The 57671-nt window shown below is 43.5% G+C and carries 61 protein-coding genes and 1 riboswitch (2 of these 62 cut by a window edge); of the genes, 24 read left to right on the top strand and 37 right to left on the bottom strand.

Going from position 1 to position 57671, the window contains the following annotated elements; all coding sequences use genetic code 11:
* Positions 1–667: the 5' end (the start) of an OstA-like protein gene (locus EWM62_RS17455; protein ID WP_162499865.1), read on the bottom strand. Its footprint begins 2039 nt before the window's first position; the window shows 667 of its 2706 coding nt (coding positions 1–667); the start codon lies at positions 665–667; the stop codon falls past the left edge of the window.
* Positions 668–718: 51 nt separating this feature from the next.
* On the opposite strand from EWM62_RS17455, the gene tilS reads away from it, so the two are divergent.
* The gene (tilS, locus tag EWM62_RS17450; protein WP_129877966.1) at positions 719–2053 is read left to right on the top strand and encodes a tRNA lysidine(34) synthetase TilS; all 1335 of its coding nucleotides are present in this window, start codon (positions 719–721) and stop codon (positions 2051–2053) included.
* A complete protein-coding gene (locus EWM62_RS17445) occupies positions 2050–2535 on the top strand; it encodes a hypothetical protein (protein WP_129877965.1) in 486 nt (161 codons plus the stop codon). Before tilS ends, EWM62_RS17445 begins: the two co-directional genes overlap by 4 nt.
* Before the next feature lie 70 nt (positions 2536–2605).
* Here EWM62_RS17445 and EWM62_RS17440 read toward each other — a convergent pair whose 3' ends face one another.
* The 11 genes from EWM62_RS17440 to EWM62_RS17390 form a co-directional block, all read right to left on the bottom strand.
* Positions 2606–4222 carry a gliding motility protein RemB gene (locus tag EWM62_RS17440; protein ID WP_129877964.1) on the bottom strand — a complete coding sequence of 539 codons (1617 nt, stop codon included), beginning with the start codon at positions 4220–4222 and terminating at the stop codon, positions 2606–2608.
* A 107-nt stretch (positions 4223–4329) separates the two neighbouring features.
* Positions 4330–5466, bottom strand: coding sequence for a GDP-mannose 4,6-dehydratase (gene gmd / locus EWM62_RS17435; protein ID WP_129877963.1), 1137 nt, complete (start codon positions 5464–5466; stop codon positions 4330–4332).
* Positions 5467–5743: 277 nt separating this feature from the next.
* Entirely contained in the window at positions 5744–6307 is a 564-nt protein-coding gene (locus EWM62_RS17430) for a DUF3109 family protein (protein WP_129877962.1), read from the bottom strand.
* Positions 6308–6312: 5 nt separating this feature from the next.
* Positions 6313–7089: a DUF3108 domain-containing protein gene (locus EWM62_RS17425; RefSeq protein ID WP_129877961.1), complete on the bottom strand. Its 777-nt coding sequence runs from the start codon at positions 7087–7089 to the stop codon at positions 6313–6315.
* A 34-nt stretch (positions 7090–7123) separates the two neighbouring features.
* Positions 7124–7639, bottom strand: a complete 516-nt coding sequence (locus EWM62_RS17420) for a DUF2480 family protein (protein WP_129877960.1) — start codon at positions 7637–7639, stop codon at positions 7124–7126.
* Between the two features lie 179 nt (positions 7640–7818).
* Positions 7819–9915 carry a peptidylprolyl isomerase gene (locus EWM62_RS17415; RefSeq protein ID WP_262708482.1) on the bottom strand — a complete coding sequence of 699 codons (2097 nt, stop codon included), beginning with the start codon at positions 9913–9915 and terminating at the stop codon, positions 7819–7821.
* A gap of 107 nt (positions 9916–10022) precedes the next feature.
* Complete coding sequence (lptC, locus tag EWM62_RS17410) at positions 10023–10598, bottom strand: LPS export ABC transporter periplasmic protein LptC (RefSeq protein WP_129877958.1); 576 nt, start codon at positions 10596–10598, stop codon at positions 10023–10025.
* A 9-nt stretch (positions 10599–10607) separates the two neighbouring features.
* Complete coding sequence (locus tag EWM62_RS17405) at positions 10608–11912, bottom strand: hypothetical protein (protein WP_129877957.1); 1305 nt, start codon at positions 11910–11912, stop codon at positions 10608–10610.
* Complete coding sequence (locus EWM62_RS17400; RefSeq protein ID WP_129877956.1) at positions 11905–12648, bottom strand: type III pantothenate kinase; 744 nt, start codon at positions 12646–12648, stop codon at positions 11905–11907. Before EWM62_RS17400 ends, EWM62_RS17405 begins: the two co-directional genes overlap by 8 nt.
* On the bottom strand, positions 12649–13341 hold the full coding sequence (purQ, locus tag EWM62_RS17395) for a phosphoribosylformylglycinamidine synthase subunit PurQ (protein ID WP_129877955.1): 693 nt from the start codon (positions 13339–13341) through the stop codon (positions 12649–12651).
* Between the two features lie 45 nt (positions 13342–13386).
* A complete protein-coding gene (locus tag EWM62_RS17390; protein ID WP_129877954.1) occupies positions 13387–14373 on the bottom strand; it encodes a DUF6427 family protein in 987 nt (328 codons plus the stop codon).
* A 338-nt stretch (positions 14374–14711) separates the two neighbouring features.
* On the opposite strand from EWM62_RS17390, the gene EWM62_RS17385 reads away from it, so the two are divergent.
* The gene (locus EWM62_RS17385) at positions 14712–16262 is read left to right on the top strand and encodes a hypothetical protein (RefSeq protein WP_129877953.1); all 1551 of its coding nucleotides are present in this window, start codon (positions 14712–14714) and stop codon (positions 16260–16262) included.
* A gap of 136 nt (positions 16263–16398) precedes the next feature.
* On the opposite strand, the gene EWM62_RS17380 is transcribed toward EWM62_RS17385, so the two are convergent.
* From EWM62_RS17380 to upp, 8 genes are all read right to left on the bottom strand, one after another.
* Entirely contained in the window at positions 16399–17385 is a 987-nt protein-coding gene (locus tag EWM62_RS17380; RefSeq protein WP_129877952.1) for a glycosyltransferase family protein, read from the bottom strand.
* A 146-nt stretch (positions 17386–17531) separates the two neighbouring features.
* Positions 17532–18386 carry a UDP-2,3-diacylglucosamine diphosphatase gene (locus tag EWM62_RS17375; RefSeq protein ID WP_129877951.1) on the bottom strand — a complete coding sequence of 285 codons (855 nt, stop codon included), beginning with the start codon at positions 18384–18386 and terminating at the stop codon, positions 17532–17534.
* A 641-nt stretch (positions 18387–19027) separates the two neighbouring features.
* The gene (locus tag EWM62_RS17370; protein ID WP_129877950.1) at positions 19028–19558 is read right to left on the bottom strand and encodes a DinB family protein; all 531 of its coding nucleotides are present in this window, start codon (positions 19556–19558) and stop codon (positions 19028–19030) included.
* A 9-nt stretch (positions 19559–19567) separates the two neighbouring features.
* Complete coding sequence (locus EWM62_RS17365) at positions 19568–19768, bottom strand: type II toxin-antitoxin system HicA family toxin (protein WP_129877949.1); 201 nt, start codon at positions 19766–19768, stop codon at positions 19568–19570.
* A 3-nt stretch (positions 19769–19771) separates the two neighbouring features.
* Positions 19772–19999 carry a type II toxin-antitoxin system HicB family antitoxin gene (locus EWM62_RS17360; protein WP_129877948.1) on the bottom strand — a complete coding sequence of 76 codons (228 nt, stop codon included), beginning with the start codon at positions 19997–19999 and terminating at the stop codon, positions 19772–19774.
* A 24-nt stretch (positions 20000–20023) separates the two neighbouring features.
* Positions 20024–20749 (bottom strand): YjjG family noncanonical pyrimidine nucleotidase, encoded by a 726-nt coding sequence (locus EWM62_RS17355; RefSeq protein ID WP_129877947.1) that lies wholly within the window; start codon positions 20747–20749, stop codon positions 20024–20026.
* A gap of 60 nt (positions 20750–20809) precedes the next feature.
* Positions 20810–22414, bottom strand: a complete 1605-nt coding sequence (locus EWM62_RS17350; protein ID WP_129877946.1) for a serine hydrolase — start codon at positions 22412–22414, stop codon at positions 20810–20812.
* Positions 22415–22480: 66 nt separating this feature from the next.
* The gene (gene upp, locus EWM62_RS17345; protein WP_129877945.1) at positions 22481–23134 is read right to left on the bottom strand and encodes a uracil phosphoribosyltransferase; all 654 of its coding nucleotides are present in this window, start codon (positions 23132–23134) and stop codon (positions 22481–22483) included.
* A gap of 293 nt (positions 23135–23427) precedes the next feature.
* Here upp and uvrB point away from each other — a divergent pair, with 293 nt between their 5' ends.
* The 4 genes from uvrB to EWM62_RS17325 all read left to right on the top strand — a co-directional run bounded on the left by uvrB (position 23428) and on the right by EWM62_RS17325 (position 28793).
* Entirely contained in the window at positions 23428–25455 is a 2028-nt protein-coding gene (gene uvrB / locus EWM62_RS17340) for an excinuclease ABC subunit UvrB (RefSeq protein ID WP_129877944.1), read from the top strand.
* A 216-nt stretch (positions 25456–25671) separates the two neighbouring features.
* Positions 25672–25929: a DUF4834 family protein gene (locus EWM62_RS17335; RefSeq protein WP_129877943.1), complete on the top strand. Its 258-nt coding sequence runs from the start codon at positions 25672–25674 to the stop codon at positions 25927–25929.
* Between the two features lie 4 nt (positions 25930–25933).
* Positions 25934–26230, top strand: coding sequence for a hypothetical protein (locus tag EWM62_RS17330; RefSeq protein ID WP_129877942.1), 297 nt, complete (start codon positions 25934–25936; stop codon positions 26228–26230).
* Positions 26231–26318: 88 nt separating this feature from the next.
* Entirely contained in the window at positions 26319–28793 is a 2475-nt protein-coding gene (locus tag EWM62_RS17325) for a YfhO family protein (protein ID WP_129877941.1), read from the top strand.
* A 185-nt stretch (positions 28794–28978) separates the two neighbouring features.
* On the opposite strand, the gene EWM62_RS17320 is transcribed toward EWM62_RS17325, so the two are convergent.
* The 3 genes from EWM62_RS17320 to EWM62_RS17310 are packed head-to-tail and all read right to left on the bottom strand — an operon-like array spanning position 28979 to position 31350.
* Entirely contained in the window at positions 28979–29728 is a 750-nt protein-coding gene (locus EWM62_RS17320; protein ID WP_129877940.1) for a glycosyltransferase family 2 protein, read from the bottom strand.
* Positions 29729–29761: 33 nt separating this feature from the next.
* Positions 29762–30076, bottom strand: coding sequence for a hypothetical protein (locus tag EWM62_RS17315; protein ID WP_129877939.1), 315 nt, complete (start codon positions 30074–30076; stop codon positions 29762–29764).
* Positions 30076–31350, bottom strand: a complete 1275-nt coding sequence (locus EWM62_RS17310; protein ID WP_129877938.1) for a glycosyltransferase family 4 protein — start codon at positions 31348–31350, stop codon at positions 30076–30078. The genes EWM62_RS17315 and EWM62_RS17310 overlap by 1 nt, the downstream gene beginning before the upstream one ends.
* A gap of 113 nt (positions 31351–31463) precedes the next feature.
* On the opposite strand from EWM62_RS17310, the gene EWM62_RS19715 reads away from it, so the two are divergent.
* Together EWM62_RS19715 and EWM62_RS17300 are read left to right on the top strand one after the other, a co-directional pair.
* Positions 31464–31982, top strand: a complete 519-nt coding sequence (locus EWM62_RS19715; protein WP_129877937.1) for a serine acetyltransferase — start codon at positions 31464–31466, stop codon at positions 31980–31982.
* Positions 31983–31988: 6 nt separating this feature from the next.
* A complete protein-coding gene (locus EWM62_RS17300) occupies positions 31989–32735 on the top strand; it encodes a class I SAM-dependent methyltransferase (protein WP_129877936.1) in 747 nt (248 codons plus the stop codon).
* A gap of 53 nt (positions 32736–32788) precedes the next feature.
* On the opposite strand, the gene EWM62_RS17295 is transcribed toward EWM62_RS17300, so the two are convergent.
* The 3 genes from EWM62_RS17295 to EWM62_RS17285 all read right to left on the bottom strand — a co-directional run bounded on the left by EWM62_RS17295 (position 32789) and on the right by EWM62_RS17285 (position 35430).
* Entirely contained in the window at positions 32789–33853 is a 1065-nt protein-coding gene (locus EWM62_RS17295) for a branched-chain amino acid aminotransferase (protein WP_129877935.1), read from the bottom strand.
* Between the two features lie 104 nt (positions 33854–33957).
* Positions 33958–34911, bottom strand: coding sequence for a tryptophan 2,3-dioxygenase family protein (locus tag EWM62_RS17290; protein WP_129877934.1), 954 nt, complete (start codon positions 34909–34911; stop codon positions 33958–33960).
* Between the two features lie 18 nt (positions 34912–34929).
* Complete coding sequence (locus EWM62_RS17285; RefSeq protein WP_129877933.1) at positions 34930–35430, bottom strand: hypothetical protein; 501 nt, start codon at positions 35428–35430, stop codon at positions 34930–34932.
* Between the two features lie 64 nt (positions 35431–35494).
* Positions 35495–35559: riboswitch (Fluoride riboswitch) on the top strand.
* 85 nt (positions 35560–35644) lie between these two features.
* Between EWM62_RS17285 and EWM62_RS17280 the strand changes: the two genes are divergently transcribed.
* Together EWM62_RS17280 and EWM62_RS17275 are read left to right on the top strand one after the other, a co-directional pair.
* The gene (locus EWM62_RS17280) at positions 35645–36916 is read left to right on the top strand and encodes a voltage-gated chloride channel family protein (RefSeq protein ID WP_238989386.1); all 1272 of its coding nucleotides are present in this window, start codon (positions 35645–35647) and stop codon (positions 36914–36916) included.
* Between the two features lie 72 nt (positions 36917–36988).
* Positions 36989–37459, top strand: a complete 471-nt coding sequence (locus EWM62_RS17275) for a universal stress protein (RefSeq protein WP_129877931.1) — start codon at positions 36989–36991, stop codon at positions 37457–37459.
* A gap of 63 nt (positions 37460–37522) precedes the next feature.
* On the opposite strand, the gene EWM62_RS17270 is transcribed toward EWM62_RS17275, so the two are convergent.
* Together EWM62_RS17270 and EWM62_RS17265 are read right to left on the bottom strand one after the other, a co-directional pair.
* Positions 37523–38812, bottom strand: a complete 1290-nt coding sequence (locus tag EWM62_RS17270) for an HAD-IB family phosphatase (RefSeq protein ID WP_129877930.1) — start codon at positions 38810–38812, stop codon at positions 37523–37525.
* A 282-nt stretch (positions 38813–39094) separates the two neighbouring features.
* Positions 39095–39727, bottom strand: coding sequence for a hypothetical protein (locus EWM62_RS17265; RefSeq protein ID WP_129877929.1), 633 nt, complete (start codon positions 39725–39727; stop codon positions 39095–39097).
* 251 nt (positions 39728–39978) lie between these two features.
* Here EWM62_RS17265 and EWM62_RS17260 point away from each other — a divergent pair, with 251 nt between their 5' ends.
* The 10 genes from EWM62_RS17260 to EWM62_RS17215 all read left to right on the top strand — a co-directional run bounded on the left by EWM62_RS17260 (position 39979) and on the right by EWM62_RS17215 (position 49866).
* Entirely contained in the window at positions 39979–41304 is a 1326-nt protein-coding gene (locus EWM62_RS17260; protein WP_129877928.1) for an APC family permease, read from the top strand.
* A 66-nt stretch (positions 41305–41370) separates the two neighbouring features.
* Positions 41371–42141: a non-homologous end joining protein Ku gene (ku, locus tag EWM62_RS17255; RefSeq protein WP_129877927.1), complete on the top strand. Its 771-nt coding sequence runs from the start codon at positions 41371–41373 to the stop codon at positions 42139–42141.
* 91 nt (positions 42142–42232) lie between these two features.
* Complete coding sequence (locus tag EWM62_RS17250) at positions 42233–42781, top strand: YciE/YciF ferroxidase family protein (protein ID WP_129877926.1); 549 nt, start codon at positions 42233–42235, stop codon at positions 42779–42781.
* Between the two features lie 212 nt (positions 42782–42993).
* Complete coding sequence (locus tag EWM62_RS17245; RefSeq protein ID WP_129877925.1) at positions 42994–43641, top strand: hypothetical protein; 648 nt, start codon at positions 42994–42996, stop codon at positions 43639–43641.
* 138 nt (positions 43642–43779) lie between these two features.
* Complete coding sequence (locus EWM62_RS17240) at positions 43780–44460, top strand: hypothetical protein (RefSeq protein ID WP_162499864.1); 681 nt, start codon at positions 43780–43782, stop codon at positions 44458–44460.
* A 169-nt stretch (positions 44461–44629) separates the two neighbouring features.
* Complete coding sequence (locus EWM62_RS17235; RefSeq protein ID WP_129877923.1) at positions 44630–45091, top strand: ferritin-like domain-containing protein; 462 nt, start codon at positions 44630–44632, stop codon at positions 45089–45091.
* Positions 45092–45251: 160 nt separating this feature from the next.
* Positions 45252–45986, top strand: a complete 735-nt coding sequence (locus tag EWM62_RS17230) for an acyl-CoA desaturase (protein ID WP_129877922.1) — start codon at positions 45252–45254, stop codon at positions 45984–45986.
* A gap of 238 nt (positions 45987–46224) precedes the next feature.
* Positions 46225–47481, top strand: a complete 1257-nt coding sequence (locus tag EWM62_RS17225) for a pyridoxal phosphate-dependent aminotransferase (RefSeq protein ID WP_129877921.1) — start codon at positions 46225–46227, stop codon at positions 47479–47481.
* 72 nt (positions 47482–47553) lie between these two features.
* Complete coding sequence (locus EWM62_RS17220) at positions 47554–48264, top strand: SAM-dependent methyltransferase (RefSeq protein ID WP_129877920.1); 711 nt, start codon at positions 47554–47556, stop codon at positions 48262–48264.
* A gap of 6 nt (positions 48265–48270) precedes the next feature.
* Complete coding sequence (locus EWM62_RS17215; protein WP_129877919.1) at positions 48271–49866, top strand: FAD-dependent monooxygenase; 1596 nt, start codon at positions 48271–48273, stop codon at positions 49864–49866.
* 50 nt (positions 49867–49916) lie between these two features.
* Here EWM62_RS17215 and miaE read toward each other — a convergent pair whose 3' ends face one another.
* The 6 genes from miaE to EWM62_RS17185 form a co-directional block, all read right to left on the bottom strand.
* Entirely contained in the window at positions 49917–50516 is a 600-nt protein-coding gene (miaE, locus tag EWM62_RS17210) for a tRNA-(ms[2]io[6]A)-hydroxylase (protein ID WP_203235076.1), read from the bottom strand.
* Between the two features lie 44 nt (positions 50517–50560).
* A complete protein-coding gene (locus EWM62_RS17205) occupies positions 50561–50875 on the bottom strand; it encodes a type II toxin-antitoxin system RelE/ParE family toxin (RefSeq protein ID WP_129877918.1) in 315 nt (104 codons plus the stop codon).
* Positions 50866–51045 (bottom strand): hypothetical protein, encoded by a 180-nt coding sequence (locus EWM62_RS17200; RefSeq protein ID WP_129877917.1) that lies wholly within the window; start codon positions 51043–51045, stop codon positions 50866–50868. The genes EWM62_RS17205 and EWM62_RS17200 overlap by 10 nt, the downstream gene beginning before the upstream one ends.
* Before the next feature lie 28 nt (positions 51046–51073).
* Complete coding sequence (gene nadD / locus EWM62_RS17195) at positions 51074–51649, bottom strand: nicotinate (nicotinamide) nucleotide adenylyltransferase (protein ID WP_129877916.1); 576 nt, start codon at positions 51647–51649, stop codon at positions 51074–51076.
* A gap of 97 nt (positions 51650–51746) precedes the next feature.
* Positions 51747–52313 (bottom strand): guanylate kinase, encoded by a 567-nt coding sequence (gene gmk / locus EWM62_RS17190; protein ID WP_129877915.1) that lies wholly within the window; start codon positions 52311–52313, stop codon positions 51747–51749.
* A 90-nt stretch (positions 52314–52403) separates the two neighbouring features.
* A complete protein-coding gene (locus EWM62_RS17185; protein WP_238989385.1) occupies positions 52404–53279 on the bottom strand; it encodes a YicC/YloC family endoribonuclease in 876 nt (291 codons plus the stop codon).
* 168 nt (positions 53280–53447) lie between these two features.
* On the opposite strand from EWM62_RS17185, the gene EWM62_RS17180 reads away from it, so the two are divergent.
* A complete protein-coding gene (locus EWM62_RS17180) occupies positions 53448–54170 on the top strand; it encodes a hypothetical protein (RefSeq protein WP_129877914.1) in 723 nt (240 codons plus the stop codon).
* A 112-nt stretch (positions 54171–54282) separates the two neighbouring features.
* On the opposite strand, the gene rnc is transcribed toward EWM62_RS17180, so the two are convergent.
* From rnc to EWM62_RS17165, 3 genes are read right to left on the bottom strand one after another with little or no spacing between them, the layout of a single operon-like run.
* Entirely contained in the window at positions 54283–55008 is a 726-nt protein-coding gene (gene rnc / locus EWM62_RS17175) for a ribonuclease III (RefSeq protein ID WP_129877913.1), read from the bottom strand.
* A 9-nt stretch (positions 55009–55017) separates the two neighbouring features.
* Entirely contained in the window at positions 55018–56271 is a 1254-nt protein-coding gene (fabF, locus tag EWM62_RS17170) for a beta-ketoacyl-ACP synthase II (RefSeq protein ID WP_129877912.1), read from the bottom strand.
* 21 nt (positions 56272–56292) lie between these two features.
* On the bottom strand, positions 56293–56532 hold the full coding sequence (locus EWM62_RS17165; protein ID WP_067058906.1) for an acyl carrier protein: 240 nt from the start codon (positions 56530–56532) through the stop codon (positions 56293–56295).
* A 427-nt stretch (positions 56533–56959) separates the two neighbouring features.
* On the opposite strand from EWM62_RS17165, the gene EWM62_RS17160 reads away from it, so the two are divergent.
* Positions 56960–57379 (top strand): IPExxxVDY family protein, encoded by a 420-nt coding sequence (locus EWM62_RS17160; RefSeq protein WP_129877911.1) that lies wholly within the window; start codon positions 56960–56962, stop codon positions 57377–57379.
* 63 nt (positions 57380–57442) lie between these two features.
* Positions 57443–57671, top strand: partial view of a pyruvate kinase gene (gene pyk / locus EWM62_RS17155; RefSeq protein ID WP_129877910.1) — the beginning only. 1208 nt of this gene lie beyond the right edge of the window; 229 of the gene's 1437 nt are visible here — the first part of the coding sequence; its start codon is at positions 57443–57445; its stop codon lies beyond the right edge, outside the window.

The raw sequence follows: 57671 nt of genomic DNA, 5'->3' as shown, positions 1-57671 counted from the left end.
AGAAAGCCTGCTCGGTTACGGTGTTGTACAAGCCGTTTTCGGTGTAAAGCGTGTCTTTCTTATCCTTGGTATCGTAAATGTTTGTGGGGCCGTAAAAATACGCTATCCGGCTGCCGCTGTTGTAGCGCAGGGTATCGGTTTTTATAAGGGCGTCGGGTGTTATCAAAACCACATTGTAGCGGAAATAAGAATCCCTCGAAAAAGCAAAATAATAACCGTTTTTGCTGGTAAGGGTATTGTCTTTATTGATCAGTTTGCCACCGCCAGTGTAAGTGCCTATGCGGGTAGCTGTGTTATAAGTAAGATAGTTAGTGGTTAAAACAGCATCCTTATCAATCATCTTTACATTATCTGTAAGGATAGCTACTTTGGTATTGCCGTTATAATTAAGCTTATCCGAATAAATGTTCAGCGTATCGCCCTGGGTGATATTTACATTGCTAAAGGCGTCAAAAGCGTTATCCTCGGCGTAGAAGTAGGCGCTGTCTGACCGCATAATAGAATAATCCTGCTGAAAAACACCCTTATAAACTTTAATAACATTCCTGCCGTTCAATTTGATAAGCTCGCTGCTTTTTGACTCGATAAGGTGTACAATAGATTTTTTCTGTGCCGATACGGCCAGTGTTATCAGTATAAAAAATGTACTAAGAATGTATTTTATCACAATGGCAAAATTAGTTTTTTGCGGGGGTTATTAAATTAATAATTTTGGCGTATGCTTCCTGTAAAACGCTTTGTTGATTTTGTTGAACAAAATAGCTTATTTACACCTGCCGGCAAAATACTGGCGGCTGTAAGCGGTGGCATGGATTCAGTTTTAATGGCCCACTTATTAAAGGCCGCGGGTTTTAACTTTGGCATAGCACACTGCAATTTTATGCTGCGTGGCCCCGAAGCTGATGCCGACCAGGAATTTACCCGCCAGCTTGCCACGCAATTGGGCGTTAGCTTCCATACCATTAACTTTGATACCCAGCAATACGCTGCCGATAATAAAATATCTATCCAGATGGCCGCCCGCGATATGCGGTACCAATGGTTTAACGATATCAGCTTATCAGCAGGTTATGACGCCATTTCGCTTGCACACCATCAGAACGATACTATCGAAACAATATTGTTAAACCTTACGCGCGGTACAGGTATAGCCGGGTTGCATGGTATTTTACCCAAAAACGGCAAGCTGGCGCGCCCCCTGCTTTTTTTAACCCGCGACGAAATACAGACAATTATTGCTGCCGAAGGTTTAAACTATGTGGAAGATGCGTCAAACGCTTCGGTAAAATATGCAAGAAACAAAATACGCCACCAGGTTATCCCTTTATTAAAAGAACTGAACCCCGGCCTGGAAGCTACTTTTGAAAACAACCTGCGCATTTTCAGGGATTTGGAGATGCTGCTAAACCAACAGGTGAATGCCCTGAAAAAACGGTTGCTTATACACCAGGGTAATGAGGTGCATATTGCTATAAACGAGATAAAAAAGCTATCGCCAAAACGGCTGCTGCTTTTTAAACTGCTGCAAGGTTACGGCTTTACCGAAACAGTGGTTGACGACCTGTTAACCACCTTGGGCAAGCATGCAGGCAGGATATTTGAAAGCACCGCGTTTACTTTAGTGGTAGATAGGGGCCGGCTTATCATATCGCCCAAAAAAGATAAAGCCGATACTGAGTTTGCCATAATTAAGGATGATGTAAGCGTTATTTATAACAGTTACAAGCTAACCTTGCTGCACGATCATAGCCCGCTGATCATCAGGGATAACCCGTTTGCGGTATCGGTGGATGCGGAATTGCTGATATACCCGTTAAAATTACGTGCCTGGCAACAAGGAGATACTTTTTATCCGCTGGGAATGAAGACCCGGCAAAAGCTTAGCGACTTTTTTATTCATGAAAAAATACCGCTGCATAAAAAGAGCGCCATACCAATACTGGTAAACGGTAATGGCGATATAATTTGGATAGGTGGTTACCGCCTTAGCGAAAGGTATAAAGTAAGTAATAACACTAAAAAAGTTACTATATTCGAACTGTATAAATTATGAGCGATAAATCGGTTTTTATTGAAAAGCAATACCTGGGCCGCGAGTGGATACCTATTACCATTCGCCTGGTTTTGGCTATGTTTTGTTTTGCTGCATATTTTTTTACCGACGAGCGCGAACGCAACGGCGACCTTTTAGCCATCGTAGGCTTCGTTATCATCATCATATCCATTATAATGGGTTTCCTGCTGCACTTTAGCACCCGGGTAATTAACAAAAGTATTTTGCTCGACGGCCTGTGGAGCACCCGCCGGGTAAAGATCGACCTGAACAGTATTGTGAAGGTAGAGAAGGGATCGTACAGCAGGTATTTGTTTAACAACCCGGTATATAATTTGCATACCAAAGGCACCATTCGCTTTTACGCGGCCGGCAACGACGCCATTCACCTAACCGACAGGGATGGCCTTGTTTACATCATCGGATCGCAGCACGCCAACGAGTTTTTGCGGGCCATAAAAGGCGAAATGAAACAGGCGTAAGCCTTAAAATGATATTAACAAAAAAGGGAGCGGATATTATCTTGCTCCCTTTTTGTTAGTGTGAATTTTTTCAATGCGTTTTGTAACTGGCCAGGTCGGTATAGATCTGGCGGAACGAGCTGCGCACGCCAAAGGTTACCATTGCGGTTTTGCTGTTAAAGTCGCTGTTTTTTTCGGTTCGGTAAATGCCGCCAAGTTCCAGCCTAAGGTTGTATTTAGGGTTTAGTATATAACCAACTTTGCCTTGCAGGTAAACCATATTTGTTTTTAAGCCCTGGCCAATAACGTTACCGTATTTGGCTAATGGCGTGGTGTAATTCTGAAAAATATCCTTGCCGTAGTTTATACCATTCATATCCAAACCATAGCGGCCGTAATCAACCTCGCCCATCAGGTCAAACCGTTTGTACGAATAGTTTAGCAGCGCAACCACCTCGCGGAAGTTGGCCCCCCAGGGATGCGCCAGCGGCTCGCTGTTGGCCGAGTAGTTTAATATACTGGCCCTTTCCGAATAGGTGTATGGCCTTACCGTGTTGGTTTCTAACAGGTAATTAAGGTTGGTAACCCCAAACAAATTGGCACCTTTTATACCTACCTGGTACCCAAATTTATTGTTTGAATAACCGGGGTTCGAGAAAAATTCTTTAGCTGTAAATTCATCGAGCGAAAACTGGCCGTAAGCGGTTAGCCCATCGGTTAGTTTGTATTTAGTTGTAAAGCCTATCAGCGCGTTATCAGGCGAGCCGTTAGCGGCTTCTACCGGCCTTAAAAATATTACCGGGTTTATGTAGCTGAAATCAAAACCGTGGGTGTGCCCCTGGTCGTCTACGTTGCTCCATATGATGGAATCAAAAAAGCCAAACGACAGGCGGTTGTTTACGTTCCAGTCGAGGTAATGGAATATACCCCATTTGTTACGGTCCATATTCCGGTCGCTGGTGCCGGCAGGGTCATTAAAGTAGGCCCACATGGCCATATATTTTACATTGCCAAGGTTGGCTGTTAATTTAAAAAATGGGTATGGGGATGCGTAATCAGACAGCAGCATCGAACGGTAGCCATCGCCTATGAAGGTTTTATCGCGCCCCGCGCTAATGTTTAAATATTTAACAGGTGTGTACGATGCTGTAGCTGTAATATACTCCCACGAGTAATCGTTGGCGTTGCTGTTAAATGTTTTGGCATATGCCTGCCCCGGCACAATGCCCACCTGCCTGATGTAGGTAGATAGGTAATCGGGCACCCGGGCCTGGTTTAAATAACCCGATACATTATAGTAAAACTTTTTGCCAACTGTACCGCCAAATTGCAGGCCAAGCGAACTTAAATAAGTATTACGTTTGTTTGAAAGATCGCGGCCAACGTTAAAATCCGGCAGCAGATCGGCGTAAAAGGTAGAGTTTGCGCCTTTTACATCAACTAAATGCCCGTTAAACAGCTTGCGGTATAATATGCTGGTGTTTGCACCATCGCTGCCATAATTCATGATCGAATCGTAGCGGTGCATCAGCAGCGAGTCATCTACAAAAAATGGTTTTATTGCGGTATGCAGGCGGGTTTTGGTTGAATATGCATCGGCATTAAACTTCTGGTAAAAATCGTACGAGTACGGCTGATATACCGATTGCGAACGGGCAACACCCGCGGTGATCAGTAAAAGCGTTATGCTGATAAATATTCTCTTCATAATAATGCTAATTGTAAACTAATTTAGCCCCCTCTAAATCTCCCCCGGCAGGGGAGACTTTTTTAAAGCCCTCCCTGCCGGGAGGGGTGGGACTTTATTGTATTAAGCTATTCAAAATAGTTTAATGTTTTAAAGCCCCCTTTTTTCATATGCTCGTCCTTCTTTGCCAGGTGCAGGTCAGAGTGTACCATATCGGTAACCAGGGCTTGCAAGTCATAACCGGGTTCCCAGCCTAATTGTTTTTTAGCTTTCGACGGATCACCTATCAAAAGGTCCACCTCGGTAGGCCTGAAATACTTTGGATCAACCTTTACAATGGTTTGCCCAAACTTTAAGGCATCGGCGTTTAAGCCTAACTCTTCAATTTTTTGCTGGTCGATATCGATGATAACACCTCTCTCGTTCTCATCCTTGCCGCTAAACTCTATATCGATACCCAACTCGCCGAAAGCCATTTTAATAAACTCGCGCACAGTAGTGGTAACACCTGTTGCTATTACATAGTCTTCCGGCTTGTCCTGCTGCAACATCAGCCACATGGCAACAATGTAGTCCTTTGCATGGCCCCAGTCGCGCTGTGCCGATAAATTGCCTATATACAGGCAATCCTGCAGGCCTAAGCCAATTTTGGCAACCGCGCGGGTAATTTTGCGGGTAACAAACGTTTCGCCGCGTATAGGGCTCTCGTGGTTGAACAGTATGCCGTTGCAGGCATACATTTGATATGCTTCGCGATAGTTTACAATGATCCAGTAGCCATAAAGTTTGGCCACGGCATATGGCGACCGCGGGTAAAAAGGCGTTGTTTCGCTTTGCGGAACGTGCTGCACCAAACCGTAAAGCTCTGAAGTGGACGCCTGGTATAAACGTGTTTTATGGGTAAGGCCTAATAACCTGATGGCCTCTAATATGCGCAATACACCAAGGCCATCGGCGTTGGCGGTATACTCGGGCGAATCGAAACTTACCTTAACGTGGCTTTGCGCGCCAAGGTTATAGATCTCGTCGGGCTGTATCTCCTGGATAAGCCGGGTTAAGTTCATGGCATCGGTAAGGTCGCCGTAGTGCAGCTGTAATTTAACACCGCTTTCGTGCGGGTCGTGGTAAAGGTGGTCTATGCGGTCGGTATTGAATGATGACGACCTGCGTTTGATACCATGCACCTCGTATCCTTTTTTTAGCAAAAACTCAGCTAAATATGCACCGTCCTGCCCGGTTATACCCGTTATTAAAGCCTTTTTCATTAACAAATATTATAAACTGCAATATTATTTAAATTAATTGTAAAAGCTTGTATATGATGATGGACAAATGCTATAAGGCTAATAGCGGAACCTATATTCTTAGTTATTGCTGTCGCGAGTTTAGCGTAGCGTAACTCGTGATATTGCCTGATGTAAGCATTCTGCTTACATCAGCTGAAAGCTAACTTTGTGCTACACCACGGGCTGAAAGCCCGCGGCAGCTTCTTAATTCGGTATTGGATATTTGGAATTCGTTGTTCGGTATGGTGAAAAAAGATTAGATCCCCGCTACCGTATCTTCCAGCTCGCGGTACCAGTCTTCGCCGTATTTGCGAATAAGAGGGCCTTTTAAAAACTCGTGCACTTTTACCTGCAGTTCATCGCCAAAAGAGCAGGCAGGGCTGCAAATGCTCCAGCGGTCGTAATTTAAAACGTCAAATTCGGGGTAGGCGGTGATACGGATAGGGTACAGGTGGCACGAGATCGGTTTTTGCCAGTCAACAGCACCCTCCTCATATGCTTTTTCGATAGCGCATTTGGTAATACCGTTTTCCCATATTACATACGCACATTCTTTATTCACCTCAACACAGGGGGTGGTGTAATCGCCTTCAAAATCTACTACATAGGTGCCAACCTCTTCAATGGTGGCAATGCCCTTGGCGGTCATGTAGGGTTTTACTTTTGGATAGATATCGTCAAGGATCTGTAGTTCATCATGATTGAGCGGCGCGCCCGAGTCGCCCTCCAGGCAGCATGCGCCTTTGCACTTGTTTAAATTACAAACAAAATTATTTTTGATAACATCCTCGTGCAGTAACACGCTTCCTACTTCGATCATTTGTTTTATTTTTTTACCGGGTTTAGCGGGTATTTAAGTCCGCTGGCCTGCGTAAGGTCCATTACCAGGCTGCCAACAACAAGTTCTACATGCGCCTTAACGGGGATGCGGTTCTTATCATCAGTTATCCACAAATATAGCTTACTATTTTTTCTGAAGATGCGCCCGGGGATAATAGTTGGGTTAAACTTTAAACAGTTAAAAGTGCCCAACCCGCACTTCACCTGTTCGCGCCCGATGAAAGTAATAGTCATGGTATGGATACCGTCTTCCAAAAAATAGCGCATGTTTAGTTTATCGCCGGTCTTTAATTTAGAAACATCAATATTGCGGGCAAAGTAATAAGCCGATAAAAAATCAAATACATTGCCTTTAAAAGGAAATTTTCCTTTATCGGCGGTTATTACACCGTTATCATGGTCAAAGGTAACCTTATCGCTATGCTTGTAGCTGCCTTCCTGCCGTTGTTCCGAATAGTAGTACGGCATCAGCGTGTGCGGATCAATAAACGTTTCGTACTTATTACGCACCTTAAAAAGCAGGTTAAACGTGCCGGCAGTTTTGGCATCTGCAAAAATATGCAGCGCGGGGTGGTTGTTAAACTTTACGGGGCTGTTCTCTACTTTAATAACGGCCTCGGCCGCGGTAAATATCCCGTATTTTAATTTGTATGTTATCTGTTCGCCCGCCTGGAAGGCAACCTCGTTTGTTTTGGTAACTTCCTGGCTAAACGCGGCCGAAAAGCAGGCAAGCATTATCAGGATTAAATAGTATTTCTTCATTTGATTGATATAGACGCAATTACCGCGGCACGGTTTAATCCTTGCGTTTATAAATAGGTACGGTAGAGCAGGGCTCGCCAAACATCAGGCTTTTTGCAACAGGTGTTAGCCTTTGTGTTAGCTCTACATAAGCCGATACAGGTACGGGGACATCGCCACAGCCTTTGATAACAACGCGCTGGTCGCGGTATTGCTCAACATCAAGCGCGGCAACTTCTTTTACAAACAGCACGGTTTCTAATACATCGGCATCACCAAAAACAACCTGCCGGGCGTAAGGTGCCAAACGGTTTGCCAGCAGCATATATGCCCAGGCAGGTACAATGGCATCGGCAGTGCAGGTAACCGCTACATTTTTACCCTGGTATTGGGCCCAGTCGTGCGTTTTTACAAACTCGCGGAAATCTTTCTCGCGCAGCATCAGGCCATGGAACAGGTTATCTTTAATATCATAAACCACGCGCTCGCCGGGTGCATAAAACTGGGCAGGGTCTAAAGTGACCAGGCCGCTTTGCGCAACTTTATTGATGATGTTTTCCTGTATTTCCATGATGCGTTAAATAAAAAAATCCGGCAATTAGCCGCCTCTAAATCTCCCCCGATAGGGGAGACTTTTTTACGACTTCCTTTTGGGAAGTTAAAGTGAGCGGAAATAACCCCCGCTTAAATAAAAAAATCCGGCACTAACTATAACGTTGGTGCCGGATGCAAAATTACTTTAAATTTTTGTTACAAGAACTTAGCCCTGTTATCTTTTACATTCGCCTTATCTTTCAGGGCATCAAGCACCTGGCCTTGCGAGCGTTGTGCAAGCGCCTGGCCTATCTGTTGTTTCTCCCTAACGTTGTTTGTAAGCTGCGCAGGGTTAGTAAAGCTATCTAATGTAAATACGTAAACACCTTGCTGGCCCGCTACAGGTTTTGACAGTTTATTTGGCTGCGAACCAAATACGGTACCTATAACCTTATACTCGGCTGTTGCACCTGGTATTACCGGGTTAGCAAATACAATGTTTTGTAACGGAACAACCGTGCTGCCTGCTTTTTGAGCAACCTGGTCAATACCCGAAGCGCCGTTTAAGGCAGCCTGTAATTTATCGGTAAGCTGTTTACCCTTAACCTGGATGCGAACCATCGGCTCAATTTGTTTTTTTACAACATCTAACGGTAAAACACCTTTAGGTTTTATAGCCGATACACGTGCAACCACGTACTGGTCGCCAACAGAGAACACCTGGTCAGAGAAAGTGCCTTTTTCTGATTTAAACGCCCATTTTACAACTTCGCGGGCGTTATCTAAGCCTAATGCGCTTGCAGCGGTAGCATTAACATCTTCAGCATTTTTAATGGTTAAGCCCGCTTTTTTAGCTTGCGCGTCAAAGTTTTCAGGCGTTAATGAGCTTAAAAAAGCTTGTGCTTTGGCGTAAACCGCGGCGGTTGTTTTGGTGCTTGGCAATAATGGTTTATCAACCACCGCTACTTTAACCACTTTTGATGAGCCTTTCTGATCTAAGATCTGAACGATATGAACGCCAAATTGGGTAGTTACAACTTTTATGTCGCCAACTTTAGCGTCAAAAGTTGCGGCTTCAAATACAGGGTCCATTGTGTTACGGCCATAAGTGCCAAGGTCGCCGCCTTTTTCGTTAGCTACTTTATCAACAGAAAAGTTTTTAGCAAGCTCGGCAAACGGCCTGCCGGCTGCAATAAGTTTTTTAAGCGAATCGGCTTTGGCAACTGCCCTGTCAACACCACCTTCGGTAGTAGGGTTTAACAAAATGTGCCTTGCTTTTACAGAGTCGGGGCCAATCTTCGCATCAACAAGCTTAGCTACTTTAAAGCTGCCGTTTGATAAATAAGGGCCGTAAATAAAACCTTTATCAGCGCTAAACATTACAGAATCTAACCTTGGCTCCAGCTGGCCTTTTTTCATGTATGCAAGCTGTGCTTTTGTTTCAGAGTTGATCTGTACAAAAAGCGAATCGTTGTTGGTAGCTTTAAAGTCGGTTACCAATTTATCAACCTGTGCTTTTACAGCAGCGGTATCAGCAGTAGACGGGGCCGCGTTAAAGCTTACGTATTCAAAGCTGCGCAGTTCCTGCGGGTTTTTAAATTCCGATTTGTGCTCGTTATAATAGGTGCTGTAATCAGCATCAGTTAATTTAACGTTAGCATCAGGTATTGATGCATAATTAAGTACTGTATATTTAAAATTCGCTAATTTATTTTTAGCAATATAATCGTCCTGCGCATCAAGCGAGTTTACATACAGGCCGTTGGTTACCAATGCCATGTATTTTTGCTGTTTTTTTGCTTCTTCTAACTGAATAACAAAATCGGCCCAGGCTTTTAACTGCGTAGGGTCAACCTTAGGCGATTGCAGGTAATTTAAAAACTGATCGCGTTTGGTTTTATCGTACTGGCCATCGGCGCCAACAAACTGGCGCTGTATCTGCGGATCGGGGTTGTTCCCGCTTATCATCGCCTGCCTTTCGTCGGGCCCAACAATAAGGCCTAATTTATTTATCTCTTTATTTAACAATAGTTCTGTTAAAAACTGGTTCCAGGTGGTTTCCTGGATGTAGTTTGTAATTTGAGGTGTAAGGCTTTGACCAGACTGTTGTTTAAACTGCTGCGTGCTTTGCTCTAACCTTTCGCTAAATTTAACATAAGGGATATTTTCGCCATTTACCTGGCCAATGTTGTTAACATCGCCCCTGAAAAAAGCACCACCTGATTGTACCACCTCGCCTACAATAAACGCAAAAAGCGCCAATCCAATAACCCCTGCGAGAATCTTTCCCATTCGCTCCCGCAAAAAACTCATTATACCCATACAACTATATATATTTTATATTTCTCAAAAAGAGGCGCAAGATACAATTTTTACTAAAATTCTATAACACAAAAATTTGCGTAAAATTCAGGGGCTTGTTATTGCTGCATGCTGCCATCGACATGAATGATGGCGGTAGAATTTTGAAACTTGGGATTTTGTAGTTTATCATCGGTTACAAAACTGGTACCTCTCATTTCATCGCCATTAGGTTTTGTCATTACCACTTTTTTGTTTGAATAAGCCTGTTTTTTATTCTTATCCCATAGCAACTCTTCCGACCGGTAAACAGTGCCGTCGTTTCTTGTTGCCACTACATTCTTTTTAAATATTATCAGGTCTTTCTGGCTGTAATAATAACCGGTATCGGCAATTATATTGGCATCTTCTTTTATTTGGGGATTGTAAAAAACAACCTTAACACCTTTAGGCATTAGTTGGTAGGGGTTTTCTTTGGTATCGTATTGTATAAGCAGCGGGGCAGTAAGCTGGGCCTTTACCAAAGCCGAATCGCTTAGGATTATATTAGCCCCGGTAGTTATCTGTATAGGTTTGGTAGCATCAGCGGCAGCTATTGCTTTTACCTTGTTTATATCGTTTTCGCAGGCGCTCAAAAACAGGCCTGTAAAAACAACCGGTAAATAAATGCACAGTTTTTTTAACCTGTTTTGCATTATGCCGTGTTAATCAAACTTGTATTTCTGGAACCACTTATCGTTAATGCTAAATGATAAGTGTACGTTAATATAATTTTCTTTAACCAGGCTGTTTACCAGTGTGCCGCGTTTGCCAATTTCGGCACCAATGTTTATTTTATAAAAACTGGAGTTATTAGACCTTAAAGGTAAACCCAAGCCAAACGTAGCAGCATAGCGCTTAATATCGGTATTGTTTACGTTTAGATAGGTTTGATCGTAAATAAAACCTAAACGATAATCAACCGCGGCAAAATAACTTGATAAAGAATTGATGTTGGGGGTAAACTGGCCGCCTAAATTAAATGTTTTGCTATCGCGAAGCCCTTTATTAACCCCGGCTACAGTAAGTTTCGACCAATTGCTCATGGTGTAATCGGCGCCAATTAAAAATTTACCATCACTTTGGAAAGATACCCCGAAACGATTTACCATTGGCAGCTGTATTTTGGCTGATGGCTGTTGATTGTTGATGATACTATCGGTAGCAACACCTTCATCGCCGTTAGCATCCCTGTAATAGCTGCTTACAATATAGCTGTTAACTGTATTAAGTTTTGTATTTGCAGATGCCGAGTAACCAAATGTAAGATGCCTTTTTTCGGAAAGATCTATAGCGTACTGGATGCCGTAATCGTAATTTAAACCGCTTATGCTATTGCCTTCTTCAATGCGCGAGTTTAAAAAACCGGGCAATGCAGGCACCTCTGTTGATTGTGTTTCTTTAAGGCTGCCAAATATGTAAGATATATTGGCACCAATTGATAAATGCTTACCTATGCCAAAGCCATAGCCTAAATAAAATTTAGACAAGCCACCATCGCCGCTGTAGATATAATTAGCAATGGTATCGGGTGCAAGCTGGCTTATCTGCCTGTAATTATAGCCTACTTCGCTGTATGGCATTAAGCCAAAGCTAATAGCCGAGCGTTTTGAAAGCGGTATGCCAAATGCAATATGGCTAAGCCTGAAGTTGGAGTTGGTTTGAGATTTTTGCCCCGTTTTTTCGAGGGTGTTAAATTTGCCGTATAAGCCTATATCCATTACGGTTAAGCCAATTGCAGCGTACGAAGCAGGGTTAACCGGGTTTATGGTAGAAAAGTTATTGATACGGTTGGTTGCTACCCCAATACCGCCCATTGCAACATTTTGAGGAAGCAGCATGGGGCTGATCTCGCCAATGCCATATCGCGAATAAGGCGAACTGGTGGTAGAAGTTGATTGTGCCTTTACGCCAATTGCCGTTGCAGTAAATAAGAACAGTATTATTACGAACCTTATATATTTAATCATTATGCTTTTGTATAGCTGCGTTTAATCCTTTAAGAACCAGGTAAGGCTCAATTTTAATATAGGGGGCAAAGATGCTATTTTTCAATAGAGTATCAAAAAAAATACTATCGCCCCCGCTTAGTATAATGTTGTACCCTTTTGCTGTATTTGTATAATTATTAATAAAACCTTCCAGCTCGTATTTTATCCCGTTTTGCACACCCGATAGTATCGCGGATGCAGTATCGTCACCATACGCCGCTGTAAAATTTTTATCGGCTTCAATTAACGGAAGCGCCGCGGTGTAGTGGTTAACGGCTTTATAACGCATATTTAACCCCGGTGATATACTGCCACCAAAATAATTTGCGCCGGCATCAATAAAGTCATAAGTGATGCAGGTGCCCCCGCTTATAACCAAATTGTTTACACCCGGGTATAAATAATTGGCCCCTATTACCGCTGCCAGCCTGTCGGCGCCAAGTGTTTGGGGTGTTTTGTAATGATTATTTATGCCTGCAGTTATGCCGCTGTTAAAATATACCACCGCAAACTTGTTTTCCAGCAGGGCTTGCCAGGGTTGTTTTTCTGTTTTTACAGATGATATGATTACCCGGTCAATTTTATGATCATTTAAAAAGCCATCGATATCTGCCCGGGTTGGCTGCTGGTATTGCTCCACTTTAATCAGGCCATCGTTATTAAAAACGGCTACCTTGGTAAAAGTGTTGCCAATATCAATAACCAGGTTTAGCATTTAAGCTTTAGCCAGTGACAATATCGATTCGAAAATAGCAAGGCCATCCTCGTTACCTACCAGGCTTTCAGACGCACGCTCGGGGTGGGGCATAAAGCCAAACACGTTGCGGGTAATGTTAGTTACGCCGGCAATATTTTCTATAGAGCCGTTAGGGTTGCTTTCGGTGGTGATATTACCGGCCTCGTCGCAATAGCGAAACAGCACCTGGTCGTTATCATTTATAGCCTTCAGCACATCTGCATCGGCAAAATAATTACCCTCGCCATGGGCCAAAGGTATTTTTAATGCGCGTTGCGGGTCGATAAGCTGCGTAACCAGCGAGTTAGCGGTTTGCGTCTTCATGTGGATGTTGCGGCAAATAAACTTGCGGTTTTTATTGTGCAGCAACGCGCCCGGTAAAAGGCCTGCCTCTGTCAATATCTGGAAACCGTTGCAAATGCCTAACACTTTGCCGCCTTTTGCCGCAAACTGTATAACCTCCTGCATAATAGGCGAGAAACGGGCAATTGCGCCCGAGCGCAGGTAATCGCCGAAAGAGAAGCCGCCCGGCAACACAATAAACTCAGCGCCCTGCAAATCATGGTCTTTATGCCATAACCGCACTACCTGCTGGCCCATTACATTTTCAAGAACGTGGATGATATCCTCATCACAATTGGAGCCTGGGAAAATTACTACACCAAATTTCATGGTACAAAACTAATATAACCTATGAAATTTGAACGAATGTAAAAGTTAAAAAGTGTTAAACTGAAAATATATGATGCTGATAAGCAGCAATAAGTACAAGCTTTCGTACAGCCACCTGATGTTGGCGTTGATGAAATAGTACGAGAAAAACACGGCTGCAGGCACAGCACACAACAAAAAGTGGTTGAGGTTAAATTCGGATTTTACGTAGAACGACAGGCCGCCAATTAAAAATATAAAAAAAAGCAGCTGGAATGATTTGCGGACCTGCACATAGCTTTTATAGTAGTTTTGCTGCAGTTTAAAAAAATACAGCACTATAATAAGCACTACAGGCACCAGCACCAGGTAGTTATAATAATTAATGTTTATACTGTTTGGGAACCTGGTGCCCAGCGGCGCCCATATATGATAAAAATTACCCAGCTTATTATTAAGGTAATAAAACACGGCGAAGAAAAAGAAGACAGTAAAATAGCCTAATATACCCGATACCCACTCGCGCCAGTTAAATGGTTTAAAAATGATCAGCGCTATCCAGATAGCTAAAAACAGGTAAACGTAGGGCAGGTATATGATAGAGCCAATGGCAACGATCATCCCCAGGTCGAACGCGGTTGATTTTGCATCGTCACCTTTATAAAAACTAAATAGCTTAAACAGCATCCATATCACCAAAAAATTGCAGATGAGCGGCGCGCTGAGCATCATAAAAGGGCTAAACAACGACGTTAAGGTTACATACATTAACGATGGCAAAAACGTAGGCTTGCCCAATAAATTAAAATGGTTTACCAGGTAGTTAAGCAGCAACGCCTGCGCCAGAATAAGTACCCCGGCTAAAAAAACGTTTGCCATAGGCGAAAACGCGTACTCGTAAGATACAGGCACTAGCAGGCGGGCAAATGGCTCAACAAATGTAAATTCGAGTTTATCAGGTACCTGCGCCACATAGCCAATGCGCAGTATAAACATTAAAATGGCCAGCCATAAAACGTTAAGCGGGTTAAATACCTTAAAAATACTGATCATACGGGGTTGGCTATTGCCCGCAAAATTAGCACAAAAAAGCGGTTAGGGCATAATTGATTATTGCAAGTGTGCAGGCCTTTAACCTTAGGTGTAATTTTGGCAGACGCGTAAAGTGCCTTATTAATCATACTATTAAATATCTATTTATAATATAAAATAAATAACTAATTTGTAGGGCGTTACAGGAATAAGTTTAAAAATAACCAATAGTGGGTATATAATTGGCGTTACCTATGGGTTAAATTAGCATGGTTACAGATGGCAGCTTCTGCCCGCCGGATAGCAAAAATTATCGCGTTAGCCAATACCTGACCACATTATAACCGAAACACGATTACATGAAAAAGATATTATTTATTGCCGCTTTGCTAAGTATTGCGTTTAATAATCAACTGAGGGCCCAGGTTAAAGCGCCCGTTAAAAAGAAGGTAGCAATAGCACCCGCTTCAAGATCAATAGATTTTTTTAATATGAATGGCGACGATGCCGTACAAGTTTTAAACGATGAGTTTAAAAAACTTAAAATTGTTTTGACCGGGTTAGATGAGAGGCCTATATATGATTTTAACTTCGGCAGTAATGATAAGATAGATGAAATAGGAACTGAACACAGGCTGTATTTTAGTAAAGGATTAAGCGCGCGCGTAACGGAGTTTTCGGCTGATAAAAGGATCTCTAAACTTTTATTTTTTATAAGCGATGAAAAACAGTATACCGAAATAAAAAAGTTGCTGGGATTTGCCGCCTGGAAAATATTAAACGAAGGCAATAATGATACTACTTACAGAAATGGGAATATTTTTGCCAATATAGTTTCGGCAGAGGGGGTTGAAGATAAAAAACCTGTAATGTATTATTCTATAACAGCGGAAGTTGCTAAACAAGGCGATACCTATTCGCCCGAATCTTCGCAAGCTTTTGATGTAAGCAATTTAGCCCTGAACCATAAAAGCGATGATGTTATTAATCAGGCAATAAATTTTGTTAAAAAGCTGGGGTATACATTTTTTTATAAGTCGATGGAATCGCACTTTGTGGATAGGAAAACCGGTAAAAGGTACGGCTCGGAAAGCACGGCTTATTTTAGCAAGTCTCTTTCCATTCAATTCTCGGTGAATAAGTTATGGTCAGTAAACGAAATTGTTTTTAGGTCTACCGACCTGATCGCGTTTAGTAAATTAAAAAAAGCGTTTAATTTATCGGCCTGGACATATAACGGCACACTTGGCAACGGTAGCATAAATTCGTACACTAATAAAAATATAGATTGTGAGGTGGATGGCAGCGCCCCCAAAATTATATTTACAATACACCCGGAATTGAACGATATTGATACCAGGCTTAAGCTTGCTCCGACGCCCACGCTGGCCGATTTGATCAAACTTCATAATTCCGGCACCGAAAAAGAGGTCGCAAAAAATATTACTAAAACTTATTTAAACAAAATAAGCTACAATGAAAGTTTGAAAAGGTACACTTTTGATACAACTGCCAGCGATTTCTATTTTTACTTTCTGTCACCAACAAATACCTTGGTACAAGTTTATCTAAAGATCCCTTTAACAACAGACTTTACTGCCCCCTTTTTTGTTAACAGTAGCGATAAAGCGTATTTAAAATCGTTGGCTGATGAATTCGATGCCTCTGAGTATACGCAATACTATTCTAAAGTATTGTTAGAGAATCAGTTTAGAATACACGATAATAATGTTGAAGCCACACGAAAAAGAGTTGAAGCAGAAAGAATGGAACAAGCCAGGCTTAGCGAATTGGAAATAGAAAGGCAAAACGCCGAAAAGGAAAGGCTAAAGGCAGAAAAGGCTGCAAGGCTAAACGAGTCGTTAAATAAAATTAACGACGCGCTCCGACAGATGATTAAAAAGCCATAGGCTGCTAAAGTTAGGCAGAGTATATAAACCTCCACCTCGCAGCCTACTGTTAAAAGGGATTCGTTAGCTATCGGATTGCACGGGCCAACGCTTATATGATTTTATCTTGTCTCTTGATTCTTATCTCTGGTATCTTTTATTGCCTGGCGTATGTCTTCACCATGTTATCTACGATCTGCGCGGTTTCATCGGGGAAATCAACCGGAATGCGGCGGTCGTCTGCCAGCCAGTTGTTAATGCGCCCAACAAAATCGTGATTAATGGTGTGCACCACCTCGACCCCCAGCTTAGATGCCGATAGGGCGTTGCATTGCTGCTCGTACTGCCCGCGCATGGGTATCATTAATACCTTTTTACCCAGGAACAATGCTTCGGCCGGGCCTTCGAAACCACCGCCGGTAAGCAGGCCGGCGCAACTGGCCAGGCTGTTGTTAAAGGCCTCGTTGTTTATTGGGAACACGTTAACGGTGCCCTCGCGGTAGGCTGTTTTGGTACGTTTGCTAAAGATATGCCATTCGGCATTAGTCTCCTTTAAGTGCTTTATAAGGGTTTTGTCGTTGTAGGCAGGCAGGTAAACCGTGTAATGGCCCAGGTTGCTGGTTACCATATTGCGGATATCGCTGCGGATAACCGGGGTATGGATAAAATCATCGTACCGCTCAAAGTGGAAGCCTATATGGTGCGTGGTGGGCGAATAATATTTAAACAGCCATTCGGCGTAGTTCCATTTAGATGGGCGGGGAGTGTTTTTTGATACGAAAGAGCATTGGTGACTCAATGAAACCGACGGTACCTTTTGCAGGCGGCATGCCCAGGCGCTAACAGGCTCAAAATCGTTAATGATCAGGTCGTACTGGTTTAGGGGGATGTTGTGCATATCCTTCCAAAGCTGGCGCAGGTTCATGATCTTGAAAGTGGCCCAGTTATCAACCCCGCCGTTTTTGCCAAACACAAAGCTAAAACCATGGAAACGATACTTTAATGGCTGACTGAGGCTTACCTCGGCTTCGGTGCCGCTCACCAGCAGGTCCACCTCGCCATATTGCTGCAACAGGGGCACAATTTCGCGGGCACGACTAATATGGCCATTCCCTGTACCCTGTATACCGAACAATATTTTCATAGATAGATAATTGCGGGCAATTTAGTAAAGAAATATGTATACAAGATCATTAAATGATGAATAGCAGGTAAACTTATGTTTGGACTAAGTTAATGGTGCGGTGATAACACCGACCATAGGCTAATTAATATCACTTTAATACATTATTACTTCGCTTCCTGCTTAAATCGTTCCAGCAAGGTGCGTACATCCAGTTTGGCGTCCAGGTCTTCGGCATCGGTTAGGTCGTCTTCGTCGTTGTCCTGCCTAAAATCATCCGGCAGGTATTTAAAAACTTTCCACTCGTTGTTGTGGTATTCAAGCGAGGTAAGGCTTTCTACCCAGTCGCCGCTGTTGAGGTACAGCACAGAGCCTGTTTGTTCGGTAGATTGAATGGTGCGGATCTCGGCGTGGTGGATGTGTCCGCAAATAACGTAGCTGTAGGCCTTCTCTACCGCAAGGTCGGCGGCGGTTTGCTCAAACTGGTTAATGAATTTCACCGCGTCCTTAAACTTAGCCTTTATCTTTTGCGAGAAGCTCATCTTAGGCCTGCCCATGGCAGTAAGCAGCCAGTTGGTAAGGCTGTTGATGAGTATCAGCGTATCGTACCCAACAGCGCCCATTTTGGCCAGCCATTTAGAGTGCTGCATGGTAACATCAAACACATCGCCATGGAAGATCCATGCTTTTTTGCCGTCGATATTAAGTACTATCTTATCTAACAGTTGAAAGGTGCCCAGGTTAAAATCGGTAAACTTGCGCAGCATCTCGTCGTGGTTGCCGGTAAGGTAGTACACGGGCACACCTTCGGTAACAAATTTAAGGATGCGGCGCACCACCTTCATGTGCGTTTCGGGCCAGTACGATTTGCTGAATTGCCAAATATCGATGATATCCCCGTTGAGGATAAGCATTTTGGGCTTGATACTTTTAAGATATTTAAGGAGTTCTTTGGCGTGGCACCCGTATGTGCCTAAATGTACATCAGAGATGATGACTATATCTACTTCGCGTTTTGCCATTAAAGTTTATAGGCTAACCAAATAGCCGTTAATATATAAATGCCGGCAGCTGCAAACGGGGGCTATTCCTCCTCGTCGTCTTCGCTAACCTTAAGTTCGTAAGGGCTCAGATAAAATGCACCAAGCAGTACCAGTAGTCCTATTACAAACAAGTAAGTAAATTCAAAATTCATCTTTCCTTATTTTTACAAATGTCCGATAATCAAATTATTATAGTGTTAAGACTGTGTTAAATGTAAAAGGTTACTTAACAAACAAAAATAATTTGAAACCGGGTTTATGCAGGCCATTACAACCTGCTTAATAATACAAGTTACCATTATTATATGAAAAGGGCGTGAAATTTTGCCGGCGCACGAAAAGAATAGCCTATCACCTATCTAAACCCGCCTAACATAATATTTGAATAAATTGGTGTCAGCGTTTTGACAGTAGTTTAACGCGTGAACATTTGATTATGAGCTACTTGTAAATAAGTGCCTGCATTTGCAAACGTGAACGTGAACATCAGGCATCTTTTGCTCACCCCGTTCCGATAGCTATCGGGATGCGCACCCTCTCTGCTACGCAAAAGGATTAAAAATGGATGAATATTTTAAATCCCTCTTTACGCTTGCGTAGCGATGGCCGGGTGAGTAAACTTACCCCTTTGCAAAACTGTTTTTGATCCGCTCCAGCTGTTTTAAATGGTGCTGCAAATGCACGCGAATAAACCTGAACCATTGTGCGGCATTAAGCATGCCCAAACGCGGGTGCTGCCAACGGGCATTTTTTGGCGCGTCGTTTATAAGAGCGGTAACGCCGTCTATCCGTTTACGGGTTTTTATTAACAGGTTCCTGGCTTCTTCCCTATCAATTTTATTGGGCGCTATTTTGGCGGCTACTTCTTCGGGCACTTTTATTTTACCCGGCGGGAACAGGCCGGTTATTAAAAGATAATGCCCCCAAAAGTTGGGGCCGTTTTTAGTGGGCGGGCAATTATTGTGCGTACAGCGCTCTAAAGCTATGCTTGATCCCAGGCTGGATTTTAAGATATGATCGTAAACCTCGGAGTAGCTCCAGCCACCCATTGGGGGTGTTTCCATAAAACGTTCGTCAGTAAAACCATCCAGCAATTGGCGGTAGGTATCTAATGCGGCATCAATGGCACGGCGCTCTTTGGTTAGGTTCATGAATTAAAATTAGTCCTTTAAATCAATACCCGCTTGTTTGAGTATGGAGTGTAATGTTCCTTTCTTAAGGTCTTTTGCATGCATCGGAACTATTGTTCTTTTCCCATTGCTGCGATTTACAAAAATATGATGACTTCCATTAACACGGTTCAATTCAAAGCCATTAGCCAGCAAAATGGTAACAATTTGTTTAGGAGTGTAAGACTTCATTTATTATGAAGCAAGTGTAAGCGAATATTCAAGGCTGTTATTATCATCTGGTACGGGTTCGCCATCAGCCTCAAGGCTTTCTACATATAAGTTTATTGCCTCTTTCGCCATTTCAATTGCTTCATCAATAGTTTCACCTTGGGTAAAGCAACCGGGTAATGCGGGAACAGAAACACTAAATCCCCCTTCTTCTTCAGGAGTGAGTAATATACGGTATGTACGTTGTTTCATATTCAAATTTACAATAATAAAAACTTACAACAATACCATCAACTCTTTTAAATTACCGATTTGCAACGGTACATCATCCGGTTTTTCCAAATTGAAAGGGTTAAAATAGATGGCATCCATACCTACGCCCATTGCCCCGCGGATATCGGCTTCGATGCTATCGCCGATCATCAGGCTTTCTTCAACGGTTGCGCCGGCCAATTCAATGGCATGTTTAAATATCAGCGGATCGGGTTTGTTAACGCCGACAACCTCGGATATGATAATGTTTTTAAAGTATGGCGCCAGGTTGGTGCCCGCTACCTTTACCTCGGTAGATTCTTTAAAGCCATTCGAGATCAAATGCAGCGTGTATTTGCTTTGCAGATAGGCCAGCGTTTCGTGCGCGTGGGGGAACAGGTTGGTTTTGGTTGGCCCCAGGTTTACATAAGCGTCCTCAAAATCAGCGGGCATCAGTTCGGGCTGTACGCCAAGTTCGATGAACGTCGATCTGAAACGTTCCTCGCGCAACTCATCCTTGCTGATCTCTCCTAAATGATATTGAGCCCAAAGGCGGTGGTTATGGCGGGTGTAGGTTTCAATGAACAAGTCGGCCGAGTGCAGACCAATATCTTTTAACTTATAAGTGCCGTAAAGCTCGTGCAGGGTTTCTTCGGCATTTTTGTCAAAATCCCAGATGGTGTGGTCAAGATCAAAGAAGATGTGGCGGTATATTTTAGAATTACGATTTACGATTTCAGATTGAGGCATGCTCTGTTTAATTGTATCTTGATGTATGAATAGTGAGCAAAACTTCTGTAGTAGAGCCCATCATTTGATTTTGTCGGCGGCGTTCTTATTTGACGGATTTAATTCTAAAGACTTTTTATAAGCCGCAATAGATTCCGGCTTTTTGCCGGCTGCCATTAGTGCTTCCCCATAACTATCAAACGCGTTCCACGAATTTGGGAACAACTGGGTGTTTAAGCGAAAAGCCGCTAAACTTTCAGGTATCTTGTTTAATTTAAGAAACTCATAACCCGCTTCGTTAAGATCGGATTCTTCCTGCTGATAGCGACGTTTAATATTTTTAATATCGTTTTCCCAGATAGATTTAGATACATGGATTGCTTTGCTCGTGTCGTCATTTTTAATTATTTCGCGGCAATAAAATGAGGCTATAGGGGGTGTGGGGCATTTATAAGGTTTATTATGGAATATGTTAGATATTTCCAACGCCAAATCATAAGACGGACAAATCCCGTTATTAGAAAGAACAATTATAGTTAAACCCGATTTTTCATGCCAAATTATATTGTTTGCGCCACCCCATCCGCCGGTATGGTACGCTACCGCTTCGTTATTGTAATTTTTAGTTTGCCAGCCTAAACCATAATCAGGTATATCGCTTTTTTTGAAAGATATCCCTATTGAAATAATAACTATGCCTATAGCAACTATTGAAAATGTACCTATCCACCACCACTTTTTACGCCGCGCAAACCAAGTTAATCCAAGTCCTAATAATAACACTATTAGCCCTTTGGTAATAATTGGCGGGCCCATATTTAAGTTTATTGAAACGGTGGCGGTGTTCACCATTTTTGTTGAAACCAATCTCCCCGAAAAATAACCATTAATAAACTTCAATAGATCTTCGGTTGTTGAATATAGCCCGCCATCACCATAAACGCCATTCAAAATCCCCAGATTGTTGGATTTGGCGGTGTCTTTATAAAAGGAGTATTTGTACCCTATAGCATGATTAGGTATACTATCCTGAAAATAAACAAAAGAGTGTTGCATATTGTAAGGGCTGAATATATGCTCATGCAAATAATCCGTATAAGATTGCCCTGAAACTTTTTCGATAATTGAAGCAAGTATTACATAATTTGTATTCATGTATTCCTGATACTTTCCGGTTTCGAAGTGCTTGCCCGGATACTTTCTTAATAAAAAAGCAATAACCTCTTTATTAGAACTTATCTTATGTAAGCTGTCGGGGATTTTGTTTTCATCCCAATATGGGATATAAAGATCGGCAATATAATCTGCTATGCCAGATGTGTGAGCAAGAAGGTCTTTGACGGTTATATTTTCAGCCGGGAAATTTGGGTAAAACTTTTTAAGGTTATCATTAAAATTTAATTTCCCTTTTTCAATCAGCTGAGTTATTGCAACTGCGGTAAATGTTTTACTAACAGAAGCTAAGTAAAAGGGTGTATTGTCAGTTATAAAATCTTTAGTACCAATGTTTGCAAGCCCGTTACTTTTTTTGAAAATTATCTTTCCGTTTTGAGCTACCAGGATTGATCCGCGAAAAACTTTGTAGCGGATTAGCTGTGACATAAGGCTATCTACTTTAGCGATATTACTTTGCCCAAAAATTGCCTGACTTAAAAGCATAGCAATAATAACGAGATATATTTTCATTTTTTTAATCGTAAATATCTTTCAATAAGGCTTAATTAAATAAGTAAATTCATAAATAAAACCCTTTTACACCTTCTCCCCAAAAGCCAGGTCGCCCGCATCACCCAAGCCCGGAACGATGTAAGCCTTACTGGTCATTTCATCGTCAACGGCGCAGGCCCATAGCTGCACTTTTGGCAGGTTGGCGCGTACATGGGCAATACCCTCGGTGCTGGCAATTACGGCGGCAATATGCAGGGCTTTTAGGTTGTATTGCGCCAATATTTCTTTACAAACCATCACTATGCTATGCCCAGTGGCCAGCATGGTATCGCACATGATCAGGGTTCTACCTTCCAGGCCCGGGTTTGAGATATGATCTACCTGTATGGTGAACGCGCCGCTCTTTTTAACTTTACGGCAGGCTGTTACAAAAGCGCTGTCGGCCCGGTCAAAAAAATTGATAAATCCCTGGTGAAAGGGCAGGCCGGCGCGCAATATGGTTGCTACAACTGGTTGTTCGGTAGCTAAGTTAACACTTGCGCTGCCAAGGGGAGTTTGCACATCGGTAGTCTCATAAATAAGGGTTTTGCTTATCTCGTAAGCCAGTATCTCGCCCAGCCGCTCCTGGTTCTTGCGGAAACGGTATTTATCCTGTTGTACGTTTACATCGCGCAGTTCGGCTAAAAACTGGTTGGCAATGCTGTTTGTTTTATTAAGGATGAACGTATGAATTGGCATGGTTAAATATACAGATTTACAGCTTTTGGAAATGTAAACTTTATTACAAATATATTTTAAAGCCCCTTCCTTTGGAGATGGGTTGGAGAGAGGCTTTCTCTTAAATACTGCGAAATAGACGGAATTAAACAATCATTCTGCAAATAAATTGGTTGTATAAAAACATGCTGACATAAGGTTGTCATCAACCGGTGAGATATTTGAATAAGGTTAATAGATGCCGCAACTAAAAAGCTTAGCAATCTTGACAGCCTAATCACAAATCTCTGCTCACTAATCACTATTTTTGAATAATGGATTTTAAAATAACTTCTCAGTACGTACCCACCGGCGACCAGCCCGAAGCCATCCGCCAACTGGTTGAAGGTGTAAACAACGGCGACCCTTTCCAGACCCTGTTGGGGGTAACCGGGTCGGGCAAAACCTTTAGCATAGCCAACGTAATTGAGCAAACCCAAAAGCCCACGCTGATACTGAGCCACAACAAAACCCTGGCGGCACAGCTATACGGCGAGTTTAAACAGTTTTTCCCCGATAACGCGGTGAACTACTTTGTATCCTACTACGATTACTACCAGCCCGAGGCGTTCATCCCCTCGTCAAACACCTATATAGAAAAAGACTTACAGATAAACGAGGAGATAGAAAAATTGCGTTTACGGACCACTTCGGCGCTCATGAGCGGCCGCAGGGATGTAATTGTGGTGTCGTCCATATCCTGCATTTATGGTATGGGTAACCCCGAGGATTTTGCCAATTCGGTATTCAAATTCGCGGTAGGCACACGCATCAGCAGGAATGCTTTTTTACACAGATTGGTGGAGATCTTATACGCCCGAACCACTGCCGATTTTAAACGAGGAACGTTTAGGGTGAAAGGTGATACCGTGGATATCTTCCCGGCGTATATGGATTATGCCTACCGCATCAGCTTTTTTGGGGATGATATTGAAGAACTAAGCACCTTCGATATCACCACCGGCAAAACCATCGAGAAAATGACACATATGGTGGTTTACCCCGCCAACCTGTACGTTGCCCCCCGCGAGCGTTTTCAGCAATCGGTTTGGGCTATACAGGAAGAACTGGAAACCCGCAAGAAGCAATTTATTGATGACGGCCGCTTCATTGAGGCAAAACGTTTGGAAGAAAGGGTTAATTACGACCTGGAGATGATCCGCGAGCTGGGTTATTGCAGCGGCATCGAAAACTACTCCCGCTTCTTTGACGGTCGCGCACCGGGGATGCGGCCCTTCTGTTTACTGGATTATTTCCCCGATGATTACCTGATGGTGATTGACGAGAGCCATGTTACCGTTCCACAGATCAGGGCCATGTATGGTGGCGACAGGTCGAGAAAGATCTCGCTGGTTGATTACGGCTTCCGTTTGCCTGCGGCGATGGATAACCGCCCGCTAAACTTCCAGGAGTTTGAGCGCCTTGCCCCGCAAACCATTTATGTAAGCGCAACCCCAGCTGATTTTGAACTGGAAAAATCGGGCGGAGTGGTGGTAGAGCAGGTAATACGCCCGACAGGATTACTTGACCCTATAATTGACGTGCGCCCGGTTATAAACCAGGTGGATGACCTGCTTGACGAGGTGGATAAAACCATAAAAATGGGAGACCGTGTTTTGGTTACCACACTTACCAAACGCATGGCCGAAGAACTGGCTAAATACATGGACAGGCTGGGCATTAAATGCCGTTATATCCACTCGGAGGTGAAAACTTTGCAACGTGTAGAAATATTGCGTGGCCTGCGCCTTGGTGAGTTTGACGTGTTAATTGGTATTAACCTGCTGCGTGAGGGACTGGACTTACCCGAAGTGTCCTTAGTAGCCATATTGGATGCTGATAAAGAAGGATTTCTTCGGTCGGAGCGGTCACTGATTCAAACCATTGGCCGCGCCGCCCGTAACGACAGGGGCCGGGTGATTATGTATGCCGATAAAATAACCGACTCGATGCAGATTACGATGGACGAAACAAACCGCCGCCGCGAACTGCAAATAAAATACAATACCGAGCATGGCATTACGCCGCGTACCGTTGGCAAAACCAAAGAAGAAATTATGGAGCAAACCTCCGTGGTAGACTTTAAGGGAGGTGTGCAGCAGGCCTATGTAGAAACCGATACCATGACCCTTGCCGCCGACCCGATTGTGCAGTACATGACCAAGCCGGATCTGAAAAAATCCATCGAAAATACCCGCAAGGATATGGTCGCGGCAGCAAAAAATATGGACTTCCTGCTTGCCGCCAAACTACGCGACGAAATGTTTGCCCTGGAAAAAATGATGGAGGAGAAGTTTTCGTAACTTAACCTCCCTGTTATTTCGAACCTGGGTGGGATGGATTGTGCAAAGGATGGTGAGAAATCTTATACACTTGCAAACTATCAAGCATACATGTTGTATAAGATTTCTCCTTGCCCTTATAAAAGCAATGCCCGTTCTAAATGACATTTAGGAATATAAACTATAGAAACAAATTATACGTTATATCCTTATATTTGTAAGCTAAATAAAAACCAGATGGGTCTAATACGTTTTCTGATCATAGCTATATGCTCGTTATATATCATACGCAGCCTGGTGCGTATATTTTTACCTATGCTGTTTAGCAGTGTAATTAATAAGGCGCAGGAGCAAGCCCGCCAGCAACAGCAAAACTATAACCAACAACAGCAGCCCAAACCTGATGGCCGCATCCGGGTTGATTATAAACCCGATGCAAAAAGTTCTGTACCTGATTCTGAGGGAGAATTTGTAGATTACGAAGAAATTAAATAAACCAATGTTACCCGAAGGGCTTTACAAACGCAGGCGCGGCCATAACAACACACCGCCAACGGTGCTGTTAATACTTACCAATTGTATTGTTCTGGCCATTTTAACACAGCTTTATACCGGCTGCACCACCATTAATAGTTTTTTTTGGGTTGTAATTGCCGGCCTTGCATTATACAACGTGTACAACATCCGCCGCAACCGCGAGGAGTTTAACAAGCTTAATGTTATAGTTTACGTGGTTAGCATTTTGCTGATGATATTCCTGTTCTATTATTTTAGCACCCAACCCGGTAAGTGCTAACTAAATATCTTATAAAAACTTATCGTTTCTAATCTCATTCAATTTTCTATTTTTGAAGATTATAATTATTATCCCTAAAAGAGTTTAAATGAACAACTGGATCAAGCGGAATAGTGGGCATCTTATAGTAGCTGCAATATTTTTCGTACTAACCTTTGCCTATTTCTTTAACCCTATTATGCAGGGCAAGATCCTGTACCAGGGCGACGTTTTGCAGGCCCAGGCCATGCAAAAAGAGATAATGGATGTTAAGGCCGCTACCGGCAAAGCCCCGTTATGGACAAACCAGATGTTTGGCGGGATGCCAAGCTACCAGATATGGGCTAAATATGGGTCAAACATTACCACGCATATAATTGATGTTTTAAAAACAGCTTTCCCTAACCCGGTTGATACCATTTTGCTGTATCTTTTTGGCGCGTACCTGTTGTTTTGTACCTTAAAATTAAACCATTGGCTGGCAGCGGCAGGCGCGGTAGCTTTCGCGTTTTCATCGTATAACTTTATTTATATTGATGCCGGGCACGCCAACCAGGCCTACGCCATAGCATTCTTCGCGCCTATAGTGGCAGGTATCATCATGACGCTTAGGGGCCAATACATTACCGGCGGGGCGTTAACTGCGTTCTTCCTGGCTATGGAGATACGATCGAACCACGTGCAGATGACCTTTTACCTGCTATTGGCTATCATCATATTGGTATGTATCGAACTTTACCACGCCATAAAGGCAAAGCAAACAAAGCCGTTTTTTAAATCGATAGCTTATTTATCTGCCGCTACTATACTGGCGGTTATTGTAAACGCGGGCTCGTTATGGACAACCTACGAATACAGCCATTACACCATACGTGGTAAACCAAACTTAAAAAGCGAAACCGGAAACGCCGGCACCGGCCTCGATAAAGAATATGCCTACAACTGGAGCCAAAGCGTAACCGAAGTATTCACATTTTTTATCCCTAATGCTTACGGTGGCGCAAGTGGTGCCCCTGCCAGCGGGGATTCTAAAGTGGTAAAATTATTAACAGAAAAACAGGTAGATCCTGCACAGGCAAAGCAATTTGCCGGTCAGTATATGTATTGGGGTAATAAGCCGGGCACATCAGGCCCGTGGTATTTTGGTGCCATCGTGTTCTTCCTGTTCGTATTAGGTTTACTAATCGTAAAAAACCGTATCAAATGGTGGCTGCTATCGGCAGTACTGTTAAGCGTATTCCTGTCGTTTGGTAAAAATCTGCCATTCCTGTCCGATCTGTTCTTTAATTATTTCCCGCTGTATAATAAATTCCGCGCGGTGGAGTCTACCCTGGTTATCGCCTCGTTGTGTTTCCCAATACTGGGCTTCCTGGCGTTGAACGAGGTATTTGTTAACCGCGATAAACCATACGTTTTCAAAAATGTTAAACTGGCGTTTTATATCACCGGCGGTTTAACCCTGCTGATGATCGTTTTGCCGGGCTTATTCCTGAGCTTTAAATCATCCGAGCACCAAACCCTGATATCAGGCCTTACGCAGGCTTTCCAGGGCGACTCTGGTATGGCAAACCAGGTTGCTAACGGGCTGGTGCAGGACCGAGAGACATTAGAACGAAGCGATGCCATACGTACGCTTATATTTATAGCGCTTGCTTTTGGCTTGCTTTACATCGTAATAAAGCAAAAAATAAGTACAACCTTTGCCGCCCTTGCGTTTATGGGTATGATATTGGTTGATATGTGGAGCATTGATAAACGTTACCTGAAGGATGGGAACTTTATTGATAAAGAAGAAATTGACCGCACCTATGTACCGCGCGAGGTAGACGAGTTCATTATCCGCGATAAGGACCCTGATTTCAGGGTGATGGATTTAAGCCTGGGCGCGCCATTCCAGGATTCGCGTTCGTCTTATTTCTATAAAACCGTAGGCGGTTTCCATTCGGCACGTTTAAGGCGTTTTGATGAATTGATCCAAAACCAGTTTACCAAAAGCATTAACCAGGATGTGTTGGATATGCTGAATACCAAGTACATTATCACCGCCGACCCTAAAACAGGCAGCGCAAGCATGCATGCAAATTCAACCGCCTGCGGCCACGCCTGGTTTGTAAAAAGCGTTAAATATGTAAAAGATGCCGACCAGGAAATGATGGCTATCAGCAGCTTCAATCCCAAAGACGAAGCCATGATAGACCAGAAATATAAAAGTGTTGTTGAAGCAAAACCTTTAGGCCCTGATGCCAACAGCACTATTACCTTAACCACCTATACGCCCGATCATCTTACTTATCAAACAGGTTCCACGGCTAATCAGGTGGCCATATTCTCTGAGATATATTATGATAAAGGCTGGAAAATGCTGATAGACGGCGTGGAGCAACCATATTACCGTGCCGATTATTTATTACGTGCGGCAACTATCCCGGCAGGTAACCACAAGGTTGAATTTATATTCCACCCAACATCATACTACGCCGGCGAAAATATCTCGTTAGCGGGGTCGATAGTATTGATACTGGCTTTGGGCGGCGCGGTATATGCCGAACGCAAAAAGAAAAAACCGGAAGCTAAAAAGGCTTAAAGATAATATCTCGATATTAAAAGAGCGATGGGTGGTTAACTCATCGCTCTTTTTTGTTTGGAACCCGTTAAAAACCATGTCATTGCGAGCGGTAGCGTGGCAATCTCGTCGAATGTTAAGCGTTAATGCACTGGCTACGAGATTGCCACGTCGCTATCGCCCCTCGCAATGACATAGAAGTAAAATTAATCGTTCGTCCTTCTATTCCTCAACCAATACCAACCCAGGTTAAAAGCGATAACCGCGTGGTTAAACAGCGTTGGCACAAGGCCGTAATGCCGTTTCATAATATCAAAGCGCTCCAGTAAGCTTTGTTTGTGTTTAGCTTTGGACATACCACCCACCAAATATTTAGCTACATAACCGTCTACCTTAACTATCTTTTTTGCCTTTTTAGCTGCGCGGATGATCCAGTCGATATCGGCGCTTAGCTGGTATTTGGGGTCGTAAGGTTCAACAAGCGACCGCTTGATATAGATAGCCTGGTGGCTCACGCTCATGCCGTATTTAAAGCTGCGCCAGGTAAATTTTGCAGGTGCTTTGTGGCGGCGGCGGCCAAGGCTTTCGCGCTCATCGTTCACCATTTCGGTTTCGCCGTAGTAAATGTCGGCATCCGGCGCGGTAGCGAAAACTTTGGCAACGGTATCATTAGCGTAAAACTCATCGCCCGAGTTCATGAATATCACATAATCGCCGGTTGCCAGGGCAAGGCCTTTGTTCATGGCATCGTAAATACCCTTATCCTTTTCGCTGATGAGTTTGGCTATGCGGTTCTCGTATCGTTTAATAATTTCCAGCGTACCATCGTTTGATGCGCCATCAACTACAATATATTCTATTGCGCCGTAGGTTTGGTTAAGCACCGAAAGCAGGGTGCGCTCGATATCCCGCGAATTGTTATAAACGATGGTGATTACCGATAGCACTGGTTTCATATATCTATCTTTATAAGTATTAGGATAAGTAATCTATTCTTTTGGGTGCAATGGTTTATTTATGCCCGGATGTTCTTTATTATATTTCACTTCAACGGTATCACCAACTGCGAGCGTTGTATCATGTGAATTACCTCTATATTCTTTGCTATTAACAGTGAAGGAATATGAATAGGAGAACCTGGGTTTTACAGGCTGGTTTTCCATATAATTCTTTTCATCAACAATTATTGCTTTTGTAATTTGAGGCTCGTCCCCAAGAAAATTATCTGTAAATGAATTTAAAGCCACTTTATATATAAAATATCCCAAAAATGCTACCCAGATAATATTCTTTATTTTTTTCATTAAGAATGGGCAGTTAGGATAGATTGATACAACTTAATATATTGCCCGGCAACCTTCTCGTTATTGAACATATGTGTAACCTTATCCCTTGCGGCAGCGGCATAGGCATTATGGTTGCCGGAGTTTAATATATCGTTGATGCCCGCGGCCAGGTCAATAGGCGATTTAAACTCGGCCAGGTAACCGTTTACCTGGTGGTCTATCAGGTCGGGGATACCGCCGGTGTTAAAGGCTGCCACAGGTGTGCCGCAACTCATGGCTTCCATGATCATGTTGGGCAGGTTGTCTTCTACCGATGGCGATACAAAAACATCGGCCATGCTGTATATTTCGGCCAGGTCTGCCGGCGAAGTAATGGTATTTAACTGGTGCACCGGGTAAGGCAATGCAGAGGTGTCAAAATGTTTGTTCTTGCCAAATATCACTATTTCTACAGGAGTATCTGGTGCAGGTTCGTTTTTCAGGAAATGTAAGGCATCTACCAGAAAGCTGATGCCCTTGCGCCTGTCGTTGATGTTGGCAGCCCCAAACAGTATGATTTTTGCCGATGGATCGATGCCCCATTTTGCTCTTGCAGCGGCTTTATCTCCGGGCGAAAAAAGTTCGGTATCGATGGGGTTAGGAATAGCCTGAATGCTGTGATTTTGTAATAGGGTACTTTGTTTGGCTACACCCGCCAGCCAATTGCTGCAAGTTACTACAGACAGGTTTTTGGCAATACTAAGCATATCCTTTTTGTGCAGCCATCCGTCGTGCGATAGGTCGTCATCTTCCGGCTCGCGTAAGAAGTAGCAGTTGCCGCACTGATTTTTAAAATGGTTGCATGGGCCCGAATAATGGCAGCCGCCGGTAAAGGCCCACATATCGTGCAGTGTCCACACTACGGGTTTGTTAAGTGCAAGGAGTTTTTTAAGATCACCTACGGAAAGGAAGCCCGAGTTTGTCCAGTGCAGGTGAATAATATCTGCTTGCTGTATCACCTTCGACCTGCTGATATCCGTTCCCGCGTTAGCTGTTGAAAAGGCAAACCGCACCGATCTGTCACGCTCATGAAACCACATGAACGGCAGCCGTTCCCTAAGGAAGTTTACTTTTGAACGCAATTTGCCAAACAGGTTACGCTCCACACTATAAACCGCGCTGTCCGCGCGTTTTTTATGCTGAACAACCAGGGTTACATCTACCGCCTGCAATTGCAGGGCCTTTAAAAGGCGCATGCAGGCCTCGGCAGCGCCGCCGCCCGAGTCGGATGTGTTTATGAGTGCAACCTTCATTCAGCAGATATCATTTATCGGGGCAAGTATAATGATACTAAAATTAAAAATTTTACTTTTGAATACTTCATTCGCATCAATAATGGAGTTTAACAGCAAACCACGAAGCAAGGATGAACTTTTTCGCTTATTTATTCCAGGATTGGAGCGCCAACCGGGGCAATATAAAAGGGCGATTTGTGTTGTTTTTGTTCCGTTCGGTACAGATTGTAAACCGCCACATCCTTTTAAAGATACTTTTTTGCTGGCACCTGGTGCTTTACCGCCTGTTTGTAGAGTGGCATCTGGGTATCGAGCTGCCCCGCAAACTTACCGCCGGCAAAGGCCTTATTGTTTATCACGGCCAGGCGCTGGTGGTAAACCAGGGCGTTGTTATTGGCAATAACTGCGTTTTGCGTAACAGCGTTACCATAGGCCATAAAAAACTTGCCGACGGCACCTTTACTAATTGCCCGCGTTTGGGTAATAATGTTGATGTAGGCGCAAACGTTTGTATTATTGGCGATGTAACCGTGGGTAATAACGTGATTATTGGGGCGGGCGCGGTAGTAATAAAAAATATACCCGATAACAGCGTTGCCGTGGGCAATCCGGCGCGCATATTGGAGCAAAAAACCGAAGCCCATATTTAATATTTAATGGAGAATAATTTAACCGACCGCCCGTTCTGGAAATCATTTTGGGAATCGCGCAAGGGGCTTATATTTAAACTGAAGCCCAATTATGTTTTTGGCGATATACTGGCTAAGCTAATTGCCGAAAAAGGCATAAAAAATTCTATTGAACTCGGCGGCTTCCCCGGCTATTACTCCATCTACCTAAAAAAATATCGGCATTTAAAAACCACCCTGCTGGATTATTTTATCCATCCCGAGCTGGTAAACAAACTGCTGGCCGCTAACGACCTGCAGCCCGGCGATATCAGTATCATCGAAGCCGACCTGTTCACCTACCAGCCTGCCGAAAAGTATGACATGGTGCTTTCCTTTGGTTTGATAGAGCATTTTAACGATACCAAATTCATAATTAACGAACACCTTAAATTTTTAAAGCCGGGCGGCACGCTGTTTATCACCCTGCCCAATTTTAAAAGTGTTAACGGCTGGGTGCAAAAGAATTTTGACAAGGACAACTACGATAAACACAACATCAACAGCATGGACCTTAACCTGCTGCGCGATAGCTGCAAAGCCCTGGGCTTAAAAGATATCGAAACCTATTACCACGGCAAGTTTACCGTATGGCTGGAAAACAAATCGGAACAAAAGGCGCTTTCAAAAGCCATTGTTAAAGCTATATGGGTGGCCGGTAAAGTATTCACCAAACTTGTACCAATAGATAGTAAGGCACTGTCGCCTTATATAGTGGTGAAGGCTACCTTATAAAACAAAAAATCCCCGCATTTTCATACGGGGATCTCGATATCTGATAGATCAAATTATACAATATAATTCCAGCCGTGGGTGTCTTCGGCGCGGCCGTATTTGATGGCATCAAGCGTGGATAATACCTTTTGCGAAAAGGCCCTTGTAGCAGGGTCGCTAAGCGGATATTCTTCACCATCAACACTGATAGAGCCAACAGGGGCGATTGTTGCGGCAGTACCGGCGCCAAAGGCATCGGTCAGTTTGCCATTTTTGGCACCTTCAATCAGCTCGGCGACAGAAACCTTGCGCTCCTCAACCGGGATACCCCAATCTTTAGCCAGGGCGATCACCGTATCGCGGGTTACGCCATCAAGTATGGTATCTTTTGCTTCGGCGGTAATTAGCTTACCATCTAACAGGAACATGGCGTTAGCGGCGCCCATTTCTTCAACATATTTATGCTCTTTTGCGTCTGTCCATATCAGCTGGTCAAAACCCTCTTGGGCAGCTTTGCGGGCAGGCAGCATGGCCGAGCCATAGTTACCCGCAGCTTTGGCAAAACCCATACCGCCTTCGGCAGCGCGGGTAAAATGCGTTTCAATTTTAACCCTAAGGGCTTTTGAAAAATACGGGCCGGTTGGGCCAATGATAACTATAAACTTATAGGTAGCCGATGGCGTTACGCCCAAAAATGGATCGGTAGCGAACATGAACGGGCGGATATATAGCGCATGGTTGGCCTTGCCGGGGATCCACTCGCGGTCAATATCAACCAGCGCGGCTATGCTTTGTACAAAAACTTCTTCGGGCAGGGTAGGCATGCACAGGCGCTCTGCCGACTTATTAAAGCGGATAGCGTTCTTGTCCGGGCGGAAGATAGAAACCGTTCCGTCGGCATGTTTGTAGGCTTTAATACCTTCAAAAAACGACTGGCCATAATGCAGCGCAGAAATAGCCGGGCTCATCAGGATAGGGCCGTATGGCAGTATCTCAAAATTCTTCCACTCGCCATCGGCGTAATCGGCCACAAACATGTGGTCAGAAAAAACCTTACCGAAGGGCAGGTTGCTAAAATCCGTTTCAGCTAAACGGGAATGTTGTGTTTTGGTGATCTTTATGTCCAGTGTATCGGTCATGGCAGTATGCATTTAGTGCGAAAATGGCAAGTTAGAAATTTTCGGGCGATTTTTTAACTTTTGCGCCATTTTCAACGCTATATTACAGCAAATTAACAAATAGGCTACAACTCGCTAATTGTTTTCTCAACCCAGGCTTTGCCCCAGTTCTCCAACTGTTCGGCATTCCATAACGATGGATAAAATATGCGGCGCTGAAAACGCGGAGGCAGGTATTTTTGCCAGTTGGTGCCGCCGGTTGCCTTGATATCCTCAGGGTCGCGGTTTAGGTAACGCACGGCCGATTTATAGTGGCACAGGGGCCAGTTAACGTTTACATTAACATCCAGCTGCCTTAATTCGTCTTCTAAAGCGGTTGTGCTTTCGCCTTTGTATTTTAGTTGCTGCAGCAGGGCGTTAAAGTTGGTATCCACAACATTTTTAGCCAGTTCGATAAATGTTTTAGCGTATTTTTTTTCGAACTGTTTAAGTGTAAGCGTTTTTTTACCGGTAGATAATTCGGTAGCGCCGTACTTCCAGTAGATCTGTTCAAATTGCTCCTCAACAGGTGCCGAAGCTAACGCCTGGCGGTGATCGGGGGCTACAAGGTTGATAAAATCGGTAGCGTAGATCTCTATCAGGCGGTACTGCCCGCTTTGGAAACCGCTGGCCGGCAATAAACTCATCCTGAATTGCAAAAACTGCTCCTTATCCATACCATCCACCATGATCTCGAACGAGTGCGTGAGCGCCTCAAAGTAGCGGTTAATGCGTTTTAAACGTGCGGTAAAAAATGCTGCGGTAAGGTTTTCGGCACCCGATAGCTGCTTGCACTCGTGCAGTACCAACTTAAAGTGCAGCTCGGTTATCTGGTGGTACATGATAAAGATCTCTTCATCAGGGAAGGGCGTTTTTGGGCTTTGCAGGCTCAAAAGCGTATCCAGGTGAATGTAATCCCAATAGGTTAAAAAGTCGGCATGCAGCAGGCCATCCAGGTACGAGGTCATGTCCTGGCCCATGGCATTATATTTTTCCTGCAGCAGGGTAAGTCGTTGTTCTATTTCGGGCGAGATACTCATAGGACAAAGATAGAAAGTTTAGGGATTAGATCGAGATGCCGCCAACTCGTCTATTTTTTTAAGCCTTTCCTTTATAATGGCAACCGCACCGCTAAAATACCAGGGCGAGGAATCCCTGTCAAACTCAAAACTGAAGTGCATCCACAAAAATTTATAGCCCATAACATATCCACCACCATCATCGCAATCGGGACAACCAAAGCGGCCTGTGATGTTTGACAGCAGCAAAAATGGCGCGTTAAATTTAAGGCCGTCGAAGTCACCCTTTATTACCTTATGTGTATTCTTGCCGTTATCATTATTAAAATTATCAATAATTAATTTGTTAGAGGTGATGGTATAATTCACTTTACATACCCCGTTACATTCACCGGCAAAATAGCCGATATATTCGGTACTGAAGCTAAATCTAATAAGCGAAAAAGCAAATATGAAGCTGCTGATCAAAAAGACCTTAGTGGTTTTGGAAAATTTATTCCATTTAAAATTCAGGTTTACTGTTTCTTGTTTGATCCCCATAAGCATTAATAAATATTTGGCTGATAAGTAACCCAAGTTCAATCAAAAAACTATATTTGTGTTATACAAACAAGGCAATGGTGTTCTGCCTACTTGAACCGCTGCAAAGCTGATGACGCCTACCCAAATAAGTTGTTTATTTATTTGCACGTAGGTTATGTTTAAAAATATCGTTTCCAATCTCGTTTCGCTTTTAAAATATCTTGTCCGCTGGATGCTTGTCACCACTCCCGTAGCTGTGGCTATTGGCAGTATGGTGGCCTTTTTTCTGTGGCTGCTAAGTTGGGCAATCCATTTCCGCTTTGCGCATACCTGGCTTTTGTACCTGCTGCCTGCCGCAGGTGCGGTTATCCACCTGCTTTATAAATGGTACGGTGCGAGTGCCGAACGCGGCAACAATCTCATTATCGACGAGATCCATCAGCCCGGTGCCGGTGTGCCCAAACGTATGGCACCACTTATATTAATTACTACGGTTATAACGCATCTGTTCGGCGGCTCTGCGGGGCGCGAGGGCACAGCGGTGCAAATCGGCGGTAGCCTTGCCAATTGGTTTGGCAGCTTATTTAAACTGGATGGGGGTGATAAAAAGGTGATCCTTACAGCAGGCGTTGCAGCAGGTTTTGGGGCAGTATTTGGTACACCGTTAACTGGGACGATCTTCGCGCTGGAAGTAATAGCCATCGGGCGCATCCCGTACAGATCTTTCTTTGCCTGCCTTGTAGCGGGTTATGTGGGCGATATTACGGTATCGTTATGGGGTATTCATCATACGCTTTACCACATCGATATTGTAAATACCGGCCAAACATTTTATGGCATCCATTTGCCACTTGGTTTGTGGCTTTTAGGCAAAGTAGTGGTAGCCTCTGCTGTATTTGGCGGGGTAAGTTATGCTTTTGCCAGGGCCGTGCACATGGTAAAAAATTTCTCGCTTAAGTGGATCAAAATCACTTGGGTAATACCCATTATCGGGGGATTGGTTATCATCACTCTTACTTATATTTTAGGCAAGCCCGATTACTTAAGCCTTGGGGTTGATGCCGAATACCCCGGCGCGGTAACCATCGTATCGGCCTTTCAGCACGCCGGGGCAGATGCTTTTAGCTGGCTTTGGAAGTTGATCTACACGGCCATTACTTTAGGTACAGGTTTCAAAGGGGGAGAGGTTACGCCGCTGTTTTATATTGGGTCCACGTTAGGCAATAGCCTTGCTGAGTTAATGAACGCGCCGGTTGGTTTGTTCGCAGCCCTTGGTTTCATAGCTGTGTTTGCTGGGGCAACCAACACACCAATTGCCTGTACCTTAATGGGGATTGAACTTTTCGGTGGCGAGTATGCCATCTTCTTCGCCATAGCATGTTTCACGGCGTACTTTTTCAGCGGGGATGGCGGCATTTATTTGGCCCAAAAAACGGCTTTATCTAAAACAGAACTGGCGAAAACCAAGTATCTGAAACGCATGTTCGGCAAATACAGGCTGTAGTCATTTGCATTTTTTGCTAAAACATATTTACCGCCGTTTGTTTAGTAATGGTAAACCAGAACCCTCATAGCCATGAAGATCAGCAAGATACTTATCGGGATAGACGACAGCAAATTTGCCGAATACGCCGCATCATACGGCTTTGATATAGCCCATACCTTTAATGCCCATGTTGGCCTGGTGCACATTGTTGAGCCGGCTATAACGCCCGAGAGCAACGCCGATAATCTTATGGGTTTACCGATAGAAACCGCCAATTACAACGAAATGAATTTGTTGGACATCCAGAAAGACCAAGCCGAAAGCGTTATAGAGCGCACGGTAAAAAAATATGCTAAAGGATTGCAGGTTACCCATTTTAACGAATATGGATCTACAGCGGACGGCATTTTAAGCTGCAGCAAAGAGTTTAAGGCCGACCTTATCGTTATAGGCACACATGGCCGCACGGGTATAGACAGGCTGCTGATGGGCAGTGTTGCCGAAACGGTGGTACGTAACTCGCATGTGCCGGTGCTGGTGGTACCATTGGTTGAGGAATAGCTTATAGTTGATGGTTAATAGCAGTTACCATGATCCATGAACCATAGCCCATGAACTAACTCCCTAATAAAGCAGCCTGAACTTTATCGTCTGTTCAATGGCTTTCAGTTCGTTTAGTACGTGGGTATCGTAACCGGTATTAACATCGGTAATTACATAGCCAATTTGCGGGTTGGTCACCAAAAACTCGCCAACAATATTGATGTTGTGGTTGGCAAAAACCTCGTTTATCTGCGCCAGTATGCCGGGCACGTTCTTGTGGATATGTATCAGCCGGTGTGCATTATTAATGCGTGGTGGCTGCAAATCGGGGAAGTTGCAGCTCATGTGCGTTTTACCCTCGTTCATAAAAGCTATCACCCTGCGGGGGATAAAATCCGTATTGCGGGGATTGGCTTTTGGGTCATCAAAAATAATAATGCCTTTATCACAGGCAGCCTCGGCCAGTTTACGGTTTACACGGCCGAAACAACCAATTACCTTTAAGCGGCCGGCGTTGGTAAGCTGTTCGGGCCTGGGCAGGTTTGCTTCATCACAAAACAGTACGCCGGCTTCGTCAAGATATTTTTCTTCTATGCTATCGCGATGGCGCAAGTTATAGCCCTCGCGTTTCATTTGGGCTAAAGCTTCCTCATCTATATTACCCACCACCAGGCATTTTATACGGTTTTTTGGGTAGGATATGGCCCTTGGCAGTTTATTGATGTATAAAAACTCGTCGAAACTGGGGGTTATATGGTCGGCTTTTTCGGCGACGGATTTACGCTCGATATTTTCGGTAAAGGCAAAGAATTTTTTGATCATGCCCGATTCCTTCAGCTGAAAATCCGAGTAGCCGTCGCCAATACCAAAGATCTCGCCGGGCAGGTTTAATTCTTTTAACAACTTAACCTTGCCGCCCTCCTGCGATAGGGGGTTCCCGCGGTCGTACCCAATAATATTGCCTTCCTCATCAAACACAAAGGTGTTGGCGTAAATGTTTTCTTTTTTTATATGATACTCGGTAACCACGGGCGTAATAAACTCCTTAAACCCGCCCGATACAATGAGCACCTTATCCTGGTGGTTCTTAAAAAATATGGTATTGCGCGAAAACGAAGTGGAAACTTTCTTTTTTAAATGGGTTATCAGCATTTTCAGGTGGTCGCGGTTGGCGCAAAGCAGCTTAACCCTTTGTTCCAGGCTTTCGGTGAACGAGAGGCGCCCCTCCATCGAGGCGTTGGTAAGGTCTTCTATCTTTTTATAGATAGCTTCCCTGTCGGGATGATTTTTTAATGAGATACGCGCTAATTCGTCTAAAGCTTCTACCTGTGTAAAGGTGCTGTCGAAATCTATAATGAAATACTGATCCATTTGGGGTACGAGATGCTGAATTGCAAATGTGCAAAATTTTTGCGGATGTGCAGGTGGGTATGTGTAATAAGCACACGTTCGGAACCGGGATTAAACAGATCAATACGATCAACAGGATTTATCCGGTGCGGGTACTCCCAGGTGGCATTTGTACAAAACGATCTGACATTTATTAAGAAATCCTGCTAATCGTAAAAATCGCAGGAATCCCGGTTCATACAAACAAAAAAGAGGGGCCGCACCCCCCGTGCAGCACCCTCTTTAAAACTAAATAAAGAAGCTTTATTTTGTTGTGTTCGCAGCCATTGCCAGCTTATTAGTAGCAATAAGGTTGTTTATCATTTTTGAGTTGAAAGAAATTTCTTGTTTTAAAGCGCCGATGCTGCTTTTGATATACATTAAAGATTTTAAACCTTTAATGCCTTTCATTAAACCTGCGCTTTTAATTTCGCCCGGAAGGGTGATCAGGTCTTTTGAAGATTTAAGCAAGCTTGAACCCATTGCCAGGCATAGTTTTGAAAAACCTACCAGCTGATCTGGCGATAGCGGTTTAACTTCGGTGGTTGGTAAGCCATCAATTGTTTGGCCGGTTACACTGGCATACATTTGAGGGATAAGCTGCCTGTTCTCTTTTAACTGGGTTAACATGGTAGATACCATATTGGCTAAAGCATCAACACCTGCAATACCGGCTTCTTTAGGTACTTTTAAATTATCTGCTTTTGCCAAAACTTTCTGAAAATCTTCTGATTTTAACATAGCAACAAGTTCTGCACGCTGTGCTTTTAACTCGTCAACAGTTAATGTTTTGGTGTCTTTAATTTCTGCGGGGTTTTCTGCCACAGTTTCGTCCTGTGCTTTTGCAGCAAAGCATAGTGTTAATGCAAATACCGCGCTTAGTAATAACTTTTTCATAATATTTTTAGTGTTTAGTTTATGAATGTAAAGTTCACACAATCAGCATTTTGGGACAATCCCTGCATATTGGTATATTTTTATGCGTAGTAATACGTATGTGATAATTAAAGTTGAAACATATAATATATGCCCTGATACTTGATAAATTAAGGCGTTTATGGCCTGCTGATAGCCCGCAGGCGCGTTTTTTTAAAATATATGCTGCAGGCAAGTGGTAATTAAAAACATAAATAATATTTTTATGCCTTATGCAGCAACCTGTTTTAACCAGAAAAATAAAGCCCTTTCAGCTTGTTGCACTTGTTTTTTTTACGGTTTCCGGCGGCCCCTACGGGCTGGAGCCGCTGTTGAATTATGCCGGTGAACATGCAGCGTTCCTGATACTGCTGGTTACCCCCTTGCTTTGGGACGTGCCCGCCATATTTACCGTGTTAGAGCTAAACAGCATGATGCCCGTAACCGGCGGTTATTATAAATGGGTTAAGCATGCGCTGGGTCCCCGCTGGGGTTTTTATGAAGGGTGGTGGACATGGATCTACACTTTTGTCGACCTGGCTATTTACCCCGTGCTGTTTGTAACCTACGCCTCGTATTTTTTCCCGGGGATAGAAGCCTATCGCATACAGGTTTGCCTGGTTATTGTATGGCTATCGGCAATACTGAATATTTTAGGCATAGTGCCGGTGGGCCGCACGGCCTTGTTTTTGGGCGCGGCAGTATTATCGCCGCTTATTATATTAATAGTATTGGTTATTTATCAGCATGGGGATAATATCAGTATCCCATCTCAAACACTTAACGGCTTGCCGTTCTCTTCCTTCGGGATAGCCCTATATACCGTAATGTGGAACTGCCTGGGCTGGGATAACGTTACCACCTATGCCGAGGAGGTTGAAACGCCCGTACGCTCGTACCTTATATCAAGTTTTGCTGCCTTTGCATTGGTAATGGTAGTTTATTTCTTCGCCATTATGGCTGCGCAGCAATCAGGCATCAGCCATAGTAGCTTCCTGGAAGATGGTTTCCCGGCGCTTGGCGAAATAGTAAGCGGCCGTTGGTTGGGGGCCATACTGGCTATTGGGGGCATGGCCAGTTCGTTAGGTATTTATGCGGCAGTATTGTTATCTGTATCGCGCGTACCTAAAGCCATGGCCGGCGACGGGCTGTTGCCGCAAAGGCTTAATGTATTGCATTCGCGTTTTCAAACACCTTATGTATCTATCATTATTTGTTCGATAGTAGTTAGTTTTATGATACTGTGGCCCTTTGCCGAACTGCTTATTATCGATGTAACCGTTTACGGCGCGGGCTTATCGTTAGAGTATATATCGTTAATAAAACTGCGAATCACATCACCCAATGTAAAAAGGCCATTTAAGATCCCGTTAAATGTGGCGGCATTATGTATGGTATTGATATTGCCGTTCGGTGTATATTTTATAGCGTTGGCCGGGGCGTTTGCATCCACACCAAAATCAATACAGGCCGCCATATTCGCTATCTGCATCCTGCTTACTGCCGAAGTTGCCTGGCGGCTGGTTACCTGGCGTAAGCCGCACCTTAAGCGCAGTTAATATTCTCATTTTAAAACCGTTCGCTTTTTTAAGGGTTATAGTAACCTGTACTAAAACTATTTTATTATGAGATCGATATGGAAAGGCTCGCTTGGCTTTGGGTTGGTAAGCATACCTGTTAAATTGTATTCGGCTGTACAAACCAGTTCTATCGACCTGGATATGCTGGATTCGCGCGACCACGAACGCATCCGCTACCAGCGGGTGAACGAGAAAACCCACAAGGAAGTGCCTTATGATAAAATTGTGAAAGGTTATAAGCTTAACGATGATTACGTAATTGTAGAAGCGGCCGATTTTGAAGCGGCCGCGCCCGAAAAAAGCAAAGTGGTGGAAATTGAAAGCTTTGTTGATATAACCGATGTAAACCCTATGTTTTACGAAACATCGTACTATACCGAACCCGATACCAAAAATAATAAGGCTTATGCGCTGCTGCTGCAGGCCCTCAAAAAATCGGGTAAGGCGGGCTTAGCCCGTTTTGTACTGCGCAGTACCGAAAGCTTGTGCATTGTGCACCCGGTTGATAACGTACTGGTGATAACCCGTATCCGCTTTGGGCAGGAGATCCGCGATACCGACGAACTGAATATAGCGGATGATGTAAACATCAGCAAAAAGGAACTTGATGTAGGCCTTGCCCTGATCAAGCAGTATGCCGAAGCTTTTGATGTATCTAAATTTAAAGACGAGTATAACGATGAGTTATTGAAAATCATCAAGGCAAAATCAAAAGGCAAACGGGCTACTATTAAAAAGCTTAAACCACATAAAACCAAAAGCAACGACCTTTATGAACAACTGATGGAAAGCCTGAAAACTAAAAAAGGCGCATAGTATTTATAATTAAATAATTATCATATAAGTAAAACTTAAAACCTGTAGGTGTGTTATATCATACACAAGTTAAAATAAAACATCTACTCACATGGCAACTACTAAAACAAAAAAAGCTCCCGAAACTACAGACAATGTAGAAGAATCGGCACTTAACGAATTGTTTCTTGACGAATTAAAGGACATTTACTGGGCCGAAAAACACCTGGCAAAAGCCTTACCTAAAATGGCAAAAGCTGCAACTTCTGATGAATTGCGTACGGCTATTGAAAATCACCTGGCAGAAACTGAGAACCAGATAACCCGCCTGGAGAGCGCTTTTGCATCTATCGATGAAAAAGCCGTTGCCGTAAAATGCGAAGCGATGGCTGGTTTATTGAAAGAAGGGGAAGAGATCATTTCTGAAACTGAAAAAGGTACTTTAACCCGCGATGCAGGTATTATATCGGCAGCGCAAAAAATAGAGCACTACGAAATTGCATCGTACGGTACGTTAAAAACACTGGCCCGCACATTAGGCTATGCCGAAGCGGCCGAACTGTTGGATGCTACCCTGCAGGAAGAAAAAAACTGCGATGGACTGCTTACCCAAATTGCCGAAGGTGGTATAAATGAAACTGCCAAAAGCGAAAAAGAATAATACTACAACTAACTAAATTGAAGAGGGCCGCCCGTAAGGGCGGCCTTTTTTATTGTTTAAAAAAAATTAATGGCAGGTGTAACACATACACTAAAATGTCCGTCATGGGTTATATAGGTTCAAAATTGGTATAGGTACCATATCGGTTTTGGGTCTATTAATTAATCAAAATATATAACAAACGGCTATTGCCGGTAATTTTAAAACAGAAAATGAAAAAACATATCTTCACCTTAATAGCAATTTTATCAATTTTTACCGCCTGTAAAAAGGATAACGATAATAACAATAACCCTGGCGGCAACGCAGGCGAATATCAGCCTTTAACCGCAGGTTCCGCATGGACTTACGAAACTGAATATTATGGCCTCGAAAACTCGGTAGACAAAGAAACATCGGTTAACACGGTTACCGGCATTACCAAAACCTTCGATGGAAAAAAGTACTACGAACTAAAAGTAGTATCTGAGGGCGACGAACAAAAAGAGTACATTGGGATTAACAACCATGTTTATACCACCCGCTCGGTAGATGGCGAAGATGTGGTAGAAATACCATACTTTGATGATACCAAAGCAAAAGGCGAATCATTTATAACTGTACTGAGCACAGGCGACGTTGATAGCCGTATTAAAACTACCATTGCCGATAAGGGTATCAGTAAAGTTGTAGCGGGCAAAACCTATAATAACGTTGTGCATAGCGTGAGCGAGGTTCAATTTAAAAACGGCGCTAACTACACCACCACTGCCACTACCGATTTTTACATCGCAAAAGGAGTGGGCATTATTGCCATCTATTCAAAAACACCTACAAAGGATCTCTTAAAGTCGGAGTTGAAAAGCTACGTTATAAAGTAATACCTGCCGGGCTTACTTAAGCCCACCTAACCTATCATCACATCCCGCGAAAGCGGATAGTATAAAGCCCGTTCTGCAGTTGCGGGTCGGGCTTTGTTTATTTATCTTTATCCTCATAAATCATTTAATAAGTATCATTTGAAAAAATATTTACTAATACTGCTTCCGGCTATTATACTGTTAGTGAGTTCTTGCAGAAAAGACCCGCCGGATTTTACAGGGTACGAGGCTAACGGCACTTCAGAAAACAACGCATTTGCTAATAGCTACATGCCAACTTCTAAAGGTACCAGCTGGACGTATGTAACCGACCCCGGCACCGGTACTAAAGCTACTTCAGAAATCCATTTAACAGGCGTAATAACCCCGATAAACGGGCTTAATTATTTTGAAGCCAAAAGCAGCACCGCCGGCAGAGAAGCCGAGGTGGGTTACTATTATGTTGACGACCATAATTACAAAATACTGGGCGCAACATTACAAAGCGGCACCGTTGTAGAGTTTAATTACCTGGACAGTAACTTGCCGGTAAACGGCGAATGGACCGCTAAAATGAGCCCGAGCGGATTTATTAATAGTATACCTGCCCGCACAAAGGGAAGGATCATAGAGAAAGACATTACCAAAGTTGTGCTGGGCAAAACTTATAAAAATGTTATCCATACCCAACTTATTGTTCAATATGATATGGGAAGCGGATTTGAAGATTTTGGTACTTATGATTATTATCTGGCCAAAGGCATTGGTTTACTGGAAACAGATACAAACTTATTGGGTATTGTAGCTACGTCGAAACTGTTAAACTATACCATTAAGTAGCATGGTGTTCCTTATAAAGGACTATTTGTATACTGGAAAATCGTTATGCTTAATTTAATTATGCTGATACGCGGTTGGGGCAACTAAATTTGAAATTTTTATAATTAAAAGTTAACCGTGGCATGGTGGTTGCATAGGTAGTACCAAACAAATTATAATTACTACTACTATGGAAACTACCACAGAAAAATCAGTTGAAGTTTTAAACGACCTAATTGAAATTAACAACGACCGCATAGATGGCTTTGACCGCGCTGCTAAAGACCTTGGTGAAGGCGATGCCGACCTGAAAGCCGTATTTGAGCAATTTGCAAGCGATAGCCGCCGCAACGTACAGGAACTTAGCGCAGCCGTAGGCCAGGCAGGTGGCGAGGTTGAAACAGGTAATACTGCAACCGGTACCATTCACCGCGCATGGCTTGATGTTAAAGCTACCTTTACCGGCCACGACCGTAAAAGTATTTTAGAGGAATGCGAACGCGGCGAGGATGCCATTAAAAAAGCGTACCGCGATGCATTATCTGAAGATAACGGTTTATCGCCACAATTTGCTACAGTTATTGCCCAGCAGCAACAGCTTATAAATGAAGGCCACGACAGGATCAAAGCCCTTAGAGATAGCCAGGCATAAGCCTCAAAATAAATCCTTTTTAAAAGCCGCTTAGTATGTTCTGAGCGGCTTTTTCGTAATAATGACATTAGTAAACATCAATTTTAAATCCCAAATGGGGTTTTAATCGTATATTTGTAATCATTATAAATAATATACATCCACGTTAAATTTAATTTTTGTGATCATATTAATTTTCTTTTTAGGGCACTGGTTTTTATCACTGTTCTTCCAAACTTTTTTTCTGCATAGGTACGCTTCTCATAAAATGTTTACTACCCATAAATTTTTTGAGCGCATCTTTCATATCATGACTTATCTGTTCCAGGGATCATCATATTTAAACCCGCGTGCTTATGCCATAATGCACCGCGAGCACCATGCTTACAGCGATACCGAGAAGGACCCGCATTCGCCGCATTTTTTTAAGGATGTTTTCCAGATGATGTATTACACGGCCATAAGCTACCGTAAGCACGAGAAAAGATTGAAGGAGCCCGAGGAACGCTTTAAAGGTAACTACCCCGAGTGGAAGTTTTTAGATTACGTGGGTTCATCTATCGTATCGCGCATTATATTCGGCTTGTTTTACATTGCCTTTTACGTGGTATTTGCCACACAATGGTGGATGTATTTATTGATCCCTATCCATTTTATAATGGGCCCTTTACACGGCGCTATTGTAAATTGGTGCGGCCATAAATACGGTTACTCAAACTTTGATAACAACGATAAATCGAAAAACACAACCCCGTTTGATTTCCTGATGCTTGGCGAATTGTTCCAGAACAACCATCACAAACGCCCAAACAGCGCCAACTTTGGCGCCAAATGGTTCGAGATAGACCCGGTTTATCCTATCATGAAACTGATGCACTGGGCGCGGATCATCCGGCTGAGGAAAGCATATTTGTAATAAGTTGAAAGGTTAAAGCATAAAGCGAAAAGCAGTATCAATTGATGTTTCTTTTCGCTTTTTTATTGAAATAGCTTTTTGCTTTGGTCTTTCTTCTTTTGGCTCTTTTGTCCTTCCCCTTTTTGCCTCACCCCCAATTCTTCTTTGAAGGAGATGGGCTTTTTTTTTAAAAGTCTCCCCTAACGGGGGAGATTTAGAGGGGGCTTTGCTATCTTTACCCCCTGTAATTAATCTATCAATGAAAGTATCAGTATTAGCGCAAAATTTACACGGCTCCGAGATCATAAAAATAGCCGGCGAAATAAACGAATTAAAAAAGCAGGGACAAAACATTGCTAACCTAACCATTGGCGATTTTGATGCTGATATTTATCCTATCCCGACAGAACTGAAAGACGGCATTATTGATGCCTATAACCATAATCAAACCAATTACCCGCCTGCCGATGGGATGCTGAGCCTGCGCGAAAGTGTATCGGCGTTTCTTAAAAACAGGATGGGTTTGGAGTACGCTGCTAACCAGATCTTAATATCGGGTGGTTCACGCCCATTGATATATTCTACCTACCTGGCCCTGGTTGACCCGGGTGATAAAGTGGTTTTTCCGACACCATCGTGGAACAATAACCATTATTGCGACTTGACAGGTGCCGAAGCGATTTTGGTAGAAACCCGTGCCGGAAACAACTTTATGCCTACAGCGGATGAAATTGCCCCGCATTTAAAGGGCGCTACCATGCTGGCATTATGCTCGCCGTTAAACCCTACAGGTACCATGTTTGGCAAAAAGGACCTGGAAGAAATTTGTGACCTGGTGATCGCTGAAAATAAAAGCCGTGGTGGGGATGAGAAACCATTGTATTTACTATACGATCAAATCTACTCGCAATTAACCTTTGGCGAATACAAACATTACGACCCGGTAACCCTGCGCCCCGAGTTGAAGGATTACACCGTATTTATTGACGGCGGATCGAAATGTTTTGCGGCCACGGGCGTACGCGTGGGCTGGGGCTTTGGCCCGGCCGAAATAATCACTAATATGAAAGCCATAGTTGGCCACATGGGCGCATGGTCGCCAAAGGCGGAGCAGGTTGCTATGGCCGAATATCTTAAAAACGAGACCTACGTTAATACTTACCTTGATAAACTGAAGGGTAACATTCAGGCCAGTTTAAGTACACTTCACGAAGGTTTCCAGGCCTTAAAAGCGGAAGGCTTAAGTGTAGATTCTATCGAGCCGATGGGTGCTATTTACTTAACCGTAAGGGTTGATTATACCGGCAAAACCACACCGGATGGGCAGGTACTAAACAACTCGGCGGATGTGAATTTCTACCTGATCAAGGAAGCGGGCGTTGCCTTTGTGCCGTTCTCGGCATTTGGCACCGGCGAAGAAGTAACCTGGTTCAGGGCATCGGTAGGGGCAAGCACATTAAGCGATATCCAGCAAATGATACCACGCATCCGCCAGGCGCTTGCGAAATTGAAATAAAAATTTAATCCAGTTTTCTTAAAGTCTCCCCTAACGGGGGAGATTTAGAGGGGGCTTAAAACGTATAATATTATGGCCTACGGAACCCTCTTTTTAATACCTGTACCCCTTGCAGATGAGGCCGCGGCCCAATCGTTTACTCCTTATTTGGTTGATACCATTAACCATGTAAACGAATACATTGTTGAGAACGAAAAAACCGCCCGCCGTTTTTTAAAGCTGGCCGGACTTAAAACCCCGCAAAGCGAGCTGGTGATCCACGACTATGGTAAACACAACCGCGACGCCGGCCTAAAGGAGTTTTTTAGAGGATTGGTTGTGGGTAAGGACGTTGGCCTGATGAGCGAAGCCGGCTGCCCGGGCATTGCCGACCCAGGCGCGGATATCGTAGCCGAGGCGCACCGCAAGGGTATAAAGGTTGTGCCGCTGGTTGGCCCAAGCTCTATTTTGCTGGCGCTGATGGCATCGGGATTTAGCGGACAAAGCTTCACCTTCCACGGTTATTTGCCTATTGATAAATTAGAGCGCAGCAAGCGCATTAAGGAACTGGAAACCCTGGCTATAAATAATAAGCAAACACAACTATTCATCGAAACGCCGTTCCGTAACGATAGTATGCTGCAGGAAGTATTGAGAACCTGCAAGCCCACAACAAGGCTTTGCATTGCCTGCGATATCACCGCGCCTACGGAATTTATTAAAACCATGCCCATAGCCGAATGGTTAAAGCAAGTGCCCGACCTGCGTAAGCGCCCGGCTATATATTTACTATTTCATGCCTAAAATGAGATGATAGCCCTTCCGCGGCATACCAGTGTACTGATAGTTGGCGCCGGGCCATCCGGTTTGATGATGGCCGCGCAATTACTGCGCAACGGTGTGCAGCCTGTTATTATTGATATTAAGCAAGGTCCCACCAATCAATCTAAGGCATTAGCGGTACAGGCGCGTTCACTGGAAATTTACAGGCAGTTAGGGGTCATAGATAAAGTTCTCAACGGGGGCAAACAGGCCGGCGGCTTATCTTTTAATATGGGCGGCGAGCAGTTGGTTTCGCTCTCGTTAAAGGAAATGGGCGATACCCAAACGCTGTTCCCCTTTATTCACCTGTACCAGCAAAGCAAAAACGAACGCACCCTGCTGGAATACTTAACTACCGCCTGTTGCCCGGTTTACTGGGAAACTACCCTTGTGGGTCTGAAGCAAGATACAGGCGCTGTTACTGCTACCCTGCAAAACGGCGAAAGTACTTATGAGCTTACCTGCGATTACGTTATAGGTGCCGATGGCGCGCACAGTGTGGTGCGTAAGCAACTGGCTATCCCGTTTACCGGCGATACCTATCAGCATAAATTTTACCTGGCGGATGTTAAGCTGACCAGTGCCATGAATGGCGAGGTAGTAAACCTGTTTGTGGCTAAGAAAGGTTTCGCGGGGTTTTTCCCGATGCCTGAAGAACGGTCGTTTAGGATAGTAGCCAGTTTGCCGGATGGATTGGAAGAAAGGGAAGACCTGCAAATGAACGATGTGCTGCCACAACTGCAAAATATTACCGGAGTTGGAATAGAGATCGATCAGGTTAACTGGTTCACCACCTATAAACTGCACCACCGCATGGCCGAAAAGTTTAGCGATGGCAGGTGTTATTTAATTGGCGATGCCGCGCATATCCATTCACCGGTTGGCGGGCAGGGCATGAACACTGGTCTGCAGGATGCTTATAACCTGGGCTGGAAACTGGCTGCTGTAATTAACAGACAAATAAAAGACAGCATCCTGAGCAGCTACGCTATTGAACGCATGCCTGTGGCCAAGGATTTACTTAGCACTACGGACCGTATGTTTAATGTGATCACCTCCCGAAGCTGGTTTAGCGGGTTGTTAAAACGGTACATTATACCAAATGTGTTAAAACTGGTATGGAAAAATGAAACATCGCGCCGGTATTTTTTTAAACAGGTATCGCAAACAGGCATCAGCTATCGCGATAGCAAAATAAACCTGCACCTGGGGCAGGATACCAAAATAAAAGCCGGCGACCGCCTGCCGTACCTGGAGATCTTCGACGAAAAGAAAAAGACCAGGACCGATATCCATGCCTGGTGCAGTAAACCGGGTTTCACGCTAATCACCCTGGGCGAGATAAAGGAAAGCTATTTGTTTACCCTTGCCAAATGGATAACGCAGCACTACCAGGGCCGGATAAACTTTTTTCACCTGCCGCCCTCAAATACCAACTGGCATATTTTTGAAGCCTTTGAGTTAAAGCCCGGCATGCGTAAAGCCCTTATTATCCGCCCGGATATGCATATTTGCTATATGAATGATATAGTAGATATTGAAATGATGAACAACTATTTACGTAATGTGGCAGGGTTCAATTAGTAAGATTTGAATTGGCCAGATTTAACAATTTTAAATTTGTCAAACCTATATTAGCCGTGTATAGTTTCGCCCTTGCCGTAATTCTGGATCACCTGCGCTTCGTAAGCCAAAAACTCCTTCCAGCGGGCATCTACGTCAATCTCTACCGCGTGTTTCTTGGCAAGCCTTAAAAACATGGCGTAGTGGGTTGCCTCGCTCACCATCAGTTCGTGATAAAATATAGAAAGCGCCTCGTCGTTAATATTTTCTGATAGCACCTTAAAGCGTTCGCAGCTGCGGGCCTCTATCATGGCCGAAAATAGCAGCCTGTCTATGAGTTGCGCCTCGCGGCCACCGCCTACAATGATAAATTTGCGTAGTTCGTTCACATAATTATCCTTGCGTTCTTTACCCAAAGTAAAGCCACGCTGCAGCAAAATTTCGTGCACGCGCTTAAAGTGATCCATCTCCTCCTGGGCAAGTGCTATCATTTCCTGCACCACATCGCTCAGGTTTGGGTTTTGAACGATGAGGGTGATAGCATTTGTGGCCGCTTTTTGCTCGCAATACGCATGGTCGGTTAACAGCTCTTCAATATTGCTTTCTACAACGTTCTTAACCCATAGCGGGTCGGTAGGTAACTGAAGTTTAAGGATGGTTTTCTCGCTCACAAGGCAAAGATAGAGTGTTAAGCTGAAAGGCGAAAGCAGAAAGACTAATCCTCTGACGTAAAAGCCGGGTTGTTGCTTAGGCTGCGGGAGTGGTGATGGATAGAAAGAATGATGATGTGCTTATCAGGAACTATGTCGTAAATGATTCGATAATTTTTAAAAATAAGTTCGCGAGTTAATTCATCATCAAATTCTTCAAATTTTCGACCCAATTGGGAATTTAACTTTAGCTTTTTTACAGCGGTGCGAATATCTTTTACTTCCTTTTGGGCATAAAATAAGGAGTCTCGCCGGATAAAATTATAAATAGCCCTCATGTCGCGCCTTGCGATATGAGAATAAATAATGGTTAGTCCCACTTCTCAATCTCAGCGTCTAATTCTTCTTCGGTTAAAAATTCCCCGTTTTCAATCTGTTTACGCGCAATCTCGATTTTTTGAAGGATGATTATTTTTTCTACCAGATCATCTACCGAAAATGTATCAGGCATGTGATCGACAAGTTCTTTTACTTTATCCTTTGTTAGCATAGCAACTCCTTTTTATAAATATACAAACTTAAATCCTGTACAGACTTTTACTCTCTATAAATTTTAAAACAGCGTCCGGTACAAAATATTGCACATTCTTTTTCTCGGCCAGCGATTTACGGATAAAAGTCGCCGATAACTCCATCAGAGGCGTCATAGTAATGGTAACGGATGGGTGCGATGCAAATTCGGCGTTTTCATAGCCGGGGCGCGGGTAAACATAAACCTGGTAATCGCGCAATATCAGCTTATAGTTTTTCCATTTATGAATGGTTGCCAGGTTATCAGATCCCATAATAAGCGCAAACTCGTGTTCGGGATATTTCTCTTTTAAATGGGTAAGGGTATCAATAGTGTATGACGGTTGTGGTAATTTTAGTTCCACATCGCTTACGGTAATATTGGTGGCATTATCGGTAGCCAGTTTGGCCATTTCCAGCCTGTCGTAAGTGTTGATCAGGTCGCCGTACTTTTTTAAGGGGTTTTGGGGCGATACCACCAACCAAACTTTATCCAGCGTGGTATGGTTGGCCATGTAGTTGGCAATAATTAAATGCCCGATATGTATAGGATTAAATGAACCGAATAGTAAGCCTATCTTCATTCTTGCTGATGGTTAATAGTTCATGGATCATAGTAGAAGAATAATATGAACGTGTGGCGGTAGAAGTAAGAGCGCTTAGAGCGATAACCGCCAGCTATTATCCAATAAAATTGGTAACCAATTCCTCCGCTTCCTTGCAAGCCGTTTCAAGATCGTAATTTTTAAGGATAATATCAAACTGGGGCGCGTAATTAAGTTCTTTTTCAGCTTTTAAAAAGCGTTCCTTCAGCTTTTCGGGGCTATCGGTACCGCGGCCGGTAAGGCGTTCTTTTAAAACTTCCAGCGATGGCGGCTGTACAAATATTGCCAGCGCCTGCTCGCCGTACTTGCGTTTAAGGTGCATACCGCCTTCTACATCAATATCAAAAATAACGGTTTTGCCTTTTGCCCAAATGCGCTCTATCTCGGTACGAAGTGTACCGTAAAAGGTACCGGTGTAAACCTCTTCAAACTCTACAAACTGCTTTTTTGCTATACGGTGGGTAAACTCGGGCAGGCTTATGAAGTAATAGTCCTTACCGTCCTGTTCTTCGCCGCGCGCCGGCCTGGTAGTAGCCGAAATAGAAAACTCCAGATTCGGTATCTGCCCAAGCAGGTGATGTACTATGGTGGTTTTACCTGCACCCGACGGGGCCGAAAATATGATGAGTTTACCTTCTTTCATTATTGTTGGAAAGTTGTAATGTTGGAACGTTTAAATGTTGTAGGCCGTGGAGTTAACATTCCAACTTTTCAACATTCAAACCTTTAAACTTTATAACACATTAAGTAATTGTTCTTTAATTTTTTCAAGTTCTTCTTTCATGCCTACAACAAGCTTTTGCATGTTAGCGTCGTTTGCTTTAGAACCCAATGTATTTATTTCGCGCCCAATTTCCTGCGAAATAAAGCCCAGCTTTTTACCGTTAGCATCGGCATTTTTCAATGTTTCGATGAAGTATTCGCAATGCGCTTTAAGGCGGATCTTTTCTTCCGTAATGTCAAGTTTATCTATAAAATAGATCAGTTCCTGCTCAAAGCGGTTTTTGTCCATACTCTCGGCGCCCACGGCTTCGCTTAAAAACTGGTTCAGTCGCTCGCGGATGATAGGTACCCGTTTTGGTTCTTCAACCTCAACCAGTTCCAGGTTTTTCAGGATAATGCCGATACGCATTTTAATATCCTGCTCCAATACATTCCCCTCATCACTACGGAACTGCTGAAAGGCAGCCATAGCTTGCTGAAAAGTTTTTTCAACCAGTTTCCATTCATCATCAGATACGGTATCTTCTTCGTACTTAACAACTTCGGGCAAGCCTAAGGCTAACTGCAGCAGGTTGCCACCGGGTTCGTTAAGCTCGTCGCTTACGCTTTTAAGCTGGTTATAATAATGTTTAAGCAGTTCACGGTCAATACCGGCGGCTTTTACATTGGAGGTTGCCTGCTCTACATTGATAGAAAGGTTTACTTTACCACGGTCTATCTGCTTGCTGCAATCGTTACGTAACTGAAATTCTTTTTCAGAAAATATTTTGGGCAGGCGCAGGGATAATTCAAGAAATTTACTGTTCAGGGATTTGATCTCAACGGTATATTTTGTTTTGCCGGAGTCATAACTGGCAATTCCATACCCTGTCATGGATTTTATCATGCGCAAAGATAGTTTTTTAGTCCGAAAGTCGGAAAAGTCCGAAAGCCAGAAAGTTATACGTTGCAATCCTCCGGGCTTCCGGACGTTCGGACTTCCCGACTCGCCAACTTTAACACTTTTTCACATTTCAAACCATATACATTTTATAAGTTTGCTGCGTTAAATAATATGCCCTTGAAGTTTGTAATAGCCTGTATAATAAATCTGTTCTGCTTTACCTTCCTTGTTTCTGCACAGCAAACAGTTATAAAAGGGGCTATATATAAACGGATCTCGTCGGTTAAGTTAACGGAAGTATTGGTTACCAATATGCGCACCAAAGGCGTTACCGAGTGCGATGGGCTTGGTAATTTCAGCATCAGCGCCAACGTTGGCGATACGCTGCTGTTCACCAAAAGGGATTACACCCCGCAAAAGCAGGAAGCTACTAACTACGGCATGATTGTTTATATGCAGCCCGAGGTGCGGCTTAACGAGGTGCGTGTTATTGGCCAGACAAAAAAGCAGGAACTAACCGAAATTATGGGCGATTACCGTAAACAGGGCACTTTTTACAACGGTAACCCACCTGCGCTGTCTATGCTGGTATCACCTTTAACCGGGATATATGAATTATTTGGCAAAACCCCGGGCCGGGCCAAGCGGTTTGCCGCGTTTAGTAAACGCGAATTAGAAGCATCAGCGGTAGACAGGCGATACAATAAACCCCTTGTAATGCGTGTAACAGGCGTAACAGACAGTGTTACGGTGCAAAAATTTATGGAGTATTACCGGCCATCATACGAAGACCTTAAAACCTGGAACGATTACGACCTGATCCAAAAGGTAAAAACCCAGTATGAGTATTTTAAGAAAAACGGGGACAAAGATGGGTTGCAAAAGTTGTATTAGTCCAGTCACTGGAAGATAGAGCAGAATAAATATTCTAAATGACAAAGCCCTTTTAAGCAAAGGGCTTTAAGCATTTCAAAAACTACTCCGTAGCCAACGGAGGCTGGGGACATTATATCCCCAACGCGGCGCAAGCTTTTTCGGCAGCTAATTTCTCCGCGTTTTTCTTACTAAATTCTTTGCCCGATCCCATGATCTCGCCGTCTACGCTGGCTTGTACGGTAAATAATTTGGCGCTTTCGCCTTCCTGGTTTTCAATTACATCAAAGCTAATGTCTTTACTGTGGCGCTGGCACCATTCAATTAGCTTGCTCTTAAAATTGGTTTCGGTTTGCTCAAGTGTGTGGATATCAATGTGCGATTTAATAATGTGGTTCACTAAAAAATTGCGGGTAAAATCATATCCCTTATCCAGGTAAACCGCACCTATCAGGGCTTCAAAAGCATCGCCAAGCAGCGAGCCCTGCCTGCCGGTGTTCATTATTTTGGTATCAAACTCTATCAGTTTGTCAAAACCAAGCTTGCGGCCAAGCTGGTTAAGGTTATTACGGCTTACAATTTTTGAGCGCAGCTCGGTTAAAAAGCCTTCGTCTTCGTAAGGGTAGAGTTTAAAAAGCACTTCGGCAACTACGCTGCCTAATACGGCATCGCCTAAAAATTCAAGCCGCTCGTTGCTGTTTTTTACCCCTTTTTTTATGTTTTGGGCAACCGATTTATGGCGAAATGCCAACCGGTATAACGACAAATTGCCCGGTACAAAACCGAGCAAATTTTTTAAAACCTTAACGTGTTTTCTATTTGGCGAAAGGTATAGCTTATAAAAGCGGCTAATAGGCATCCAACGAAATTATTGCTGGTACTTTTTAAATATTACCGAGGCATTATGGCCGCCAAAACCAAAACCGTTGCTTTGTGCTACATTAACAACACGCTTTTGCGCTTTATTAAATGTAAAGTTTATTTTAGGGTCAAAAGCAGGGTCGTCGGTAAAGTGGTTGATGGTTGGCGGGATAATATCATTCTGGATTGCCAGGATAGAGGCAATAGCTTCAACAGCGCCGGCAGCACCAAGTAAATGGCCTGTCATTGATTTTGTAGAGCTGATGTTGATATCATAGATCCTATCGCCAAAGGCATCGGTTATAGCTTTTACTTCCTGCGGGTCGCCAATTGGGGTTGATGTACCATGCACGTTAACGTAATCGATATCGGCGGGGGTTAAGCCCGCATCTTCTAAAGCCGCTTTCATCACCAGCGATGCTCCTAACCCTTCGGGGTGTGGGGCCGTCATGTGGTAAGCATCAGCACTCATGCCACCGCCAACCATTTCAGCATAAATTTTAGCGCCGCGTTTTAGCGCGTGGCCTAATTCTTCTAAAATGATAGTTCCCGCGCCTTCACCGGCAACAAAGCCATCCCTGTCCAGATCAAAAGGACGTGAGGCAGTTGCAGGGTCATCGTTACGGGTTGATAAGGCATGCATTGCATTAAAACCACCAATACCGGCTTCGTTTATAATAGCTTCGGACCCACCAGTGATAAACATGTTTGCTTTACCCAGGCGCAGGTAGTTAAAAGCATCGATAAGCGAGTTGTTTGATGATGCACATGCGGATACCGTGGTAAAGTTTGGCCCGCGTAAACCATATTTAATAGAGATATGGCCCGGTGCAATGTCGGCTATCATTTTTGGGATAAAGAACGGGTTAAATTTGGGTGTGCCATCGCCTTTGGCAAAGTTCACAACCTCGTCTAAAAATGTCTTTAAACCGCCAATACCCGATCCCCAGATAACGCCAATGCGGCTGGTATCCAGTTTCTCGAAATCTAATCCGGCATCCTTAACAGCTTCCTCTGTCGAAAACAAAGCATATTGAACAAACGGATCGAGTTTACGGGCCTCTTTACGGCCCAAAAAACCTTCCGCGTCAAAACCCTTTACTTCGCAGGCAAATTTAGTTTTGAATTTTTCAACGTCAAAACTCTTAATAAAGGCAGCGCCGCTTACCCCATTAATAAGGCTGTTCCAATATTCAGAAACAGTATTACCAATCGGAGTAAGCGCTCCAAGCCCGGTTACTACAACTCTTTTAAACTCCATTTAACAGTTTTAGGGAGCTACTTAAGCTTTAACGTTTTTTTCTAAGTAGGCAACAGCCTGGCCAACAGTACCAATGGTTTCTGCCTGATCGTCAGGGATTGCAACGTTAAATTCTTTTTCAAACTCCATGATCAATTCCACGGTGTCTAAAGAGTCGGCACCAAGATCGTTGGTGAAGCTTGCTTCTGGTGTAACTTCACTTTCGTCAACACCCAGTTTTTCCACGATAATTGCTTTTACTCTTGAAGCGATATCAGACATAGTCTTTATAGTTTAATGATTAATAAATTCAGTGCAAAGAAAAATAAATTATGTTAAATATCAAATCTAAAAACTTTGACAATATTGAGTGAACAATTAATTGTGGCAAAAGGTTTGGATTTACGTTTTTAACTGGCGTAAAAGTAATGATTTTGAGCAGAAGTATTAAAGTTTAATATCTATTTTGAATTTATAGTAATAAAGTTACACTAAGTTGTGGTATGTGCTTAATAATTAGTTAAATACAACCCATCGGCATCGTTTTATTTTTACCATGCATTACTGTTTTATTTTGTTTTGCATGGTGCATTGGGCTTATAAATATTTCATTAGCCAATACCAACCCATGCTTTTTTGAGTTAAGGCAACAAAAATTTAGGGTTACTGCCCGCGTTTTGTATTTTTACCGTTCTAAACATAAATGGTTTTGAACAGGAAAGTTTTAAAGTTTGAGATCGATCTGGATTTTGTATTGATAGCGGTTACCACATCTTTAAAAGATTACCGGATATGCTACCATATAAACAAATGTTTAAATTTTAATTTTACCCGCATCGATGATCTTTCGCTGGATACCCAGGTAAATGGCGCGCCGCTGCTGTTTTCGTTATACCATTACAGTTGGGAAAGCACCGAGACCGACTTTTATTTTATTGGAAACAAGGGATCTGACGGCTATTTGGTACCCGAAATGCGGGAGGCCGATTATTTTATCATGATAAAAAATTATATCGATGATGACGACCTGGAAAACATGATATCGGCCCTAAATAAGATCCCCGAAATTGTTGCAGCGGTAAAGATTGACCCGAAAAAAATAAAATCACGCGAAAATCTATTATTTTAGCGGAAATTTAGATGTGTAAATTATACACAATACTGTAATATAGCCTGAATTTAACCTGAAAATATGAAATTTTACTATAATCGTACTAAGATTGTTGCTACAATGGGGCCTGCCTCATCCAAAAAAGAAGTGTTGCTGTCGATGATAAGGGCCGGACTAAACGTGTGCCGATTGAATTTTTCGCACGGTAAGCCCGAAGACCACAAGAAATTTGTTGACCTTATCCGCGAGATAAACTCCGAATATAAAACCAACGTAGGTATACTGGCTGATTTGCAGGGCCCTAAGATCC

The organism is Mucilaginibacter terrigena (assembly GCF_004168255.1).
Taxonomy (GTDB): Bacteria; Bacteroidota; Bacteroidia; order Sphingobacteriales; family Sphingobacteriaceae; genus Mucilaginibacter; species Mucilaginibacter terrigena.
This window is presented reverse-complemented; position numbering and strand designations above follow the sequence as displayed.

Bases quoted from the DNA above. Each gene is read 5' to 3' on its own strand.
- tilS (WP_129877966.1), top strand. From the start codon at position 719: ATGCTTCCTGTAAAACGCTTTGTTGATTTTGTTGAACAAAATAGCTTA.
- EWM62_RS17445 (WP_129877965.1), top strand. From the start codon at position 2,050: ATGAGCGATAAATCGGTTTTTATTGAAAAGCAATACCTGGGCCGCGAG.
- EWM62_RS17440 (WP_129877964.1), bottom strand. From the start codon at position 4,222: ATGAAGAGAATATTTATCAGCATAACGCTTTTACTGATCACCGCGGGT.
- gmd (WP_129877963.1), bottom strand. From the start codon at position 5,466: ATGAAAAAGGCTTTAATAACGGGTATAACCGGGCAGGACGGTGCATAT.
- EWM62_RS17430 (WP_129877962.1), bottom strand. From the start codon at position 6,307: ATGATCGAAGTAGGAAGCGTGTTACTGCACGAGGATGTTATCAAAAAT.
- EWM62_RS17425 (WP_129877961.1), bottom strand. From the start codon at position 7,089: ATGAAGAAATACTATTTAATCCTGATAATGCTTGCCTGCTTTTCGGCC.
- EWM62_RS17420 (WP_129877960.1), bottom strand. From the start codon at position 7,639: ATGGAAATACAGGAAAACATCATCAATAAAGTTGCGCAAAGCGGCCTG.
- EWM62_RS17415 (WP_262708482.1), bottom strand. From the start codon at position 9,915: ATGAGTTTTTTGCGGGAGCGAATGGGAAAGATTCTCGCAGGGGTTATT.
- lptC (WP_129877958.1), bottom strand. From the start codon at position 10,598: ATGCAAAACAGGTTAAAAAAACTGTGCATTTATTTACCGGTTGTTTTT.
- EWM62_RS17405 (WP_129877957.1), bottom strand. From the start codon at position 11,912: ATGATTAAATATATAAGGTTCGTAATAATACTGTTCTTATTTACTGCA.
- EWM62_RS17400 (WP_129877956.1), bottom strand. From the start codon at position 12,648: ATGCTAAACCTGGTTATTGATATTGGCAACACTTTTACCAAGGTAGCC.
- purQ (WP_129877955.1), bottom strand. From the start codon at position 13,341: ATGAAATTTGGTGTAGTAATTTTCCCAGGCTCCAATTGTGATGAGGAT.
- EWM62_RS17390 (WP_129877954.1), bottom strand. From the start codon at position 14,373: ATGATCAGTATTTTTAAGGTATTTAACCCGCTTAACGTTTTATGGCTG.
- EWM62_RS17385 (WP_129877953.1), top strand. From the start codon at position 14,712: ATGAAAAAGATATTATTTATTGCCGCTTTGCTAAGTATTGCGTTTAAT.
- EWM62_RS17380 (WP_129877952.1), bottom strand. From the start codon at position 17,385: ATGAAAATATTGTTCGGTATACAGGGTACAGGGAATGGCCATATTAGT.
- EWM62_RS17375 (WP_129877951.1), bottom strand. From the start codon at position 18,386: ATGGCAAAACGCGAAGTAGATATAGTCATCATCTCTGATGTACATTTA.
- EWM62_RS17370 (WP_129877950.1), bottom strand. From the start codon at position 19,558: ATGAACCTAACCAAAGAGCGCCGTGCCATTGATGCCGCATTAGATACC.
- EWM62_RS17365 (WP_129877949.1), bottom strand. From the start codon at position 19,768: ATGAAGTCTTACACTCCTAAACAAATTGTTACCATTTTGCTGGCTAAT.
- EWM62_RS17360 (WP_129877948.1), bottom strand. From the start codon at position 19,999: ATGAAACAACGTACATACCGTATATTACTCACTCCTGAAGAAGAAGGG.
- EWM62_RS17355 (WP_129877947.1), bottom strand. From the start codon at position 20,749: ATGCCTCAATCTGAAATCGTAAATCGTAATTCTAAAATATACCGCCAC.
- EWM62_RS17350 (WP_129877946.1), bottom strand. From the start codon at position 22,414: ATGAAAATATATCTCGTTATTATTGCTATGCTTTTAAGTCAGGCAATT.
- upp (WP_129877945.1), bottom strand. From the start codon at position 23,134: ATGCCAATTCATACGTTCATCCTTAATAAAACAAACAGCATTGCCAAC.
- uvrB (WP_129877944.1), top strand. From the start codon at position 23,428: ATGGATTTTAAAATAACTTCTCAGTACGTACCCACCGGCGACCAGCCC.
- EWM62_RS17335 (WP_129877943.1), top strand. From the start codon at position 25,672: ATGGGTCTAATACGTTTTCTGATCATAGCTATATGCTCGTTATATATC.
- EWM62_RS17330 (WP_129877942.1), top strand. From the start codon at position 25,934: ATGTTACCCGAAGGGCTTTACAAACGCAGGCGCGGCCATAACAACACA.
- EWM62_RS17325 (WP_129877941.1), top strand. From the start codon at position 26,319: ATGAACAACTGGATCAAGCGGAATAGTGGGCATCTTATAGTAGCTGCA.
- EWM62_RS17320 (WP_129877940.1), bottom strand. From the start codon at position 29,728: ATGAAACCAGTGCTATCGGTAATCACCATCGTTTATAACAATTCGCGG.
- EWM62_RS17315 (WP_129877939.1), bottom strand. From the start codon at position 30,076: ATGAAAAAAATAAAGAATATTATCTGGGTAGCATTTTTGGGATATTTT.
- EWM62_RS17310 (WP_129877938.1), bottom strand. From the start codon at position 31,350: ATGAAGGTTGCACTCATAAACACATCCGACTCGGGCGGCGGCGCTGCC.
- EWM62_RS19715 (WP_129877937.1), top strand. From the start codon at position 31,464: ATGAACTTTTTCGCTTATTTATTCCAGGATTGGAGCGCCAACCGGGGC.
- EWM62_RS17300 (WP_129877936.1), top strand. From the start codon at position 31,989: ATGGAGAATAATTTAACCGACCGCCCGTTCTGGAAATCATTTTGGGAA.
- EWM62_RS17295 (WP_129877935.1), bottom strand. From the start codon at position 33,853: ATGACCGATACACTGGACATAAAGATCACCAAAACACAACATTCCCGT.
- EWM62_RS17290 (WP_129877934.1), bottom strand. From the start codon at position 34,911: ATGAGTATCTCGCCCGAAATAGAACAACGACTTACCCTGCTGCAGGAA.
- EWM62_RS17285 (WP_129877933.1), bottom strand. From the start codon at position 35,430: ATGGGGATCAAACAAGAAACAGTAAACCTGAATTTTAAATGGAATAAA.
- EWM62_RS17280 (WP_238989386.1), top strand. From the start codon at position 35,645: ATGCTTGTCACCACTCCCGTAGCTGTGGCTATTGGCAGTATGGTGGCC.
- EWM62_RS17275 (WP_129877931.1), top strand. From the start codon at position 36,989: ATGAAGATCAGCAAGATACTTATCGGGATAGACGACAGCAAATTTGCC.
- EWM62_RS17270 (WP_129877930.1), bottom strand. From the start codon at position 38,812: ATGGATCAGTATTTCATTATAGATTTCGACAGCACCTTTACACAGGTA.
- EWM62_RS17265 (WP_129877929.1), bottom strand. From the start codon at position 39,727: ATGAAAAAGTTATTACTAAGCGCGGTATTTGCATTAACACTATGCTTT.
- EWM62_RS17260 (WP_129877928.1), top strand. From the start codon at position 39,979: ATGCAGCAACCTGTTTTAACCAGAAAAATAAAGCCCTTTCAGCTTGTT.
- ku (WP_129877927.1), top strand. From the start codon at position 41,371: ATGAGATCGATATGGAAAGGCTCGCTTGGCTTTGGGTTGGTAAGCATA.
- EWM62_RS17250 (WP_129877926.1), top strand. From the start codon at position 42,233: ATGGCAACTACTAAAACAAAAAAAGCTCCCGAAACTACAGACAATGTA.
- EWM62_RS17245 (WP_129877925.1), top strand. From the start codon at position 42,994: ATGAAAAAACATATCTTCACCTTAATAGCAATTTTATCAATTTTTACC.
- EWM62_RS17235 (WP_129877923.1), top strand. From the start codon at position 44,630: ATGGAAACTACCACAGAAAAATCAGTTGAAGTTTTAAACGACCTAATT.
- EWM62_RS17225 (WP_129877921.1), top strand. From the start codon at position 46,225: ATGAAAGTATCAGTATTAGCGCAAAATTTACACGGCTCCGAGATCATA.
- EWM62_RS17220 (WP_129877920.1), top strand. From the start codon at position 47,554: ATGGCCTACGGAACCCTCTTTTTAATACCTGTACCCCTTGCAGATGAG.
- EWM62_RS17215 (WP_129877919.1), top strand. From the start codon at position 48,271: ATGATAGCCCTTCCGCGGCATACCAGTGTACTGATAGTTGGCGCCGGG.
- EWM62_RS17200 (WP_129877917.1), bottom strand. From the start codon at position 51,045: ATGCTAACAAAGGATAAAGTAAAAGAACTTGTCGATCACATGCCTGAT.
- nadD (WP_129877916.1), bottom strand. From the start codon at position 51,649: ATGAAGATAGGCTTACTATTCGGTTCATTTAATCCTATACATATCGGG.
- gmk (WP_129877915.1), bottom strand. From the start codon at position 52,313: ATGAAAGAAGGTAAACTCATCATATTTTCGGCCCCGTCGGGTGCAGGT.
- EWM62_RS17185 (WP_238989385.1), bottom strand. From the start codon at position 53,279: ATGATAAAATCCATGACAGGGTATGGAATTGCCAGTTATGACTCCGGC.
- EWM62_RS17180 (WP_129877914.1), top strand. From the start codon at position 53,448: ATGCCCTTGAAGTTTGTAATAGCCTGTATAATAAATCTGTTCTGCTTT.
- rnc (WP_129877913.1), bottom strand. From the start codon at position 55,008: ATGCCTATTAGCCGCTTTTATAAGCTATACCTTTCGCCAAATAGAAAA.
- fabF (WP_129877912.1), bottom strand. From the start codon at position 56,271: ATGGAGTTTAAAAGAGTTGTAGTAACCGGGCTTGGAGCGCTTACTCCG.
- EWM62_RS17165 (WP_067058906.1), bottom strand. From the start codon at position 56,532: ATGTCTGATATCGCTTCAAGAGTAAAAGCAATTATCGTGGAAAAACTG.